47 protein-coding genes, 1 tRNA gene and 1 pseudogene (1 of these 49 only partly in view) are annotated in these 54,505 nt (G+C 65.1%); 9 read left to right on the top strand and 40 right to left on the bottom strand.

All coding sequences use genetic code 11. The features are described 5' to 3' along the window. Positions 1-68: 68 nt before the first annotated feature. From AC6LJ2_RS06270 to AC6LJ2_RS06260, 3 genes are read right to left on the bottom strand one after another with little or no spacing between them, the layout of a single operon-like run. A complete protein-coding gene (locus tag AC6LJ2_RS06270) occupies positions 69-908 on the bottom strand; it encodes a M48 family metallopeptidase (protein WP_263913822.1) in 840 nt (279 codons plus the stop codon). Between the two features lie 44 nt (positions 909-952). Continuing rightward, complete coding sequence (gene aroC, locus AC6LJ2_RS06265; protein WP_263913821.1) at positions 953-2,020, bottom strand: chorismate synthase; 1,068 nt, start codon at positions 2,018-2,020, stop codon at positions 953-955. A gap of 38 nt (positions 2,021-2,058) precedes the next feature. Next, entirely contained in the window at positions 2,059-3,525 is a 1,467-nt protein-coding gene (locus AC6LJ2_RS06260) for a putative bifunctional diguanylate cyclase/phosphodiesterase (protein ID WP_445658621.1), read from the bottom strand. Between the two features lie 533 nt (positions 3,526-4,058). On the opposite strand from AC6LJ2_RS06260, the gene AC6LJ2_RS06255 reads away from it, so the two are divergent. Together AC6LJ2_RS06255 and AC6LJ2_RS06250 are read left to right on the top strand one after the other, a co-directional pair. After that, the gene (locus AC6LJ2_RS06255; protein ID WP_263913819.1) at positions 4,059-6,032 is read left to right on the top strand and encodes an EAL domain-containing protein; all 1,974 of its coding nucleotides are present in this window, start codon (positions 4,059-4,061) and stop codon (positions 6,030-6,032) included. Between the two features lie 8 nt (positions 6,033-6,040). After that, a complete protein-coding gene (locus tag AC6LJ2_RS06250) occupies positions 6,041-7,561 on the top strand; it encodes a sensor histidine kinase (protein ID WP_498151028.1) in 1,521 nt (506 codons plus the stop codon). On the opposite strand, the gene AC6LJ2_RS06245 is transcribed toward AC6LJ2_RS06250, so the two are convergent. The 3 genes from AC6LJ2_RS06245 to AC6LJ2_RS06235 form a co-directional block, all read right to left on the bottom strand. Beyond that, positions 7,543-8,262, bottom strand: a complete 720-nt coding sequence (locus AC6LJ2_RS06245) for a response regulator transcription factor (protein WP_025135298.1) — start codon at positions 8,260-8,262, stop codon at positions 7,543-7,545. The genes AC6LJ2_RS06250 and AC6LJ2_RS06245 overlap by 19 nt on opposite strands. A 214-nt stretch (positions 8,263-8,476) precedes the next feature. After that, positions 8,477-9,964, bottom strand: coding sequence for a protein adenylyltransferase SelO (locus AC6LJ2_RS06240; protein WP_263913817.1), 1,488 nt, complete (start codon positions 9,962-9,964; stop codon positions 8,477-8,479). Next, complete coding sequence (locus tag AC6LJ2_RS06235; RefSeq protein WP_498151027.1) at positions 9,961-10,332, bottom strand: DUF2069 domain-containing protein; 372 nt, start codon at positions 10,330-10,332, stop codon at positions 9,961-9,963. The genes AC6LJ2_RS06240 and AC6LJ2_RS06235 overlap by 4 nt, the downstream gene beginning before the upstream one ends. Before the next feature lie 17 nt (positions 10,333-10,349). On the opposite strand from AC6LJ2_RS06235, the gene AC6LJ2_RS06230 reads away from it, so the two are divergent. Further along, positions 10,350-11,663, top strand: coding sequence for a YihY family inner membrane protein (locus AC6LJ2_RS06230; RefSeq protein WP_263913815.1), 1,314 nt, complete (start codon positions 10,350-10,352; stop codon positions 11,661-11,663). 38 nt (positions 11,664-11,701) lie between these two features. Continuing rightward, positions 11,702-12,160, top strand: coding sequence for a CBS domain-containing protein (locus AC6LJ2_RS06225; protein ID WP_025135294.1), 459 nt, complete (start codon positions 11,702-11,704; stop codon positions 12,158-12,160). Between the two features lie 103 nt (positions 12,161-12,263). Here the strand turns inward: AC6LJ2_RS06225 and dusA are convergent, their stop codons facing one another. Further along, positions 12,264-13,280 (bottom strand): tRNA dihydrouridine(20/20a) synthase DusA, encoded by a 1,017-nt coding sequence (gene dusA / locus AC6LJ2_RS06220; RefSeq protein ID WP_263913814.1) that lies wholly within the window; start codon positions 13,278-13,280, stop codon positions 12,264-12,266. Between the two features lie 173 nt (positions 13,281-13,453). Here dusA and AC6LJ2_RS06215 point away from each other — a divergent pair, with 173 nt between their 5' ends. Together AC6LJ2_RS06215 and AC6LJ2_RS06210 are read left to right on the top strand one after the other, a co-directional pair. Beyond that, a complete protein-coding gene (locus AC6LJ2_RS06215; protein ID WP_445658618.1) occupies positions 13,454-14,422 on the top strand; it encodes a homoserine kinase in 969 nt (322 codons plus the stop codon). A 64-nt stretch (positions 14,423-14,486) separates the two neighbouring features. Then, positions 14,487-15,290, top strand: coding sequence for a BPSS1780 family membrane protein (locus tag AC6LJ2_RS06210; RefSeq protein WP_263913812.1), 804 nt, complete (start codon positions 14,487-14,489; stop codon positions 15,288-15,290). Positions 15,291-15,296: 6 nt separating this feature from the next. Here the strand turns inward: AC6LJ2_RS06210 and AC6LJ2_RS06205 are convergent. From AC6LJ2_RS06205 to AC6LJ2_RS06160, 10 genes and pseudogenes are all read right to left on the bottom strand, one after another. After that, positions 15,297-15,461, bottom strand: a pseudogene (locus tag AC6LJ2_RS06205) (DUF192 domain-containing protein); the annotation flags it as partial. A gap of 65 nt (positions 15,462-15,526) precedes the next feature. Beyond that, on the bottom strand, positions 15,527-16,399 hold the full coding sequence (locus tag AC6LJ2_RS06200) for a type II secretion system F family protein (RefSeq protein ID WP_498151026.1): 873 nt from the start codon (positions 16,397-16,399) through the stop codon (positions 15,527-15,529). Between the two features lie 13 nt (positions 16,400-16,412). Next, positions 16,413-17,258: a type II secretion system F family protein gene (locus AC6LJ2_RS06195; RefSeq protein WP_498151025.1), complete on the bottom strand. Its 846-nt coding sequence runs from the start codon at positions 17,256-17,258 to the stop codon at positions 16,413-16,415. After that, a complete protein-coding gene (locus AC6LJ2_RS06190) occupies positions 17,255-18,931 on the bottom strand; it encodes a TadA family conjugal transfer-associated ATPase (protein ID WP_498151024.1) in 1,677 nt (558 codons plus the stop codon). The genes AC6LJ2_RS06195 and AC6LJ2_RS06190 overlap by 4 nt, the downstream gene beginning before the upstream one ends. A 29-nt stretch (positions 18,932-18,960) precedes the next feature. Further along, positions 18,961-20,298 carry a type II and III secretion system protein family protein gene (locus tag AC6LJ2_RS06185; RefSeq protein ID WP_263913808.1) on the bottom strand — a complete coding sequence of 446 codons (1,338 nt, stop codon included), beginning with the start codon at positions 20,296-20,298 and terminating at the stop codon, positions 18,961-18,963. Then, entirely contained in the window at positions 20,295-21,131 is an 837-nt protein-coding gene (gene cpaB / locus AC6LJ2_RS06180) for a Flp pilus assembly protein CpaB (RefSeq protein WP_263913807.1), read from the bottom strand. The genes AC6LJ2_RS06185 and cpaB overlap by 4 nt, the downstream gene beginning before the upstream one ends. Beyond that, a complete protein-coding gene (locus AC6LJ2_RS06175; RefSeq protein ID WP_263913806.1) occupies positions 21,128-21,892 on the bottom strand; it encodes a hypothetical protein in 765 nt (254 codons plus the stop codon). Before AC6LJ2_RS06175 ends, cpaB begins: the two co-directional genes overlap by 4 nt. After that, positions 21,889-22,500, bottom strand: a complete 612-nt coding sequence (locus AC6LJ2_RS06170) for a pilus assembly protein (RefSeq protein WP_445658614.1) — start codon at positions 22,498-22,500, stop codon at positions 21,889-21,891. The genes AC6LJ2_RS06175 and AC6LJ2_RS06170 overlap by 4 nt, the downstream gene beginning before the upstream one ends. Then, complete coding sequence (locus AC6LJ2_RS06165) at positions 22,497-23,924, bottom strand: hypothetical protein (RefSeq protein WP_498151023.1); 1,428 nt, start codon at positions 23,922-23,924, stop codon at positions 22,497-22,499. The genes AC6LJ2_RS06170 and AC6LJ2_RS06165 overlap by 4 nt, the downstream gene beginning before the upstream one ends. Next, on the bottom strand, positions 23,921-24,151 hold the full coding sequence (locus AC6LJ2_RS06160; RefSeq protein WP_445658612.1) for a hypothetical protein: 231 nt from the start codon (positions 24,149-24,151) through the stop codon (positions 23,921-23,923). Before AC6LJ2_RS06160 ends, AC6LJ2_RS06165 begins: the two co-directional genes overlap by 4 nt. 496 nt (positions 24,152-24,647) lie before the next feature. Here AC6LJ2_RS06160 and AC6LJ2_RS06155 point away from each other — a divergent pair, with 496 nt between their 5' ends. Beyond that, positions 24,648-25,799, top strand: coding sequence for an acyltransferase family protein (locus AC6LJ2_RS06155; RefSeq protein WP_498151022.1), 1,152 nt, complete (start codon positions 24,648-24,650; stop codon positions 25,797-25,799). A 20-nt stretch (positions 25,800-25,819) separates the two neighbouring features. Here the strand turns inward: AC6LJ2_RS06155 and mdtD are convergent, their stop codons facing one another. Then, positions 25,820-27,214, bottom strand: a complete 1,395-nt coding sequence (mdtD, locus tag AC6LJ2_RS06150) for a multidrug transporter subunit MdtD (RefSeq protein ID WP_263913803.1) — start codon at positions 27,212-27,214, stop codon at positions 25,820-25,822. Between the two features lie 120 nt (positions 27,215-27,334). Between mdtD and AC6LJ2_RS06145 the strand changes: the two genes are divergently transcribed. Then, on the top strand, positions 27,335-28,255 hold the full coding sequence (locus AC6LJ2_RS06145; protein ID WP_263913802.1) for a glycosyltransferase family 9 protein: 921 nt from the start codon (positions 27,335-27,337) through the stop codon (positions 28,253-28,255). Between the two features lie 83 nt (positions 28,256-28,338). On the opposite strand, the gene AC6LJ2_RS06140 is transcribed toward AC6LJ2_RS06145, so the two are convergent. The 22 genes from AC6LJ2_RS06140 to ndk form a co-directional block, all read right to left on the bottom strand. Beyond that, positions 28,339-29,481 (bottom strand): glycosyltransferase family 4 protein, encoded by a 1,143-nt coding sequence (locus AC6LJ2_RS06140; protein ID WP_498151021.1) that lies wholly within the window; start codon positions 29,479-29,481, stop codon positions 28,339-28,341. A gap of 471 nt (positions 29,482-29,952) precedes the next feature. Beyond that, positions 29,953-30,240, bottom strand: coding sequence for a hypothetical protein (locus tag AC6LJ2_RS06135; protein ID WP_263913800.1), 288 nt, complete (start codon positions 30,238-30,240; stop codon positions 29,953-29,955). Positions 30,241-30,352: 112 nt separating this feature from the next. After that, positions 30,353-30,431, bottom strand: a tRNA-Ile gene (locus AC6LJ2_RS06130). A 7-nt stretch (positions 30,432-30,438) separates the two neighbouring features. Next, on the bottom strand, positions 30,439-32,706 hold the full coding sequence (gene rpoD, locus AC6LJ2_RS06125; RefSeq protein ID WP_263913748.1) for an RNA polymerase sigma factor RpoD: 2,268 nt from the start codon (positions 32,704-32,706) through the stop codon (positions 30,439-30,441). A 770-nt stretch (positions 32,707-33,476) separates the two neighbouring features. Then, entirely contained in the window at positions 33,477-35,522 is a 2,046-nt protein-coding gene (gene dnaG / locus AC6LJ2_RS06120; RefSeq protein ID WP_263913747.1) for a DNA primase, read from the bottom strand. A 19-nt stretch (positions 35,523-35,541) separates the two neighbouring features. After that, a complete protein-coding gene (rpsU, locus tag AC6LJ2_RS06115; protein ID WP_006218592.1) occupies positions 35,542-35,754 on the bottom strand; it encodes a 30S ribosomal protein S21 in 213 nt (70 codons plus the stop codon). 335 nt (positions 35,755-36,089) lie between these two features. Then, positions 36,090-36,632, bottom strand: a complete 543-nt coding sequence (locus AC6LJ2_RS06110) for a phosphoribosyltransferase (RefSeq protein ID WP_025135229.1) — start codon at positions 36,630-36,632, stop codon at positions 36,090-36,092. Between the two features lie 83 nt (positions 36,633-36,715). Continuing rightward, positions 36,716-38,011, bottom strand: coding sequence for an adenylosuccinate synthase (locus AC6LJ2_RS06105; protein WP_029953375.1), 1,296 nt, complete (start codon positions 38,009-38,011; stop codon positions 36,716-36,718). Positions 38,012-38,087: 76 nt separating this feature from the next. Next, positions 38,088-39,245, bottom strand: a complete 1,158-nt coding sequence (locus AC6LJ2_RS06100; RefSeq protein WP_263913746.1) for an ATP phosphoribosyltransferase regulatory subunit — start codon at positions 39,243-39,245, stop codon at positions 38,088-38,090. 245 nt (positions 39,246-39,490) lie between these two features. Then, positions 39,491-40,396 (bottom strand): protease modulator HflC, encoded by a 906-nt coding sequence (gene hflC, locus AC6LJ2_RS06095; protein WP_263913745.1) that lies wholly within the window; start codon positions 40,394-40,396, stop codon positions 39,491-39,493. Between the two features lie 18 nt (positions 40,397-40,414). Continuing rightward, entirely contained in the window at positions 40,415-41,719 is a 1,305-nt protein-coding gene (gene hflK / locus AC6LJ2_RS06090) for an FtsH protease activity modulator HflK (protein WP_263913744.1), read from the bottom strand. After that, positions 41,685-42,791, bottom strand: a complete 1,107-nt coding sequence (gene hflX, locus AC6LJ2_RS06085; protein ID WP_175192630.1) for a GTPase HflX — start codon at positions 42,789-42,791, stop codon at positions 41,685-41,687. The genes hflK and hflX overlap by 35 nt, the downstream gene beginning before the upstream one ends. A gap of 84 nt (positions 42,792-42,875) precedes the next feature. Further along, entirely contained in the window at positions 42,876-43,112 is a 237-nt protein-coding gene (gene hfq, locus AC6LJ2_RS06080; protein WP_006218585.1) for an RNA chaperone Hfq, read from the bottom strand. A 161-nt stretch (positions 43,113-43,273) separates the two neighbouring features. Next, complete coding sequence (hisC, locus tag AC6LJ2_RS06075; RefSeq protein ID WP_263913742.1) at positions 43,274-44,341, bottom strand: histidinol-phosphate transaminase; 1,068 nt, start codon at positions 44,339-44,341, stop codon at positions 43,274-43,276. Positions 44,342-44,344: 3 nt separating this feature from the next. Further along, entirely contained in the window at positions 44,345-45,697 is a 1,353-nt protein-coding gene (gene der, locus AC6LJ2_RS06070) for a ribosome biogenesis GTPase Der (protein WP_263913741.1), read from the bottom strand. A 25-nt stretch (positions 45,698-45,722) separates the two neighbouring features. After that, the gene (gene bamB / locus AC6LJ2_RS06065; RefSeq protein ID WP_498151020.1) at positions 45,723-46,880 is read right to left on the bottom strand and encodes an outer membrane protein assembly factor BamB; all 1,158 of its coding nucleotides are present in this window, start codon (positions 46,878-46,880) and stop codon (positions 45,723-45,725) included. Between the two features lie 5 nt (positions 46,881-46,885). Beyond that, positions 46,886-47,524 (bottom strand): YfgM family protein, encoded by a 639-nt coding sequence (locus tag AC6LJ2_RS06060; protein ID WP_263913739.1) that lies wholly within the window; start codon positions 47,522-47,524, stop codon positions 46,886-46,888. Positions 47,525-47,526: 2 nt separating this feature from the next. Next, positions 47,527-48,813, bottom strand: coding sequence for a histidine--tRNA ligase (hisS, locus tag AC6LJ2_RS06055; protein ID WP_263913738.1), 1,287 nt, complete (start codon positions 48,811-48,813; stop codon positions 47,527-47,529). 54 nt (positions 48,814-48,867) lie between these two features. Then, entirely contained in the window at positions 48,868-50,154 is a 1,287-nt protein-coding gene (gene ispG, locus AC6LJ2_RS06050; protein ID WP_263913737.1) for a flavodoxin-dependent (E)-4-hydroxy-3-methylbut-2-enyl-diphosphate synthase, read from the bottom strand. Between the two features lie 15 nt (positions 50,155-50,169). Then, a complete protein-coding gene (locus tag AC6LJ2_RS06045; protein ID WP_263913736.1) occupies positions 50,170-50,673 on the bottom strand; it encodes a helix-turn-helix domain-containing protein in 504 nt (167 codons plus the stop codon). Then, positions 50,670-51,824 carry a dual-specificity RNA methyltransferase RlmN gene (gene rlmN, locus AC6LJ2_RS06040; RefSeq protein ID WP_175192634.1) on the bottom strand — a complete coding sequence of 385 codons (1,155 nt, stop codon included), beginning with the start codon at positions 51,822-51,824 and terminating at the stop codon, positions 50,670-50,672. The genes AC6LJ2_RS06045 and rlmN overlap by 4 nt, the downstream gene beginning before the upstream one ends. A gap of 41 nt (positions 51,825-51,865) precedes the next feature. Beyond that, entirely contained in the window at positions 51,866-52,291 is a 426-nt protein-coding gene (gene ndk / locus AC6LJ2_RS06035; protein WP_498151019.1) for a nucleoside-diphosphate kinase, read from the bottom strand. Between the two features lie 364 nt (positions 52,292-52,655). Here ndk and AC6LJ2_RS06030 point away from each other — a divergent pair, with 364 nt between their 5' ends. Further along, positions 52,656-54,505, top strand: the 5' portion of a protein-coding gene (locus AC6LJ2_RS06030) for a valine--tRNA ligase (RefSeq protein ID WP_498151018.1). Its footprint extends 1,045 nt past the window's final position; only the first 1,850 of its 2,895 coding nucleotides appear in the window; it begins with the start codon at positions 52,656-52,658; the stop codon falls past the right edge of the window.

The raw sequence follows: 54,505 nt of genomic DNA, 5'->3' as shown, positions 1-54,505 counted from the left end.
GCAGAGGCCGGCATCCGAGATGGACCAACAGGTCTCGTGGGCTCGGAGATGTGTTTAAGAAGAAGGGTTCAGCGGGCGGCGCGGCCCTTGGACTGTTCGTACAGCGGCAGCACCTGCTGGGCGGCAGCCTGCAGGTCGGTGATGCGCGATGCGGCCGAGGGGTGGGTCGACAGGATCTCCGGCGGCGCGCTGCCGCTGTCGGCCGCCCCCATCTTCTGCCACAGCGTCACGGCCGCACGCGGATCGAAACCGGCCCGGGCCGCCAGTTCGACGCCCATGCGGTCGGCTTCGGTTTCGTGGGTACGGCTGTTGGGCAGGGTGAACATCACGCTGGTGAGTTGCCCGCCCAGGTCCGACGCGGCGCTGGAGCCCGTGGCGATGGACAGCACCTGCAAGCCCAGGTTGGTGGCCATCTGCTGCGACACGCGCTCACGCGCATGTTCGCGCAGCGCATGCGAGATTTCGTGGCCCAGCACGGCCGCCAGTTCGTCATCGGTGGGCTTGATCTTGTTGATCAGCCCCGTGTAGACGGCGATCTTGCCGCCCGGCATGCACCAGGCGTTGATCTCGTCGCTGGTCAGCACGTGGACTTCCCATTTCCAGCCCGACGCATCCGGGCGGAACACGCCCGCTTGCGCGATCAGGCGCTGCGAAATGCTGCGCACCCGGGCCACTTGCTGGGCATCGCGATCCAGCAGATTCTTGGCCTGGGCCTGCTTGAGGATGTCGGCGTACTGCTGGTTGGCTTCCTGCTCGAGCGCCTGCGACGGCACCATGCTGGACATGTATTGCGTGCGGTTCACGCCAATGGCGCCCGACTGAGTGGTGTTCATGCCCGAGCAACCGGCCAATACGGCCAGGCCCAAGACGGCCGCCAAGCGGCGCAACGGATAGCGGTTACGGCTCATGTCGGCCTCCAGCAGTTGCAAAAAATCAGGGACTTGCCAGCCGTTCAGGCCCGATCGCCGCACTGCCCGCGATGCCGCAGGGCGTGGTCGATCAGCACCAGGGCCAGCATGGCTTCGGCGATAGGCGTGGCTCGAATGCCGACGCAGGGATCGTGGCGGCCCAGCGTCTGCACCATGACGGGTTCGTTGGCCCGGTTGACCGAGCGGCGCTCGACCCGGATGCTGGACGTGGGCTTGATGGCCAGCGACACCGTCACCGGCTGGCCGGTGGAAATCCCGCCCAGCACGCCGCCGGCGTGGTTGGTCAGGAAACCGTCGGGCGTGATTTCATCGCCATGCTCGGAGCCGCGCTGCGCGATGCAGTCGAAACCCGCGCCGATGGACACGCCCTTGACGGCGTTCAGGCCCATCATCACGTGGGCGATGTCGGCATCCAGGCGATCGTAGATGGGCTCGCCCCAGCCGGCCGGCAGGTTCTCGGCCACGACCTCGATGCGCGCGCCGACCGAATCACCGTCGCGGCGCAACTGGTCCATATAGGCTTCCAGTTCGGGCACGACCTCGGCGTTGGGCGCGTAGAACGGGTTGTTCGGCACCTCGTCCCACGACACGAACGGAATCGGAATGGGGCCCAATTGGCTCATGTAGCCACGCACCTTCACCCCGTACTGCTCGGCCAGCCACTTCTTGGCCACGGCGCCCGCGGCCACGGTGGGCGCGGTCAGGCGGGCCGACGAACGGCCGCCGCCGCGCGGGTCGCGCAGGCCGAACTTGCGCCAGTAGGCGTAGTCGGCGTGGCCGGGCCGGAACGTGTCGGTGATGTTGGAATAGTCTTTGCTGCGCGCATCGGTGTTGCGGATGAGCAGGCCGATGGGCGTGCCGGTGGTCAGGCCTTCGTAGACGCCGGACAGGATCTCGACCTGGTCGGCTTCCTGGCGCTGGGTGACGTGGCGCGACGTGCCGGGGCGGCGGCGGTCCAGTTCGAGCTGGATGTCGGCGGCATCCAGGGACAGTCCCGGCGGACAGCCATCGATGACGCAACCGATGGCCGGCCCGTGGGATTCGCCAAAATTCGTGACGGTGAACAAGGTACCGAGGGTATTGCCGGGCATAGGAAGTCAACAGGTCGGGAGGTTGCAAGCAACCCCGATTATGACACCGCCGAGGCCAAAGCCTGAATCTCGGCGGCCGGCGCCGGGCGTCCCAGCAGGAATCCCTGCATCACGCGGCAGCCCAGCGACTTGAGGATTTCGCGTTGCCCTTCGGTTTCGACGCCTTCGGCCACCACCGGCAGGTGCATCGCCTGGCACAACCCGAACAAGGCGGACACCACCTCGCGGCTGCCGGCATCGGATTCCAGCGCCGAAATGAAGCTGCGGTCGATCTTGACCCAGTCGATGGGCAGATGACGCAAGTGGTTCAGGCTGGAATAGCCGCAACCGAAATCGTCCAGCGCCACGCCGATGCCCTTGGCGCGCAACGTGTTCAGGATCTTCACGTGGCGCTCGTAGTGCATGATGAAAATGGATTCGGTGATCTCCAGCACCAGCTTGCGCGGCGCCAGGCGGGTCGACGCCAGCACGTCGGACACCAGTTGCACCAGGCTGTCCTCGTTCATCTGCTTGACCGACAGATTCACGTGCACCCGCCAGGCGGCCGGCCATAAAGCGGCCTGCGAGCAGGCACGCTCGAGTATCCAGGCGCCCAGCGGCACGATCAGGCCGCTGCGCTCGGCCAGCTCGATCGTCACCGCGGGCGACACGCTGCCCAGCTCCGGGTGATGCCAGCGCAACAGCGCCTCGCAACCCTGCACCACGCCCGTGCCGCTGTCGCAGACCGGCTGGTAATACAGTTCGAACTGGTCCATGGACGCCGTGGTCAGCGCCAGGCGCAGGTCGTTTTCCAGCCCTTGCTGGTCGCGCTGGCGGGCCAGCATGCGAAAGTCGAACATGTTCCAGCCCGGACCGCCCCGTTCTTTCAGCGGCACCATCGCGACCTGCACGCAGCGTTGCAATTCTTCCACACTGCGGCCGTGGTCCGGATACAACGCCGCCCCCACGCGAAACACCGCGATCAGAGGCCGGCCGCCCAGTTCGTAGGGCACCGACAGGTCTTCCAGCAGCTTGGCCGACACCAGTGCCGCCCCCTGCTCGTCCACCTCGGGAATGCAAAGCGTGAACGTGTCCGTGCCGCTGCGGGCCACCATGCCCCCCAGGGCGCGCGTGAGCAGGCTGAGGCGGTCAGCGACCATCACCAGCAGGGTCTGGTCTTCGCCTGCGCGCAGCATCGCGCTGATCTCGGCATACTGGTCAAAACTGACCAGGAAAAACGCACCAATGCCGCGCGTCCCCGTGCGGGCGCGCGCGATACCCAGGGACTCGCGGTCCGCCTGCGCCACGCCCCCCGGGCCGAATGCGCCCCGGCCCGACGCCTTGTCCGCCTGGTTCAACCAGGCGCGCGCGCGGCGATGCAGCTCCCGCTGGCTCAGGACACCGGTCAATTCGTCACGCGTCAGTCGCCCGCGCAGGACACGCTCCCGGCGGACGAAAAACAAACTTATCGCTGCAAGTGCGCCCGCGAGCGTCAGGCACAGTGCGAGCAGGTAACTCTCACGCACGGAGCCCCCTATCTAGAAACCCTTGGCGTTGTGGTCCGGAAAGAAACCCAAGGGCTGTAACATTTTTTAAATTATGCATTATTTTCGCAAAAAAACGCCACACTTCAGGAGCAACGCGCTCCTTTTCCTTCGATTCCTGCCCTGCTCTGGTTGCTCGCTTGGGGTCATGACGGTCCTTGGATAGCAGTCGCTGGCCGGTCCTTTGCGCCATGCCGTGCCCTTACTACGACAGCCGGAACCCTAAAATTAATACGGCCTGTCTCAATAGTTATCATCCGGGCAATTATCACGAACGAAATAATTGCACAGGTTGTCTGATATCGCAGGTGATTTCGTAATATTCTGTATGTTCTGTGACATGCGGAATTACAGCGTACGCGACGACACTGAGGTATTAGTAACGTGTGTCACGTTTCTTATCCAGCATTTTTCCCGATCAGGCACGCTCGCGGCCTGACGTTCCCCCTTTTACTGGCAGGCCGGCATTGCGCGGCACCGGCAACGGTGCGGGCCACGAAGGGAACCCCTACTCCATGTCCACATTACGCCGGCTGATCCTCTGCACCGCCCTCCTGATTGCCTTCATTTTGCTCGGTGCGCAGGCGCTGGGGATGCTGGCCGCCCACCGCTACCTGAACACCCAGCTGGCCCAGCAGGGCCAGGCGGGTGCCAGCGCCCTGGCGTGGGCGCTGTCCCACACCGCGGGGGGCACGCAAGACCAGGTCAAACTGGCCGATGAACTGTTCGGTGCCGGCCTGTATTCCCTGGTCAAGATCAATGCGGAAAACGGGGACACCATAGCGGAGCGCCGCAGCGCCTCGCCTGGCCAACCCGGACGGGCACACGACTGGCGCGATGGCTGGTTGACCATGCAGGCCCCCGCCGCCACCCTGCCCTTTGTCGCGCCGGATGGCCGCCCGATGGGCACGGTCACCGTGCAGGCGGATGCCCGGCTGGCCCGGGACACGCTCTGGCAAGGCGGCGTACGCGTCATCGGCCTGGTGCTGGCTGCGGGCGTCTTCTGGACGCTGTTCGCCGTCAACCTGATGCGCTGGATCGAAGCGCGCACCTCGCGCGACATCTGCGAACGGGTGCGGGCACTGGCGCCGGGTGGCGAGGCGGCGCCCAACCGCGCGTGCGGACTGGCGGGCGTGGACCAGGCCCTGGTCGACGCCCAGCGCAAGGTGGCCGCGACGGTGCAGGAACAGAACGCACGCATCGAATCGCTGCAAAGCGAGATCTCGCGCGACGCGGTCACCCGTCTGCCGAACCGCAAGTACTTCATCGACCATTTCCGGGTCGAGCTTGCCAGCCAGGAACCGGACGCGGGCGGCCACATCCTGCTGTTTCGCCAGCGCGACCTGGCGCAGATCAACCGTCACCTGTCGCGCGCCTTCACCGACCAGTGGCTGCGGTCCTCGTCCGACCGCCTGCGTAAACTGGTCGACGGCTCCGGCGGTCCGACAGCCGTGCTGGCGCGCATCGGCGGCTCGGACTTCGCGCTGCTGATGCCCCGTACTTCGGCGCCCCAGGCCGGCCTGCTCGCCGAGCGGGTGCGACGCGAATTGCGGTCGCTGCGGGTGCCGATGGACAAACGCGGCTGGTGCCGCTGGGCGCTGGCGATGGCCGCCTACGCCCCCGGCGACAGCATGAGCGACACGCTGGCGCGCCTGGACCATGCCCTGATGTGCGCGGAAAGTGCCGATGACGACCAGATCTCGCCGGCAAGCCAGGCCGCCGACAGCACCCGCATCGGCGAATACAGCTGGCACGATGCGCTGTCCACCGCCCTGGAGCAGCACCGCTTTTCCCTCTCGGTGCAGCCCTTGGCGGACGTGGCAGGCAGGCTGTTGCAGCACGAGGGCCGCCTGACCCTGCACGATGCTGCCGGAGCCGACCCGGTCCCGGCCTCGATCTTCATGCCGCCGGCGGTGCGTCTGGGGCTGTCGGCCGAATGCGATATCCAGGCGATCCGCCTCGGGCTGGACTGGCTGTATACCCACCCCGACGCCTTGACCGTGCATGTTTCGCGCGCCTCATTGGCCCAAGGGGCTTTCCTGGCGCGACTGGAACGCATGCTGGCCGACCGGCCCGCCCTGACGGCACGCCTGATCGTCGAAGTCGATGCCGAGGCGTTGGTGGAACACGGCGCCGACATGCAACAGTTGTGCCGAATCGTCACCCAGGCCGGCGGCCGCGTGGGGCTGTCACGCCTGTCCCGGCAATTCGGGGCCATGGAGCACTTGCACGAATACCCGGTGTGCTACGTGAAACTGTGCGGGGGATTCATCACCGGCATCCTGCACAGCCCGGGCAGCCAGCACCTGGCGGCAACGGTCGTCGCCACGGCGGTGTCGCTGAACATGGATGTGTACGCGGAAGACGTGCCCGACCCCGCCACCCAGGCCATCCTCGAGAAAATCGGCGTCCGCGCAATTCGTGGCGCTGTCGTAAACTTCGCCCGCGCGCACGACCTCGCGCCTGACCACCAATGGGTTCCTAGTTGACGGAAGGCTTGTTTCTTCGCACCCTTCGGCGCTTTCGCCACCGCCGCGCAAGCCGCACGACGCCTGCGCAACGCGGCTGGCCAGCCTGGCTGGCAGGCGCCGTGCTGTGGCCCGGCCCATTGATGGCGGCAGGGCCGGCCACGTCCTACCCCGAGCTTCAGGCCGCCCTGGTCGCCGGCGTCGCCTTGGCGTGCGCGGTGGCCTTTCTCACCACTTGGGCCTATACAAGGGCAGCCAGCTACGGCGCCGCGCTCGCGTTCGTGCTGGTGGAGGGCGTCTTGCGCGTGCAGCCCTTGCTGTTTCCGGCCGGCGCCTTGCAGGCGGGCTCTTTCGCTGCCCTCCTGGCCTTGTCCGTCCCCCTGATTTCCGGCAGCCCCGTCGCCGCCCGCCTGGCAACGGCATGCCGCTGGGCCTGCATCGCGTTGACCGGCCTGGCGGCACTGGCACTGATCTTCGTCTATGACGCCGACGGCGGCATGTTGCCCGGCTTGATCGCCGCCGTCTGCGCCGCCGCCAGCGCAGCATTGGCAGCGTGGTTCCTGGCAGCGGCGGCCCGAGGCACCCCCCGCAGGATGGCCGCGCTGGCGCTGGGCGCAGCCTATGCGGTGTCGGCCTGGGTGCTGACGCAAGACGCGGTGCCCGGCCAGAGCGACGGCGCGCTGGCCCCCGAACTGGCGCGGCTGCTGCTGGTGCTGGCTGCCTTGCTGCTGGCGGGGCTGGATCCCAGGCACGCTCACGCAAGGCCCGCCCCCGCCGACGCCGACTCGCACGTCCAGGGCGACCTGCGGCTGGCCGAAATGGCCGGTGCGCTCGATACCCAGCGCCAGGTGAATGCCCTGATATCGCACGAGTTGAGGGCACCCCTGGCCACGATCAGCGCCGCCGCCCAGTCGCTGGACATGATCCTGTCCGGCAGCGGTGAAGCCGTCGACAACCGTCTGGCGCGCATCCATCGGTCCGTCACGCGCATGACCGAATTGATGGAACAGCTGCTGAACCAGGACCGCCTGGGCGAACACGCCTGGACCCCGCGCGCGGAACTGACCGACATGTCGGAACTGGTCGGCGACGTGGTGGCGGCGATGCAACCGGATACGGCGCATGCCTTGCTGCTGCAGACCGACGCCGACACCCTGCCCGTCTATTGCGACCGCCCGCTGACCAGCGTGGTCGTACGCAATCTCATCCACAACGCCATCAAGTATTCGCCAGCCAGCGAACCTATCCGCATCGAAACGGGACGGACAACCGAGAAGGATGCGCCCATGGCCTGGATGGCGGTCACCGACAGCGGCCCCGGCATCGGCGAAGAAGAACAGGCGCGCATCTTCGAGCCGCATTTCCGCCGCTCGGCGCACCGCGAAACTCAGGGAATGGGAATTGGCCTGTATCTGGCCCGGCGCATCTGCCAGAACCAGGGTGGCTCTCTGGTCATGCAAAGCAAGGTGGGCGTCGGCACGCGCTTCGTCATCACCCTGCCCGCGCGGCCGCCCGCGCCGGACGCGGCCAATCAGGCCGCGAACACGTAGCCCTGGCCGCGCACGGACAGCACGGGCAACTTCAGGCCCGCGCTTTGCGCCTTGGCGCGCAGGCGGCTCACCAGCACATCGATACGGCGCAGTTCAAACCCTCCGGGGCTGTCCGGCAGGAACAATTCGGCCAGCGCCTGGCGGCTGACGGCGGAACCCGCCGCGTCCATCAACGCCATCAGGAACGTGCGTTCCTGGGCGCTCAAATGCAGCGACGCGCCATCCGGCGCCACCAGGATCCAGCCGCCGTCCTGCAGCGACCACGCGGTATCGGCCGACGCACGCGTTTCGGCATCGGCGGGACGCGGCACCTTGGCCAGGCGCATGCGGCGGGCCAGGCTGCGGATGACGGAGCTGAGCTCCAGCAGGTCCACCGGCTTGGTCATGTAGACGTCGGCGCCGCCTTCCAACCCGCGCACCCGGTCTTCGAGCGCACTGCGCCCGGTCAGCATGACAATGCCTACCGGACTCAGCGCGCGCAGTCGCGTGGCCACCGAAAAACCGTCTTCACCAGGAAGATGGGCATCAAGGATGACGATATCGCAGGGCTGTTCCTGCAAGCGACGGTAAAAGGCCGCGGCGTTGTCACAAGCAAACGCCACACGGAAACCGTACCCACCGAGGCCCAACGCCAACTCCTCCCGGAAGTCCGCATCATCCTCAAGCAGGCCGATACACAGCAAACCATCTGCGCCAGGCATATTTAGAGTGCTTTATATTGAAAATTGTCGACAAATGCCCCAAGGACGGGGGTACCGTCCTGAGTGTCCCGCAGGCGACAATCTTACGACTTTTACAATGGAAACGAATGATTGCAGAGAAAAAAACCGCGTTTTTTCGTCTCAATGCGCCAACTTTCTACGATATCCCGCTCTAAAAAGACGTTTTGTCGTCAAGAACCGCTCAAAACGAACATCAAGACGAACAACTGACTTCAATGCCGTTGGCCCAATCCGGCGGCAGGGCCGCATACTTTTCGTACCCCGGCTGTTCCGTGAAGGGCGCGCGCAGCAGCTTCATCAGGGTATCGATCTCGCCGGCATCGCCCGTTTTCGCAGCGCGGATCGCCTCTTCGGCCAGGTGATTGCGCAATACATATAGCGGATTGACCCGGTTCATGGCGGCGGCGACTTCAGCGGCCGCCCGGCCGTCCTGGGCCTGGCGCGCCAACAGGCGGTCCAGCCAGGCCGCAGCGGCGGGCCGATCGATGAACAGGTCTTCGAACGGCGCGCGGTTGCCCGATACCGCATCGGCCAGCCGGCGCCAGCTCAGGGTGAAATCCGCCTGATTGGCGTCCATCAGCTTGAGCAGGTCGTCCAGCAAGGGCTCGTCCGCCGGGCGCCACGCGGCCAGCCCCAGCTTGGCGCCCATGCGGTCATGGAAGGCGCGGGTGAACACGCCTTCATACTCATCCAGCACGGCACGCAGGCCGTCGACGTCCTGCACCAGCGTATGCAGGCTGCCGCCCAGGCGATACAGGTTCCAGAGCGCCACCGACGGCTGCCGATTCCAGGAATAGCGGCCCTCGGAATCCGAATGGTTGCACACATGGCCCAGCCGGAAACCGTCCATGAAACCGTAGGGGCCGTAATCCAGCGTCAAGCCCAGGATCGACATATTGTCGGTGTTCATGACTCCGTGGCAAAAGCCCACGGCCTGCCAATCCGCCATCAACCGCGCGGTGCGGTGCGTGACTTCGCGCAGCAGGTTCCGCAACGGCGCGGCAGCGTCCTGGGGTTCGCCCGCCGGCGCGACCCGGCATTCGGGGTAGTAGCGGTCGATCACGTAGTCGGCCAGCGCCTTGAGCAGGTCCGGCTGGCGGCGCGATGACCAGTGTTCAAAGGAACCGAAGCGCACGAAACTGGGCGACATGCGCGTGACGATGGCCGCGGTTTCGACGGTTTCGCGCCAGACCGGGTCGTCCGAAGCCACCAGCGCCAGGGCACGCGTAGTCGGCACGCCCAGACCGTGCATGGCCTCGCTGGCCAGGTACTCGCGCACCGATGAACGCAGCACCGCACGGCCGTCGCCCATGCGGGAATACGGTGTCAGGCCCGCCCCTTTCAGTTGCAATTCCCAGGCGCCGGCCGGCCCCTGGATTTCGCCCAGCAGATGCGCGCGGCCATCGCCCAACTGGCCCGCCCAGACGCCAAACTGGTGGCCGCTGTACACCGCTGCCAGGGTGTCACCGCCCGGCAGCGGATCGGCGCCGGAAAAGACACGCAGGAATTCCGGCGTCTGCAGCACCGACGCGTCCAACCCGATCAGGGCGGCGGCTTCGGCGTTGGCGTGCAGCAAACGGGGATTGTTCAGGGGCTGCGGCGCCAGCCGCGTGTAGAACGCCGCTGGCAAGGCCGCAAACGAGTTGACGGCCTGCAGTTCGGACAGGGAATGAGCGTTCATGCGCGTTGGCTCCTGGCGGCCCGCTTGGCCGGCCGCACGTAGAAAATGGCGCTGAGGAAAAACACGGTGGACAGCAGGATCTCACCCCAGGCCATCAGGACCGACAACGGCGCCGGGTCGGACATCGCCCGCACCACGCCTTCCATCAGGTACAGCAGCGACAGCATCGCGGCCCACTGGTACGTGTAGAGATTGCCACGCAGGATGCCGCGCAGCGGCAACACCAGCGGCAAGGCCTTGAGCAGCATCCAGGAACCGCCCGGGCGCAGCGGCGCCACGACCGTTTCCCAGGTCACGCACAACACGATCAAGGCGAACAGCGACACCGATGCCGCCAGGCGCAAGCGGGGGTTGAGTTCAGGGTTCATGCTGCTATTATCGCCTGATGAACCGCCCCGCCGAGCCTGCCGCCGCCGCGCCGGCGGCCACCGAGCCCCCGCCCCCGCACGCTTCGTGGGGTGCGCGCGTGGGCCGCGCCTTCCTGTTCACCGCCCAGCGCGCCGACGAAGAAAAGCTGCTGCAGGTCGCCTCCAGCCTCACCTTCACCACGGTGCTGGCCATCGTGCCCATGCTGGCCGTGGTGCTGTCGCTGTTCACCGCCTTTCCCGTGTTCCAGGAATTCCGGGTCGCCCTCGAAGATTTCCTGACCAACAGCCTGATGCCGCCGTCCGTGTCGGACAACATCATGGAATACCTGAACCAGTTCGCTCGCCAGGCCTCGCGCCTGACCGCGATCGGCGGCGGCTTCCTGCTGGTCACGTCGCTGCTGCTCATCATGACCATCGACAAGGCCTTCAACGACATCTGGCACGTCACGCGCCAGCGGCCTTTGCCGCAGCGGGCCCTGGTGTACTGGGCCGTCATCACCCTGGGGCCCGTGGTGGCCGGTGCCAGCCTCTGGGCCACCTCGTTCGTGGCGCGCGAGTCGCTCGGGCTGGTGCGCGACGTGCCCGAAGTCGTCAGCGTCGCCATTTCTTTCATTCCGCTGGTGCTGACCGGCCTGGGCTTTGCGGCCCTGTTCGTGGTGGTGCCGAACCGCGATGTGCTGTGGCGCGATGCCCTGGTCGGCGGTTGCGTCACCGCCGTGGCGCTGGAAATCATGAAATCGGCGTTTGCCTACTACCTGACCCGTTTCCCCACCTATACCGTCATCTATGGGGCATTCGCCACGCTGCCCATTTTCCTGCTCTGGATCTACCTGTCGTGGCTGGCGGTGCTGCTGGGAGCCACCCTGGCCGCCACCGCCCCGCTCATCCGGCTGGGCCGCTGGGAATTCAACCGCTACCCCGGCGCGCCCTTCGTGGACGCCCTGGACGTGCTGCGCGTATTGCGCCGGGCCCAGTCCGAAAGCCCGCCCGGCCTGCCCGCCAACCGGCTGGCTTCCGGCCTGAAACTGCACCAGGACGAACTGAACGAGGTGCTCGAACGGCTCAGCGACATGGGTCTCATCACCCGCAGCCCGGACGACCTGTGGGTCCTGACCTGCGACGCCCGCGAGACATCCCTGGCGCCGGTCGTAGACCGATTCCTGCTGGATCGCGCCCAGCCGCGGGTGCGCGACGACCCCGAAATCCTCAAGGTCGCCTCGGCCGTGATTTCCCAGCAAAACACACCGACGCTGGAAGAACTTTGCGGAGAGGCGCAAAATACCGGAAATGGCATCGCCCCGGTCTTGCAGCTGGAAGCGAACAAGAAATAGCAAATAGCATCAGGGCGCGCTGCGCCCAGGAGAAACCGATGTTGAAGGTCAGCGAGATTCTGCGCGTCAAGGGAGACACGCTTTACACGGCTTCGCCGGACATGCCCGTGTCCCAGGCCGTGCAAACCATGAGCGAGCAGGATATCGGCTCGCTCGTCATCATGGAATTCGGCACCCTGACGGGCATGCTGACGTTCCGCGAGATCATCCGCCACATGCACGCGCATGGCGGCGCAGGCGAAACCACCATCCGGTCCATCATGGATGACGCCCCGGTCAGCGTGTCGCCCAACACCAGCGCCGACGAAGTCCAGCGCCTGATGCTCGAAAAGCACGCGCGCTACATTCCGGTCATGGACGGCCCGACCCTGATGGGCGTGATTTCCTTCTACGACATGGCCCAGGCCATCGTGGCGGCCCAGCAGTTCGAAAACAACATGCTCAAGGCCTACATCCGCGACTGGCCCGCCGAAAGCGCCGAACCGGCCAAGTCCTGAGTCCGGCCCGCGGACACTTACCGCGGACAGATACGGCCCCTGCTCAGGGGCCGTTATTTTTTGCCTGGATGCCTGGATTGAGTATCTGGCTTGGATATCCGGATCAGATACCCGCTGGCGCCGCCGTCAACGCGGCGCCGCGCATGTCCGGCGCGTGCCGTTGGCTGCGCCAGGCGTCATAGATCAGTGCCGGATTGTTCGCGGCCAACAAGGCCGGGTCCGACAGCATGCGGCGCCACCGGCGCGCGCCCGACTGACCATTCACCAGACCCAGCATGGGCCGCGTCATGACGCGCAGCGGCACGCCCTGCGCCACCTGGCGCGCGGCATATTCCATCATGGCGTCGACCACCTGTGCATCGCTGGGCAGCCGCACCGACGGCCACAGTTGCAACGACACTTCGGACAGCACCCGCGGCGTGTGCCAGGCCGCCCGGCCCAGCATGACGCCGTCAAAATCGGCGGCCGCCGCCACGGACTGGTCGGCATCGGCCAGCCCGCCATTCAAGACGAACACGCAGTCCGGGAAGTCCCGCTTCAACTGCCGCACCACGTCGTAGCGCAGCGGCGGAATTTCGCGATTGTCCTTGGGCGACAGGCCCTTGAGCACCGCGTTGCGGGCATGGGCCACGAATACCCGGCAGCCGGTGTCGTAGATCTTGCCGACGAAATCGCGCACGAAGGAATAGGACTCGTCGTAGTCCAGCCCCAACCGGTGCTTGACGGTGACGGGGATGTCCACGGCGTCCTGCATGGCCTTGATGCAGTCGGCCACCAGGTCTGGCTCGGCCATCAGGCAGGCGCCGAAAGCGCCCTTCTGTACCCGTTCAGATGGGCAACCGCAATTCAGGTTGATCTCGTCATAGCCCCACTGGCGGCCCAGCTTGGCCGACTGCGCCAGTGCGTCCGGCTCGCTGCCGCCCAGTTGCAGGGCGACCGGGTGCTCGGCTTCGTCGAAGTCCAAGTGACGGGCGACATTGCCGTACAGCAGCGCGCCGGTGGTGATCATTTCGGTGTACAGACGTGCGCGCGGGGCCAGCAGCCGATGGAAATAGCGGCAGTGCCGGTCGGTCACGTCAATCATCGGGGCGACACACAGCCGCCAGTCGGGGGAGTCCAAGAATCGCTCAGTAAAACAAGGGGATGCGGTATTTTACGGTGCTTGGCCGGTTTATGTCCGGCAGGCCGATTGCGCGGGCGGTGAACCCCTGCCGCCCATGTGGTCTAAAATTGCGCCGCCACCGCGTACAGCCAAGTCCGCCCGCCCGTTAACTCCCCTCTTTCCGTACATCAATGGCCGTATTCACCCCCGTATCCGACGACGACGCGCGCGCCCTGTTGGCGCATTTCGACCTGGGCGAGTTCGTCTCGCTGCGGGGGATCACGGCGGGCATCGAAAACACCAATTATTTCCTGTACACGAGCCGCGGCGAGTATGTGCTGACGCTGTTCGAGGTGCTGACGCAGGCGCAACTGCCGTTCTATATCGAGCTGATGTACCACCTGGCCAGCCGCGGCATCCCCGTACCGCAGCCGCAGACGCTGCGCGACGGCACCCGCCTGACCACCCTGCACGGCAAGCCCTGCGCCATCGTTTCGCGCCTGCCCGGCGGCTACGAGCCCGCGCCCGGCGCCGCCCATTGCGCCCTGATCGGCGCCACCCTGGCCCGCGCCCACCTGGCCGGGCAGGACTTCCCGATCCAGCAGCCCAACCTGCGCGGCCTGTCCTGGTGGGTCGAGACCGCCCCCAAGGTCATGCCCTTCCTGGAAGCCGGCCAGGCCCAACTGCTGCAGACCGAACTGGCCGACCAGCAAGCCGCCGCCGCCACCCCGGCATGGCAGACGCTGCCCGCGGGCCCGGCCCACTGCGACCTGTTCCGCGACAACGTGCTGTTCGCCGGCACGTTCGAAGATCCCCTCATGGGCGGCATCATCGATTTCTATTTCGCCGGCTGCGACACCTGGCTGTTCGACGTGGCCGTCAGCGTCAACGACTGGTGCATCGAACGCGACACCGGCGAGTTCATCCCCGAGCTGGTCCAGTCCTGGCTGGCCGCCTATGCCCAGGTACGGCCCTTCACCGATGCCGAACGCCAGGCCTGGCCGCTGATGCTGCGTGCGGCCGCCCTGCGCTTCTGGCTGTCCCGCCTGTACGACTATTTCCTGCCGCGCCCGGCCCAGACGCTCAAGCCGCACGACCCCCGTCATTTCGAAAGAGTGTTGCAGGCGCGCCACCGCGCGGGCCTGCCAGTATTGCCGTAACGGTTACGCCCCCCATAATGGGGGTAGCACGTCCCTTATTGAGAGATCACTCCCCAAGAGAGCCATGCAAGCAGCATTCCTCCCCGCGTCCTCCGGCTGGCAATGGGTCCGAGACGGCTTCCGTCTGTTCCGCAAGCAACCCCTGGCCATGTACACCTGGGCGCTGGTCAACAGTCTCCTGGTCATATTTGCGTTCGCGGCACAGATTGTCGGCCCGATCCTGTTCATCGCCCTGATGCCGTCCGTCACATTGATGAGCCTGGCGGCCTGCAAGCATGTCGAGGCAGACCGCGTGATGCTGCCCTCAATGTGGGCCAAACCGCTGAAACAGCCTGGCGTCTTCAGGAAGCTGTTCCTGATGGGTCTGCTGTACGCCGCCGTCAGCCTGATCGCCGGCCTGGCCACCTTCCTGCCCTTCTCGGCCGCTTTCGCCGAAGGCATGCGCATCGCGTCCATCGAAAACAGCATGGAACCCATCCTGCAGGCGCTGCGCACCCCGCTCATCATCTTCACGGTGCTGTACGTCATCATCGCAGCGCTGTTCTGGTATGCGCCCGTGCTGGTGGCCTGGCATGGGCTGCGCCTGACGCAAGCCTTGTTCTTCTCCGGCATCGCCTGCTGGCGCAATAAATGGGCCTTCCTGGTGTACGCCGCCACCTGGGTCCTGATCGCCCTGTTCCTCGATCTGTGCTCGGGCCTGCTCGTCTACATCGGCCTGTCACCCCAATTTGCCAGCACGCTGCAGATTCCGTTCACGATTGCGGCGGCGGGCGTGTTCTATTGCAGCTTCTATCCGTCGTATACCGCCGTGTTCGGCATCAATAACACCAGCCCGAACCTCGACAACGGCCACAGCGCCCAGGCATAGCGCCAGCCTGCGGGGCGCCAGCGCCCTGCAGACCTTCACCACCCGCCCGTCGCGCGACACGAAAGCCACGTCAATGGCGTGGCGCATGCCAAACGTATGCACCGCCCAGCACGGGGCCAGCAAAATACCCGACCGCGGCCCCGGCGGGCGGCGGCCCAGCAGCCCGCGCATCCTGCCCATCCACCCGGTCACCCGCAGCAATCGCAACCGCCGGCGCGGCAAGGGGCGGCGCCCGCTCATTGCGCCCCCTGAAGCAGCTGGATCGCAATCGGAAACCCCAGCACGATGAACGTACAGGGGAAGATGCAGGCAATCAACGGCAGCAACATCTTGACCGGCGCCTGCATGGCCAATTGCTCCGCGCGCACGTGGCGATCATTGCGGCTCTGCGCCGCCTGGGCCCGCAGCACGGGACCCAAACTGATGCCCAAGGCGTCCGCCTGAGCCAGCGCAGCGGCCCAATTGCGCGCCAGCGGGCTATCGCAGCGCTCGGCCAGGGCCTTGATGGCCGCCGTCCGGGAGACCCCCGCGCGCATGTCTGCCAGCGCGCCCGCCAACGCATCCCGCAAGGGGCCCTTGGGGCCACTGGCGGCCGCCAGTTGCAAGGCGCCGTGCACGCTCAGCCCGGCCTCGACGCAAAGGGTCATCATGTCGAACACGAACGGCAGGTCGCGTTCGACACTGCGGCGCCGTTGGTTCCCCAGCCCCCGCAACCACAGACCAGGCCAGGCGCTGGCGGCCAACGCCGCCGCGGCAGCCCACGGCGCCCAGGCCAGCAGGCCCCCCTCCGTCAGCTTCAATGCCAATGCCGCGGCCACGCCCGCCCCGCCCACGCCCGCGGTCACGCTCAAGGCAGCCATGTGTTCGTAGCGGATGTCCGCAGGCAGAGCGGCCCGCTCGATGGCGCCGGCCAAGCGACGGCGCCATCGCCACGAACACAGCGGCGCCACCAGAGGTGCCACGGCACAAACCCAGGGCCAGGCCATGCGCCACCACCACGGCATTGCGCTGGCCACGGCTGGTTCATCCAGCAACAAGGGCCGCAGGAAGATCCAGGCCCCCCAGGCCGCCCCCAGCGCCGCCAGCAATACCCCTACATTCAGCCACATGCATTGACTCCGCTCAGAAATCAATCCGGACGATGCGCCGGATCAGCAATACGCCAGCCGTTTCCAGCACCGCCACGATGGCCAGCACCGCCCAGCCCATCGGCGTACGCCACAACAAGCCCATGATTTCGGGTTCCAGGCGGTCCAGCACGGCCAGAAGCAACAGCGGCAGAGCGCCGACGATCCAGGCCTGCATGCGCCCCTGGGACGTCAGGGCTCTGAGCTTGGCCTGCAGCTGCAATCGGGCGCGAACGGTCTGGGCAATGCTCTCGAGGGCCTCGGCAAGGTTGCCGCCGGTCTGCGCGGCAATACGCATCGCCGCCACGACCAGGGAGGTGGAGTCCGCCGCCATGCGCACGTTCAGGTTTTCCAGCGCCTGGTCCCAGGGCACCCCCAACCGTTGTTCGCGCAGCATCAGGCCGAATTCCTGGGCCAGCGGCGCGGCACCCTGATCCACCATATGGCGCAAGCCGGTCGTCAACGCCACCCCCGCGCGCAGCGCGGAGGCCAGCATCAGCAACGCCATCGGCAGTTGCTGCTCGAAGCGGCGGGCACGTCGACGCCGCAATCCGTCAACCAGCATGCGGGGGGCACGCAGGGCCGCCAGACCGGTCACGGCAGCAATGATGCCGCTGGCGGTCGCGGCAAATGCCACCGTGGCCACCAACACCGCCCCGGCTATCGCAGCCATCCACAATTGCGCGGGGTCGATGAACAGGAACAACTCGCTCAACCTCACGCCCGCTTCCTGCGTGTACAACTCGCGATAGCGCCGTAGCGCCGGCGTGAACCAGCTTTGGGCCTGCCAGGCCAGCACCATCACGCACACCATTGCCCCGCCGGCCGCCAGCCAGATCATGCCAGGCCCGTCGAATAGCCAGGTGTCACGCCACCGGCTTCGCGTGCGCCGGAGAACCACTCGGCTTGCAGCACCGCTTCGGCCTCCCGCCATTCCTGGGCAAAGCTGGGCAAGGCCCCACAGCCGGTGAAGCCACCGGCCCTTTCGTGCCGGAACAATTCTTGCAGCTGGATGCGGCCGCTTTCCATGCCGGTGACTTCCGCCACCGACGTCACCACGCGGTGCCCATCGGCCAGCCGCGCCTGCTGCACGATGATGTCGATGCTGGCGGCGATGTGCTCGCGCACCACCGCCAGAGGCAGGTCAAGCCCTGCCATCAGGATCATCGACTCCAGCCGTGCCAGCGCATCGCGGGTGGAATTGGCGTGCAACGTGGTCAGCGAACCTTCGTGACCGGTATTCATGGCGGTCAGCATGTCGAAGGCCTCGGCCCCGCGGCATTCGCCGACCACGATCCGATCCGGACGCATGCGCAAGGCATTGCGCACCAGTTCGCGGATATCGATACGGCCGCGGCCTTCCTGGTTGGCCGGCCGCGCCTCCAGCGCCACGAGATGCTCGTGGTTCAAGCGCAGCTCGGCGGCATCTTCGATCGTGACGACGCGTTCGCCGTCGGGGATTTCATTGGACAGGATATTCAGGAGCGTGGTCTTGCCGGAACCCGTCCCGCCAGACACCACCAGGTTCTTGCGCATGCGCACGCACAGGGCAAGGAACTGCGCCATGGCGTCGTTCAACGACCCGGTCGCCAGCAGGTCCGACATGCCCGGCCGCCGCTGGGGAAACTTGCGGATGGTCAGGCTTGCGCCCTTCAATGCCACCGGGGGAATGATGGCATGCACCCGCGACCCATCCGGCAAACGCGCATCCACCATCGGCGAGCTTTCGTCGATGCGGCGGCCCAACGGTGTCACGATCCGCTCGATCACCCAGCGTACGGACTGCTCGCTGGTGAAGACGCCCGCATGGCGCCATAGCCTGCCTTCGCGTTCGACGTAGATTTCGTCATAGCGGTTGACCATGATTTCGGTAATGCCGGGCGAGGCCAGCAAAGGCTCGAGCGGCCCCAGCCCCACGGCTTCGTCAAGCACATCGCGGCAGAGCGCCGCGCGGTCCGCGCCGGGCGGCAGGTCGCCGTCATCGGCCACGATCTGCGTCAGCAGCCGTTCGGCTTCAGCGCGCAACACGGCATCGCTCATGCCGGCGACATCGCGCCGCCGCAAGTCCAGCGCCCCCAGCAATGCCGTATGCAAGCGCCGCCGTTGCTGCAAGGAGGGCAACGACGACGAAACCGGAAGCAGCGGCGCCTCGAATTGCGACGCCGGGGGTGCCACCTGGTGCGCAATCGCTGCGGCAGGTTCGGGTGCACGGCCATTCTCGTCCGGCTGTGCCACCGTCACGCGCAGGCGACATGGCCCGATGAGAATCTCGTCGTCGGGCAGCACCGGGGCATGGCGCACCACCCGCTGGCCGTTGACGAGCGTACCGCCCAAGGTGCCCAGGTCTTCGAGCACGATCATCGATGCTTCGCGCAGCAAGCGCGCATGTTGGCGTCCTACCCGCCAGTTGGCGATGCGCAAGCCGCATTGCGCCCCGCGGCCGATCACCAGAGGCGCGGCGACGGCAATCTTGCGACTGACGGCATCTTCATAGGTCATTTCTATTTCGAGCATCACGCTACTCCTGTTTGGCCGCGAGGAATTCACGGACTGCGTCCCGTCCATTGCGAACCGGCTCCGGCATAGGGATCCCACCCGGCTGCGGCAGGCACCGTCGTTCCGAGCCGGGGAGCGTCCGGAAACGCGCTGTCCACCAGGTCGCGGCCGCGCCGCACCCGGTCTGCCATGGCTGGCTCGTGGCGAGACACGATCTTGGGCGTCACGAAAATGGCCAGCTCGGTTTCTCGCAACTGATAGCGGCGCGAAGAAAACAAGGCGCCAAGCACGGGAATGTCCTTCAGCAACGGCAGGCCGCTGGTCTCGTCCGACCGTTCTCGCGACAGAAAGCCGCCGATCACCAGCGTATCGCCGGACCGCACGTTGAACTCCGTGGATGCGCGACGGGTCCGCAACGCGGGCCCGCTGGGCGAGGTCAACGCCATGTCTACAGAACTGGCCTCGACCTCGATCAGCGATCGGATCACGCCATTGCGATCTATTCGAGGCGTGATCTGCAAGGAGACGCCGTAGGGCTTGAACAAGGTGGTGGGATTGCCGCGCGAATCGGTCGATGCATAGGGCACCTCGCCGCCCGCCAGAAATGTCGCGCTGGCGCCGCTGCGAGCCAGCAACTGCGGCTGCGCCAGCATGACGGCCTCACCGCTTTGGGCCAGGGCAGCGATGCGGGCCGACAGCAGGGCATTCACACCGAAATACCCGGCCGCCGATGACACGGGCGCGGGGGTCTCGATGACCTGTTCTCCAGGACGGCTCATCCTGCCTCGCGATCCGCCGTCCCAAGCCAGGCCGGCATTCAGTCCGCCTTGCGTCATGCCATCCCAACGCACACCGAATTCGCGCAATCGCGAAGACGGGATTTCGACCACCTGCACGTCCAGCAACACCATGCTGTCCCATCCCACTTGCCCGGTGAAGTCCACGACGGCCGGGTAGCGATCCGCCAGCGCGGCAATGCGGGCACGATCGTCATCGGACAGATCATCACCCTCGATGACAATGCGCCCCCCCACCAGGGTGCTGCGTGTTCCCGGAATGCGCGCCAGCAATGACTCGACCTCGGCACGCAGTCGGAACGCGCCGGCCGGCACCACCCGGACGTCATAGGCCTTGACCCGGCCGCCCGCCCACACATGCACCGATGACACGCCCTCGGCGCGTGCGAACACGACAACCTCGCGGCCCTCGGTGGCGATCGCGTTGAGCACCTGGCCGTTGCCAATGGCCACCCGTGTCACCCCGGGCACTGACAGCACACGGGTTTCGCCTTCCTGCATTTCCAGTTCTTCGGTGGCTGATCGGGCCGACGTGTTCACCAGGCTCAGGCACAGCGCGGACAACACCGCAACGTAGCGGATATTCATGGCTGCTCCGTATCAGACCCGGGCCGCCCGGCGGGCATGGCGCCATCCGGGGTACCCAGCCGGTCCCCATACAGGATGACAACCCCCGGCTTGCGCCGCGGCTCACGGTTCAGGCCGATCAGCGACGCCAGATCGCTTTGCGGTGCCGCGCTGACTGCGGCCGCATCATCCCGATTGCGCAGCATGGCCGTCAGCGTGCCGGTCTGCCTGGCCGCGATGTAGCGCATGGCCTCGTCCGGAGTGGCTGCCAGCGTGATGTGGGTGGCATCATCGCCCTCTGCCGTGTCGGCCGCCGTCAGCACCCGCATGCCTTGCAGCAGCGGAACCGTCACCTCACGGTCACGATGGGAGAAGGACACGTAGATGTCGATGGCATCGCCCGCCCGCAACATGTCGGCCAACCCGCCAAGGTCGGACGTCGACACCATCAGCGCGCGCTGCCCGGGTTTGAGCCGCGAAGCCAGCGCCGGGGCTGGCGGCGTAAAGGTCAGGTAGGCTTTGAGCACGGGTTCGCCCTGGGCAAGGTCTGTGGTCAACCGGGCGCCCAGCACGCCATCGATGCCGAGCGGATCGACGCTCGCGGCCGGTGCCCACTGCGCGGGCATCTCGCGCACCGCCAGATCCGCCTCGCCCAGTACCGACCCCGCTGGCAGATCGTAGGCCGCCACCAAACGGCTCACCTGCGGCGTGCGCGCCTCGTCCTCCAGCGCCTGGACGCGCTGCTGCACGTGTTCGCGCACCGCCCAGGCAGACAACAGTCCCGCGGCCAGCGCCAACAGATACACGGCGGCCCTGCGCAGGCGCCGCACGCTCTGCGTGAACAAGCCGTTCATGGCGCCCACCGCCTGACCCACAGGCCGCTGCCGGCCTCCAATGGCACCAGCGTCCACTGCAAGCGAACCCCCTGGCGCCGCCAGGATTGCGTGCCGCCACGGATCGGGTCGTTTTCAATTCTCTGCCAGCCGTCACCCAGCAGCCCCTGCTGCAGCAGCAACGCCAGGCGCGCCGGCGGCAATGGATGCTGCCAGATATGTTCGGACACCTTCACGCCCCCCTCCAGTACGGTGAAATCCAATCTGAGACGAGCATTGGCAGGCAGCCAGCGCGGCGGATCGCCAGCCGGCAACGCCTGCCCTCTCATCGATGAAATGCTGCCGACGCTGCGCCCGGTTTCCGGGCTGGCCATCTGGGCCACCCACAATGCCCCGCCGACACGACCGGACAGGATGGCCTGCCCCGGCAAGACCTGCAGGTCGCCCAGCGCCGGTTGCTGGCGTGACAACACACGGATCAGTTCAGGCGTGTTGACCGGGGCATCGAACACCACGACCTGTATCGGCACGCCATGCAGCCACATCCGGTCGGCCAGGGGCTCGACGCGCGAGCCCGGCGGGAAACGCAGATCGGTCAACGACACCACGCAGCAAGGTACGCGCGCGGCCCCGGACGACGGCACGGATTGCGCCGCGGCGCCAGGCATGACGGGCCACGCCAGCCATGCCAGAGCCGCCAGCAAGCGCAATCGACGGCGCCCCATGGCGTCCACCGGCTCCCCGGATCGACCACTCATCCTGTCGTGCAAGCGGGCGTTCATCGATATGCCTTTCTACGTTTGCCCACGCGGTCGGCAGGCACCAGGTCGGCCCAGGGCGAGAGCCAATCCGTGGAAATGGCCGGCCTGCCCCAGGGCGCATCCACGCGCCCCACCGCGCCGCCTACGCTACGGGCCAGCGACAGAGAGCGGTTCGCGGCGCGGCCCCAGGATGTCGGCGCCGCGCCGACGCGGCGCCGTGCGTCGTCATCGCCATCCGCATGCCCCGCGCCTGTCGCGACGCTGGTCCGGCGCTGGATCCGTGCGGCGTCCCAACGTGCCGTGCCCGCCACAGCGGTCTGGGCGGTGACGGACATCAGCCGCAGCTCAGCGCCGAACCATTCGTTCTGCAGCGCCGCGTTGGCCGATGCCATGCCGCCTGCCATGGCCTGGGCACGGCCGGCCACCGACGCGCCCGTCTGCGGACTCGCCACCGGTGCCCCCGATGCCGCCGCCATCACGGCTCGCCGGCTGAGCTGCGCCATTTCCTGTGCGCTGAATTGCAGCTTGCCGATCCATGCCACCGCCAGGAAGGCCACGATCAGCATCGGCACTATGAGCAGCGCTTCGACCAGGGCCTGGCCGCGTTGCGTTGTGCGAACGGGATTCATCGCGCCCCCTTGGCCGCCAAGGCTTCCGCCGGCGTCACGGACGCCAGGCGCGCTTGCCAATAGGGGCGAAACAAGGTGGCCAGCTCGCCACGCCCGTCCGCCCGCGCATCGGGACGCGCGAAATAGGTCTCGGCGGCGCTGGTGACCGTGAGCGCCCCCTCGTGGCCCAACCCGACATAGCGAAACCTCCCGACGGGTGCCGACACGGTGCTGGCCGCATCAGTGGTGGACAACGCGCCACCAGCCAGGCTGACGGCCACCGCGAAGCGCAAAGGCGCATCACTGCGTCGCAGCGCAACCTCGCGATAGCCGGGCAGCCCCAACCCCGGCCAGCGCTGCACCTGCGCCATGGCGTAGGAATTCGCCATGGGATTGGTCGCGCCATCAAAGATGTTCCAGTTCGTGGACAGCTCGACCCAGCGCCAGAAATCCTGCGATGAAAAATCCTCGGGTGGCGATTCCACGTATTCGAGATCCGGCGGCGCCTTGGACTTCTGCCCCTGCGCGGTACCCCAGCCCATCGCATATTCGCGGTAGTAGCACCCGACCCACCGGTTGGACCGCAGGGCGTGGAACGACTGCGTGTCCAGCGCACCCCACCGACCATCGGGGCCCAGCCAGGTCGAGCCACGACGCCTGAGCTCGTGCCGCAATATCGGGCAGTACATGCTGACCGGCCAGGGATTGCGGCGAGTCTCGTTGCGTCGGTCCAGGAAACCGAAGCGCCCTGTCGCCTGCTCGACCGCCGGACGCAACCCCGCTTGCCGCGTCGCCGCATGACGTGCAACGAACCCTGGCCAGCCATCACTCAGCAGTCGAATGGAGGGCTGCGCGCCGGCCCGCCTGGACGCGGCCACGGCGAAACTGCCGGCGGCATCGGAATAATTGTCATGCAGCACCGCACGCATCAGTCGATCGCGCGAGGCCGGCAGGTTTCTCACGGCCGCCGTCGCACCGGCGTCCAGCACCCGATGCACGATGCGATCATGCTCGGCGTAGGCGCGCGCCAGATCGGCCTCGGCCCCCGGCTTGCCCCGGGCCATCGCATAGGCCAACCCGGCGTCGGGGCCAAACAGCATGCCAATCAACGCCATCGGCGGGTTACTGCGATTGCGCTGGCCTTCCAGGGTACGCAGGAACTGCGCCCCGGCGCCCAGGGTGACCAGATGCGCCATGGCAACCTGGTGCGCGATCTGCGTACGGTTGACGTAGGCCAGGAAGTTGAGCTGGCGCGCCTGCTCCAACGCGCCGCTGTAGGCGGCCGCATCTGCCGCGTGAGTCAGGCTCGAACGCGATTCAACCGTGCGCCCCAGGTTGTACAGCATGACCAGCGACACCGATGCCGTGGCCGCCAGCAGCATGCCCAGCACCAGCGCCTGGCCTTGCTGCAGGGCGACCGGTTTGCGCTCGAGCCGGGCGATCACTTGTCGGCCGCGGCATTGCCGGTGAAGGATTTGAGCGAACGCGCCTTGGTCTGCGCGGCGGCCTTTTGAGCGGCCTTCTGTGCATCGCCCGATTGCTTGCTGCCGTCTTCGCCCGCCAACTCTCGCGCCATGGCGGCGGTCTGCGACCGCACGACTTGTCCGAAGTACTGATAGACGGCGATTGCCGCCACCGCCACCAAGGCCACGACCACGATGTATTCGGTCATGCCCTGCCCTGTCTGACGCCTGCGATATGCCAACATTTTCGATCTCCGCTCGCTGTGAATGAGGGTCTCAGTGTCGGCTTGGCGGCCAGGCCTCACAATTCGCGGATGCCGAGGCGGATAAATGCGGCGCGGCGGCCTTGACGCCCACGCTGCGCGGACATCCGGCCACGCCACACTCCCCCCTGGAATGTGTAACCCCCTAATTTCACTGGGGTTTTCCCTATTGATCGGGCATAGGGGCAGCAGTAGATTGGACTTGCCGGGCTGTCTGACACCCATCGCGTGCGAAGCCGGGCAAGAGCGCCCCAGACTCATCTCGAGCTGGGGCGCTCTTCCATTTCCGGGCCGGCAGGCGCAAGCCGGCACCGACGGCGGCATTACAAAATCTATACAGAGTCGCCCAATCCCCTCACAGGGGCGTGGCTAGCATCACGGTTTTCCCCGAACAGCCCGCTCAATGCTTGCGTATGCCCCACCCGCCACGGCCCCGCGCCTCGTGACGGACGATTCCCGCAACCCCGCCATCGATGCCCTGCGCGGCGTCGCCATCCTGTGCGTCGTGCTGCTGCACGTGCAGATACACATCCCCCAAGAGCAAAGCCTGCTGGGCAAAGTGCTGCCCGCGCCCTTGTTCAACATCGTCTTTCGTAGCGGCTACTACGGGGTCATCATTTTCTTCGTCATCTCGGGCTTTCTGATCACGCGTTCGTCGCTGACGCGTTGGGGCTGCCTCGCTGCCGTGCCTTGGCGCAATTTTCTGTGGCGCCGCGTTGCCCGCATCTACCCGTGCCTGCTCCTGCTGTTGCTGGCGTTAGCGGCCCTGCATTGGGCGCAGATGCCCGGCTTCGTCATCGACAACACCCCTCTGCCGCGCGCCATCGCCGCTGCACTGACGCTGCACCTGAACTGGCTGGAGGCCCAGGTGGGCTATCTGCCCGCCGCCTGGAATGTATTGTGGTCGCTATCGATCGAAGAAGCCTTCTACCTGGCCTTTCCCCTGATCTGCCTGCTGTCCGCGGCTGCCGGAACCCGCGCATTGGTGCTGGCCTTGCTGCTGTTTGTCGTCCTCGGCCCGTTTGCCCGCGTCGCCTTCACCAGCAACGACATCTGGGCCGACCACTCGTATCTATCAGGCATGGACGGCATCGCCATCGGCTGCCTCGCCGCCTTGGCCACCACCCACCTGGACAGGACGGGCAGGCGCCACGGCCCCGGGTTGTTGCTGGCGGGCACGGTGATGTTCGTACTGGTGTTCTTTCTGAGAAAGGCCACATCCATGCTGGGACTTACCGCATCGGGCCTGAACGTCACGTTGCTGGAAATCGGCGTGGCCTGCCTGCTGATCGGCTGGAGCCTGCGCCCGCCTCGGCCCCCACGGCACAATCCCGTGATCGCTGCGCTACGCTGGACCGGGCACAACAGCTACGAGATCTACCTGACCCACATGTTCCCCGTGCTGCTGCTTGCCGCCGCCTCATGCCGCAATTCAGGAGGCGCCGTATCGACGTGGTGGCGTGCCGGCGCACTCACCGCGGCATGTGTGCTGGTCGTCCTGATGGCCGCGATGCTGGGCGGATTGGTGGCCAGGTATTTCTCGACGCCAATGCGTCGATGGATGATGCGCGCGGCGCGGGGGGGCCAGCGGTGAATCTCCCCCCTGGGCGCGTGTCAGCCCGCCGTGGCACGGCCGCCGGCAGAGCCGTTCAGGCTATCCGCGTCCAGGCGCCTGAAAACCAGCGCCGACAACAACGTGATGGCGCCCACGCACAGGAAGGTCAGCGTGAACGCCCAGCCCAGCGCCGCATTGCCTGGCCCCGAAAACACGCCCACCAGCCCCCCGCCGATGGTCACGCCCAAGCCTATGGCCAGCATCTGCACCATCGAAAACAGGCTGTTGCCACTGCCCGCGTCGCGCGTGCTCAGTCCCTTGAGGGTCACACTGTTCATGGCCGCGAACTGCATCGAGTTGGCCGCCCCGAACAGCGCCAATTGCGCCACTTGCAAAGCCATGGGCCAGCCGTGAGAGATGGCCGCGAACGACATGATGGAGACCCCCACCAGCACCGTATTGGCGAGCAGGAAAGTGTCATAGCCGAACCGCCGCACCAAAGGCGCGATCCAGGGCTTGGACACCGTACCGGCGATGGCGGCCGGCAGCATCATCAGGCCGGACTGCAGCGGCGTGTAGCCCAGCTGCAATTGCAACAGCAGCGGCAACAGAAAGGGGACGGCGCTGCTGCCGACTCGGCACACCAGATTGCCGATCAGGCCAACGCTGAAATTGGGTTCGCGGAACAGGCGCAGTTGAAACAGCGGATTGTCGCGCCGTCGAGCGTGCACCACATACAACGCTACCGTCAGCGCGCTCAAGGCGAACAGCCCGCCCGACCACGCCGCCCGCCCGTCACCGGCGGGCAGGTCCAGTGCCAACGAAAACGCCACCATGCACAACGACAACAGGCTGCAACCCAGCACGTCGAACGGCGCCACATCAGCCAGCGCGTCTTCGGGCAGATAGCGGCGCACGGCAAACAGGCCCGCCAGGCCGATCGGCACATTGATCATGAAAATCCAATGCCAGCTTGCCACCTGCACCAACAAGCCGCCCAGCGTCGGGCCGAAGATCGGGCCCACCTGCCCCGCGATGGACACGAACGCCAGGGCGGAAATGTACTGATCGCCCGGCACCCGCCGCAGCACCGCCAGGCGCCCGATGGGCAACAGCATCGATCCGCCGACGCCCTGCACCACGCGCGCGATCGTCAGTTGCGTCAGACTCTGTGCCAGGCCGCAAAACACGGACCCCACCGCGAACACCAGGATCGCCGCCAGATAGACGCGACGCGTGCCGTAACGGTCCGCCAGCCACCCCGATGCCGGCGTCAGCATGGCCATCGTCAGCGTGTATGCCACCACCACGGGCTTGAGCGCCAGGACATCCTCGCCCAGGCTGCGTGCCATGGCGGGCAAGGCGGTATTGACGATGGTGGTGTCCAGCGTCTGCATGAAAAAGCAGGCGGCGACCACCCAGAGCAGGGCGCGTTGCGAAGACGGTGCGGGCATGCCTGAATCGTACTCCCGACCAGCCAACGAGCCGCTGACAGCCCTGCGGGGCGCCAGCCGATCCAAGCGCGGCCACCGATCGGTTATCCTCCGGGTCAACGAAAAAATGGAAGACTTGCCGTGAGCCAAGCTCATACTCCGCCGGCCGAAAAACTGGCCCTGGTGCTGTCCAACCGGCTGGGCGATTCGCTGTACCAGATGACGATCGCCAACAACCTGCGCAAGGCGGGTCGCGATATCGCCGTCTATGGCGTCCACGGCTATGCCCTGAGGGAATGGTTCCCCGATTTCGACATCCAGCCCCTGCCTGCGGACATCAACAGCCTGGCCGGCTACCACACCATCGTGCAGATGGACCCGGACAGCCCGTTCGACGGCCTCAGCCGCGTCTGCAAGCGATTCCTCAGCACCAAGGAGTGGGGCAAGATCCAACCCACGCCGCGCTCGCACAGCTCGCCCAACGGCATCCTGGATGAATTCCGGCGATTCTCTTTTGATGCGTTCGGCCTGACCCACTGGAGCGACGACAACGGTTTGAAGGCTCCCGCCCGTTTCAAGGCGCGCCGCCACCCCAAGCGTGTCATCCTGCACCCGACCTCCAGCGAGGCGGAACGCTGCTGGACACCCGGCAAGTACGTCATCGTTGCGAAGCGCCTGCGTGCCATGGGATACGAACCGGTGTTCGTGCTGGCCCCGTCAGAGCGCGAATATTGGTTGCCGCTGCTGGAACCCGCCCATGCCGGCCATGTGCAGGCGCCTTCCATCGACGGCGTTGCCGCCGAGGTCTACGAATCCGGCTGGTTCATCGGTACCGACTCCGGCATCGGCCACCTGGCCTCATGCTGCGGCCTGCCTACCGTCACCATCGTCGATCGCCCCCGCAACATGCCGCGCTGGCGCCCGGCCTGGGCCGCCAACATCATCGTCAAACCGTGGTGGCTGCCCCTGCGCACCATGCGCCGAAAATACTGGCGTGAAGCCACCACCGTCTCGGCAGTGATGCGCTGCTTTGGCCGCCTCGTCCACCGACAACATCGCTGATCGGCAAACGACAAGGCCGGCTCCCGAGCTCTCGGGTAACCGGCCTTCAAGGTATTGCCCGACGGCGATGGCCGTCACCACGGTCAGACCATCGCTTCGACGTTCCGGGCAAGCTTCGCGGCTTGCGCCGCCATCCGATACGCACTCAAGGTTTCCCCCATTTTCTGCGCAAGCATGAAGTGCCGTTCGGCGTATTGACGCGCCTGTTCGACAATCTGAGCGGATTGTCCGGGGTAAGCCCAGATCCAGGCGAGACGGGCGGCGAACCCGGCGACGTCGCCTGCCGGCGCCAACCAACCGGTAGCCCCCGGATGCACGATCTCCGGCAAGCCGCCCACGGCGCTGGCGACGACCGGGCACCGCGACGCAAAGGCTTCCGGCACCACCCTCGACCAGGCTTCGTTCACCGAAGGAACAAGCACCGCGTCCGCCGCATGCAGCATGTTCGCGACATCTTCCCGATGGCCCGCAAACGTCACGTAGTCACCGATACCCAATTGCGCCACCAGATCGTGCAACTGCTGGCCGTACGCGGCCGTCGCGCGAGTCGGCATGCCCACCACCAACGCACGGGCCGGGATGCCTTGGCGGCGCAATGCGTGCACCACCCGCAGCAGGTCCTCCTGGCGCTTGTCGGGTCGCAACATGCCGATCGTGGCCACCACGAATGCGGCGCCATCCAGGCCCAACTCCTGCCGCACGGCCTGGCGCACGGCAAGCTTGTCCGTCTCCGAGAAGAAGACATGATCGGCCCACTCGCCCACCACACTGATCCGCTCACGTTTTGCAAAGCCGGCCGCCAGGATGTCCTGCGCCCCGCCCTCGCTGGTCGTAATGACGCGGTGGCATCCCAGGCGCCACTCCAACCTGCGTCGCCAGGATGTGCGCAACGGCCGGGCGAAATGCCAGGTCCTGACCAGCGAGCAAAGATCCCTGCACAAGGCGCTGGCCTTGGCGTCGGGCGTGCCATGCGCGTCGATGACCTGGATGCGCAAGTCCTTGACGATCTGGCGCAGTTTCATCGCGCAGGACCAGGAATACGGCGAGCGGAATTCCATGGCGACGGTCGCGAGCCCCCAATCGCGCGCCAGCTTGAGCGTTTCGCTGGCGGGCGGCGCTGCAATTGCTACCGCGTGCCCCTGCTCTCGAAGCCATCGCGACTGCTCCAGAACGCGAAACTCCATTCCACCCAAATTAGGGCCCGAAAGCGTGTGCAGGATTTGCATGGGATCTACAGCGACAAAAACACGTGGCCGACGTGCGCCGGCCGGAAGAGCGAAGACAGCACCGGTCCGACTCCGCGTTGCGCGCGAGCCGGCGACAGTGCACTGCGGCACAGGCCACGGGAAAACCGATGGGATCGCAGCAACATGGATGGAGGCGCTTGATGGACTGCGTTCGTGATGTCCGTTTCGACAGGCCGCAATCCCTTCGAAATCGACTGAAACGCTATTTTTGTAAATTCAGCAATACGCCAGGAATATAGGCGGCCACTCCCATCCAGGTTGGAGCATTTTTTTAAATGTTGTTAAGATCTTTGCTGTTTATGTAAGTAATTAATTCTAAAACAGGCAAAGCACGGGCCAATCCGAGCGGACCGAGCATGGCAGCCCCCTGCGCCACGGCAGAACGCCGCCGTCAGGCCGCTCCCGCGAGAGATATTCCCCCGCTGGTTCCGCCAAGCGGAAGGCACCCCGTCAGAAGAGGCACGCCTTGTGCGAACACTCGTAAAGAAAACCTGCCACCCGAGCGGCGGGGTACAGCACAACGAGCGCCGTGCCCAACACCCACCACCGGCGTTGCCGACGAATGAGCAGCACCACGCAGACCGACCACGCGATGACCGCGGTCCAATAGGCGGGAAAGTACGGCCCCAACCCCAACATCAGCCAGTCGATACGAATCAGCAGCCCCCCCACCGCCACCGCAATCAGCAAGATGCCAATGAGCAGCCGGTTGCCGGATCGATTCATCTCAGTCGACATGCATCGCCTCGCTCGTAAAGATGGCCGGGAAACGCGTTGATGTTATTCGAAGCCCAAATAAAACAGCCGCCATTGCTGGCGGCTGTCGGTACCTGATTTCGCAGGATTTCTTTGGTAGGCCCCCCGAGAGTCGAACTCGGCACCAACGGATTATGAGTCCGCTGCTCTAACCAGGCATGAGCTAGAGGCCCAGGAAACTTACTGCCCTTCCAGGAAGCTCTTCAGCTTGTCGGCCCGGCTCGGGTGACGCAGCTTGCGCAGCGCTTTAGCCTCTATTTGGCGGATGCGCTCACGCGTGACGTCGAACTGCTTGCCCACTTCTTCCAGGGTCTGGTCGGTGCTCATTTCGATACCGAAACGCATGCGCAGAACCTTGGCTTCCCGCGGGGTCAGAGAGTCTAGCACTTCCTTGACCACGTCGCGCATGGAACCATGCAGCGCGGCGTCGGAAGGCGCCAGCGTCGAGGTGTCTTCGATGAAATCACCCAGATGCGAATCGTCATCGTCACCGATCGGCGTTTCCATCGAGATCGGTTCCTTGGCGATCTTCAGGATCTTGCGGATCTTGTCCTCGGGCATGTCCATCTTCTGCGCCAGGGTCGCGGGATCCGGCTCGGCGCCGGTTTCCTGCAGGATCTGACGGCTGATCCGGTTCATCTTGTTGATCGTTTCGATCATGTGGACCGGGATACGGATGGTGCGTGCCTGGTCGGCGATGGAACGGGTGATTGCCTGGCGGATCCACCACGTTGCATACGTCGAGAACTTGTAGCCACGGCGGTACTCGAACTTGTCCACGGCCTTCATCAGGCCGATGTTGCCTTCCTGGATCAGGTCCAGGAACTGCAGGCCGCGGTTCGTGTACTTCTTGGCGATCGAGATCACCAGACGCAGGTTGGCCTCGGTCATTTCGCGCTTGGCCTTGCGGGCCTTGGCTTCGCCGGTGGCCATGCGCTTGTTGACGTCCTTCAGGTCCTTGAGCGGCAGCACGACGCGCGTTTGCAGGTCGATCAGCTTTTGCTGCAGTTCCTGGACGGCGGGAATCTGGCGCTCGAGCGTTTCGGCGTACGGATGGCCAGCGGCCACTTCGTCCACGACCCACTGCAGATTGGTTTCGTTGCCCGGGAACACCTTGATGAAGTGCGTGCGCGGCATGCCGGCACGGTCCACACACGTGTGCAGGACGGCGCGTTCAAGCTGGCGCACTTCTTCAACCTGGTTGCGCAGCGTGTCGGCCAGCTTTTCCACCATCTTGGCGGTGAAGCGGATGCCCATCAGCTCGTTCTGGATCGATTCCTGGGCGCGCACGTAGACGTCCGACTTGTAGCCGTCCTTTTCGTACGACAGGCGCATCTTGTCGAACTGCTTGCTGACCTCGTCGAACTTGGCCAGCGCCTTCACGCGCAGGTCTTCCAGCTGCTTGCTGGACATGCCGCCGGCGGGGCCGTCGTCGCTTTCGTCTTCGTCGGCAGTGACACCGGCGCCGGCGTATTCTTCGCCGTCTTCCGGATCCACCAGGCCGTCGACCACTTCGTCGATCTGCGCCTGGCCATCACGAACGCGCAGGATGTGCGCCAGGATTTCATTGATGGTGGTCGGGCAGGCCGAGATGGCCATGACCATGTGCTTCAGGCCGTCTTCGATGCGCTTGGCGATTTCGATTTCGCCTTCACGGGTCAGCAGCTCCACCGAACCCATTTCGCGCATGTACATGCGGACGGGGTCCGTGGTGCGGCCGAAATCGGAGTCCACGGTGGTCAGGGCGGCTTCGGCTTCGTCTTCGACGTCATCGTCGTTGGACGCGACCGGCGCGTTTTCGCTCATCAGCAGCGTTTCGGCATCGGGCGCCTGGTCATAGACCGCGATGCCCATGTCGCTGAACGTGCTGATGATGCCGTCGATGGCCTCCGCGTCGACGAGGTCGTCGGGCAGATGGTCGTTGATTTCGCCGTAGGTCAGGTAGCCGCGGTCCTTGCCCAGCTTGATCAGCTGCTTCAGGCGGTTGCGGCGGGCTTCGTATTCTTCGGGCGTGACGGGGCCGCGGGCGATCAGATCCTTGGGATCCGCCTTGCCACGCTTGCCACCGCGCTTGGGCGGCTTCAGGTCGGGCAACACTTCGCCCTCGCCGTCCATCGCGTCATCGAAACCGTCGGAATCGTTGTTCGCGTTCTTGGCGGGGCGGCCCGGGCGGCGGCCGCTCGGCACCGGACGCGCACTGCCCACCAGGTCGGCGAGCTTGTCCTCGGCCTTCTTGGCGCGGGCCTTCGTCACCTTCTCGGGCTTGTCTGCCGCTGCCGTCTTCGTCGCCGCCTTCTTGGCGGCCGTCTTGGCTGCAGGCTTGGCGACCTTCACCGCCGTCTTGGCGGGTGCTTTTTCCGCCGCCATGCTTACGACGCGCTTGGCCGTCGTGGCCTTGGTGTCGGCTGCATCAATTGCAGAGGAGGATTTGCCGGTGGATTTGGTCATAGTCGCTTCCGTGGTCGTCGCAACCCGTGTGGGCATGTTGCACCGTACAACGCCGCCTCCGGGCAAAGGCCCATTGCGGCGTCGATACGGGTAAAACTGGTGAATCGGCTAAGGCCTTGCGGCTGCGTTGTTCGCAGCACCAGCTCTTGCGAGCCCGCTTGGCGCCGTTCCGGTGCAATACCGGCTGGGCGCCTGACGTGCATGGCCTCATCCGGCGGCGGAACCCGGGCGTTGGGGGGGCTGTCTGCCTATAAATAGGCTGTGCTTGCTAACGGGTCATTGCCCTTGGCAGCTAGATAGACACAGCACCCAAACCACAAACGCTACACGGAGATACCCGTCGCCGAACTGCGTAATTCACCGCTCAGCTATAGTAATTAACTATGTAACAAATTTGACGTACACGTCCGCTTTTTTTCGCAGCGGCGCCCTGGGACTTTCCCGATCATCCGGGTCCCTCGCCAATACTGCTGGCGACAGGATGGGCAACACTACTGGCGAATAACTCAGCCGGCCTGCTCGTCAAACTGCATCACTATTAGATTCCAGCGGCGCAAATAGATTCCGTGCGCCACCATTTTCCTGCTCTCGAGTTCTCTCGCCCTCGATTCCTGCTTCCGCAGCTAACCGCAAGTTCAGCCGACACAACAACTTCAGCTGATACAAGTCCAGCCACGACATTCAGCCACCACAAATTCAGCCAATATTCAGCACCGCCAAATTTGCTACCAATGCCTGTTTGCTGCGGAAAACCCTTGATTTTACCGCATTTACCGCACACCGGCACCTTTCAGCACCGCCATGCGACTGGACAGCTCGAGATAGCGCTTGCGCTGCTCATCCGTCGTCAAGCCAGTGGCCGCCAATTTGGCCATTTCGGCCTTGGCCGAATCAAATTCGATCCTGCGCAGGGCGTCGTCCCATTCAGTCTGCGGGTCGGGCAGGTCCTCTTGCGACAGGATGTCGGCACGCAAGCCCTTGAGCACCGTTGCCAGGTCTGAATCGGGATCTGCGGCCTCCAACAAGGCCCCCACATGGCGGGCACCGCTGGATTGCGCCAGCATGATCAAGTCCCTTACCAATCCTAGATGGGGGCCATGGTCGATGACTTCAAGCTGCTGGTCTCCCATGGAGTCCACCAGCTCAGGGTGGGCAAGCAGCAGTCCCAACAGGCGTTTGGCCAGCGACGGCATGGTGCGGCGGCCTTCGAAGCCGCCGACGTCGTCGCGGCGTTTCCAATTGCCTTTGCCACCCTTCCAATCGCCCTTGCCCTTCCAGTCACTCTTGCCTTTCCAGTCCTGCTTGCCACCACCACCCCAGTTGCCGCCGCCGCCGCTCGGCTCACCGCCCGGCGACGCAAACTGGCCGACATCGACATACTCACCGTCGTCGGCGGGAATGTCATGGAAATCGTGGCCGCCAAAATCGTAGCCTGCATCCGGATGGCCGCCCTCGTGCTGCGGCCCGGCCGGATGCGCCTCACCCGCCGCCGCGGGTTTGGCCGGCGCGCCAAAAGGCTTGGCCGGCTGCTGCGCCAACACCTGCGCCATTTCCTCCGGCGTCAACTGCACCAGCTTGGCCATCTCGCGTTCGATCTGGACCCGCAACGCGCACTCGGGAATGGACGCCAGCAAGGGCTTGGCCTCATGCAGGCAACTGGCGCGCCCCTCGGCCTCGTCCATGTTGTGCCGCGAAGCCAATTCGTCCAGCAGGAAGCGCGACAACGCCACCGCCTCGCCCAGGCAGGCACGGAAGGCCTCGGCCCCCAGTTCACGAACATACGAATCGGGGTCGTGCTCCGTCGGCAGGAACAGGAAACGAATGGCGATGTCGTCGCGCAGCACCGGCAGACAGGCCTGCAGCGCACGCCACGCCGCGCGCCGCCCCGCGCCATCCCCGTCAAAACTGAAAATGACCTTGTCGCTTGAACGCAAAAGCTTCTTGACGTGGTCCGGCGTGGTGGCCGTGCCCAACGTGGCCACCGCATTGGCGATGCCCTGTTGCGCCAGGCCCACCACGTCCATGTAGCCTTCGACCACGATGATCTGCCCTTCCTGGCGGATCGCCTGGCGGGCCTCCCACAGGCCGTACAGCTCCTGGCCTTTGGAAAACAGCGGCGTTTCGGGCGAATTCAGGTACTTGGGCTCGCCCTTGCCGATGATGCGACCGCCGAAACCGATCAGGCTGCCGCGCGCGTTGCGAATCGGGAACATGACCCGTTCACGAAAGCGATCGTAGCGGCGCCCGTCTTCGGATTCGATGACGAGGCCAGACTCCACCAGGGTGGGGTCGTCGTAATTGGGAAAAACTTGCGAAAGCCCGTGCCGGTCGGTGCCCGACCAGCCCAAGCCGAAATGCGCGGCAATCTCGCCGGTCAGGCCACGTTGCTTCAGATAGCGGATCGCCGCGGGCGATGCGCGCAACTGCTTCAGATAGTGAGCCTGTGCGGCGTCCAGCACCTGCGTGTGGCGAGATTCCTCGGCCTTGCGGCGCGCGGTTTCCTGCTGTTGGCGGGGACTGCGATTTTCTTCGGGGACCGTCATTCCCGCCGAAGCCGCGAGCGTACGCACGGCTTCGGGGAAACTGGCGCCCGTGTGTTCCATCAGGAAGGTGATGGCACTGCCATGCGCTCCGCAACCGAAGCAGTGATAGAACTGCTTGGTGGGGCTGACAGTGAATGACGGGCTTTTTTCGTTATGAAAGGGGCATAGGCCAAGAAGGTTGGCCCCACCCTTTCGCAACTGCACATACCGCCCGACTATGTCGACAACGTCGACCCGGGCGAGTAGTTCCTGGATGAATGATTCTGGAATCAATAGATTCTGGAATCAAAGATCAATACAGGCGCGGGGGCAGTTGTTGGCTACGGATGCGCTTGTAGTGGCGCTTCACAGCGGCGGCGTGCTTGCGCTTGCGCTCGGCCGTGGGCTTCTCGTAGAACTCGCGCGAACGCAGCTCGGTGAGCAAACCGGTCTTTTCGATGGTGCGCTTGAAGCGGCGCAGAGCGGCTTCAAACGGTTCGTTTTCCTTCAGTCGAACGATAGGCATAAAGTAATTGGCCTGCTTGTAGGGTAACAAAAGTTGATGACAAACCTGGCTTGCTTGCCAGCGGCGCTGCGCGGGTTCTGGCGGGGATTCCGGCAAATCACAAACCCCTGCGCCACAGCACCTTGCAACGCCAACCAAAGCGCCAAGCGCCTTACGGCGTACTACGGCGCCAACACTCGCTGGCCGTTTCCGTTACCCAAAGACTACCCAAAGAGTAACAAGCCAAGTTCGGTTTAGCGATAACCAGCGATTCTAGCATGGTCATGGCCGTTTTGACTACCAGGGGAACGATCTGGTGCCATAGGCCGCCAGCCATTCCGTCCCCCTGAAATACGTCAACCCTTCGACCCTTTGCGGATCCAGGCTTCGAGCTGATGCGGGCGCAGGCTGTCGTAGTCTTCGAACGGCTGGTGGATCCAGGGGTTGGTCGGCAGCTTGTCGACGTAATAGTCGGGCTGCGCCTGGGAATGCCCCTTCCACCACAGGACGGCGCTGCGCAATTCGGTGATGTCGGCGAACTGGCTCTTCAGGTGGTCGTACACCTTCATGAACGTCTTGCCGGTATCGACCATGTCGTCCACCAGCAACACCCGCCCGGACAAGGTGCCGCGCGTGATGGTGATGAACTGCGCGATATCCATGTCGCCCTGCTTGGTGCCCGCCGCTTCGCGGTAGCTGCTGGTCGCCAGAATGCCCAACGGCACATCAAAAATACGGGACATAACGTCGCCGACACGCATACCGCCGCGCGCCAGGCACAGAATCTTGTCGAACTCCCAACCCGATTGATGCACCTGCAAGGCCAGGCGTTCGATCAAACGGTTGTAGTCGTCCCACGTCACCCACAGATGGCTATCGTCATTGGTCGGCGCGCTCATAGGCAAGGATCTCCTGCGTGAAAATACGAAAAGGCCGCCGCCGGTATGAGACCGGCGGCGGCCTTGGGAATAATAACCCGATGTCAGCCCTTCAGGGGATGACGCAGCACGATGGTTTCGTTGCGGTCGGGACCGGTGGACACCAGGTCGATCGGCACGCCGCAGACTTCGGCCACGCGCTCGAGATAACGGCGGGCGGCTTCCGGCAGCTTGTCGTATTCGGTGATGCCGACAGTCGATTCGCTCCAGCCCGGCAGCTCTTCGAGCACCGGCTGCGCCTGCGCCACGGCATGAGCGCCATAAGGCAGCACGTCGCGGAATTCACCATTGACGCGGTAGCCGACGCCCAACTGGATGGTCTCCAGGCCGTCCAGCACGTCCAGCTTGGTGATGCACAGACCGGTGATGCCGTTCAGGCGCACCGAGCGCTTCAGCGCGGCGCCATCGAACCAGCCGCAGCGACGCGGACGGCCGGTGACCGAACCGAATTCCTTGCCGATGGTCGCCAGGCGAGTACCGATTTCGTCGACCAGTTCCGTGGGGAACGGGCCCGAACCGACGCGCGTCGTGTAGGCCTTGGTGATGCCCAGGACATAGTCCAGCGACTGGGGACCGACACCCGCGCCCGCCGAAGCAGCGCCTGCGACGCAATTGCTACTGGTGACGAAGGGGTACGTGCCGTGGTCGACGTCAAGCAAAGCGCCCTGGGCGCCTTCGAACAGCAGGCGCTTGCCTTCCTGTTGCATGGCGAACAACGTGCTGGAAACGTCCGCAACCATCGGGGCGATCGCCGGAGCCAGAGCCATGGCTTGATCGCGCACTTCGTTGGCCGAAACGGCTTCGGCGCCCAGGTACTGGGTCAGCACGAAGTTGTGGTAATCCAGCACTTCGGCGAGCTTTTCGTCGAACAGCGCGGGGTTGAACAGATCCTGCACACGCAGCGCGCGGCGAGCGACCTTGTCTTCATAGGCCGGGCCGATACCGCGACCGGTCGTGCCGATCTTGCCTTCGCCCTTGCGCGCTTCGCGCGCCTTGTCGACGGCCACGTGGTACGGGAGGATCAGCGGGCAGATCTCGGAAATGCGCAGGCGCGAGCGCACGTCCAGGCCGGCGGCCTCGAGCTCTTCGATTTCCTTGAGCAGGGCTTCCGGAGACAGCACGACACCGTTGCCGATGAAGCACGTGACGCCAGGATGCATGATGCCGGACGGAATCAGGCGAAGAATCGTCTTCTTGCCATTGATCCACAGCGTATGGCCAGCATTGTGGCCACCCTGGAAGCGGACCACGCCCTGGACGGATTCCGCCAGCCAGTCAACGATCTTGCCCTTGCCCTCGTCACCCCACTGAGTGCCGATTACGACTACGTTCTTGCTCATGTTACGAATCAATATCGAGTTTCTCGGGAAATCCGGAAATCTCCCCGCGGCCCTCTCGTTGCCGAGAGGGAGTTAGTCACAGCGTTCTGACCGTCCAGGCGCCGTCTTGCAGCGCCAGCTCGCGATCGCAAACGAATTCGTCCTGATCCTGCTCGTGACCGGGCAATACCTGAACGACAATCTCACCCGACCGGCGCAGACGGCGGACCGCCTCGGTCAGGGCGGGGGCTTGCCCCCAGGGCGCGCGAACCGCACGCGCCCGTTCCGCCGGCGGCAAACCCGCCGCCAGTTTGCGTAAATCAAGACTGAAGCCGGTGGCCGGACGCGCACGCCCGAACGCCCGACTGACATCGTCGTAACGGCCGCCAGACACCAGCGCATCGCGCCAGCCTTCGGCGTACAGCGCGAACTTCACGCCCGAGTGGTAACCGTAGCCATTGACATCGGCCAGGTCGATGCCGAACGCCACGTTGGGCATGGCATCCACCAGGACCTGCAGCGCATCCAGCGCGGCGGCCACGTCCGGCAACAGGGGCAGATCGTGGCGCGCCTGCTTGAGCACTTCGGGCCCGCCGTACAGCTTGGGCAGCAACTGCAGCGCCTTGAGCGTTTCGGCGCGCATGCCGGGCTTGCGTTCGGCCAGCTCAACCAGGCCCGGTACGTCTTTTTCGCGCATCAGGCGGATGATGTCCTGGGACACCGCCGCAGCAACGGGATCTGCCTCGACGATGCCGCGCAGCACGCCCGGATGGCACAGGTCCAGCCGGGGGTTGCGCACACCGGCGATGGCCACCGTTTCCAGCACCAGCTGGATGATTTCCAGGTCGGCTTCAAAGCCGGCATGGCCGTAGATTTCGGCGCCGATCTGCAGCAGCTCGCGGCTGGACAGGAGATCCGCCGGGCGGGCATGCAGCACGTTGCCGCAATAGCACAGGCGGGTAACGCCGGCGCGGTTCAACAAGTGCGCGTCGATGCGCGTGACCTGGGGAGTCATGTCGGCGCGTACGCCCAACGTGCGGCCCGACAGCTGGTCAACCAGCTTGCAGGTACGCAGATCCAGATCGCTGCCCGTGCCGGACAGCAATGAATCGATGTACTCGACCAGGGGCGGCGCGACCAGCTCGAAGCCGTAAGTACGGTACAGATCGAGAAGTTCGCGGCGCAATTCCTCGATGCGCCGGGCCTCTGCCGGAAGTACGTCGGCAAGGCTCTCGGGCAGCAACCAGTTACCCATGAATGTTTACCTGAATAACGCCTAGAGATGCGTGGGCGTCGCCCAAACGAAAAAGCGGCTGAGGGGGCGTAAGCCCGCTCAGCCGCTGCGGAATGTTTTCTAGCTTACGCGGTATTGTACATGGTTCAGCAGCCAGCGCCAGCCGGGCTACCCAGGGCCTAAAGCCGTCCCCTATTGCACAATCCGCCAGAAAAAAGCCCCTTGGCTGACCAAGGGGCTTTTGCGTTGCCGCGGGCGGTAAAGCCTTACTTCGCGGCAGGCACGGTGACCGGCGCCAGGGCCTGGCCCGCCGGGTCCTTCATGAACTGGAAGAAGCTGGAGCTGGGGTCGACCACCAGCACGTCGCCCGGCTTGGAGAACGAAGCGCGGTAGGCTTCCAGGCTCTTGTAGTACGTGTAGAACTGCGGGTTCTTGCCGTAGGCCTGCGCGTAGATCGCGGCGGCGGCGGCATCGCCCTCGCCCATGATGCCCTGGGCCTTGGCATAGGCCTGGGCCACGATCACTTCACGCTGCCGATCGGCTTCGGCGCGGATCTTCTCGCCCTCGGCGGCGCCGATGGAACGCAGCTCGTTGGCGACGCGGGTACGCTCCGCTTCCATGCGGCGGTACACCGATTCCGAGATCTCGGGCGCGAACTCGATGCGACGCAGACGCACGTCGACGATCTGCACGCCCAGGGGCTCGGCGCGCTTGGCGACGTTGGTCAGGATTTCGGCCATGATCTTGTCGCGTTCGGTCGAGACCACGTCGCGCACGGTGCGCACGTTGACCGAGGCGTTGAGCGCATCGCGGATCTGGGCTTGCAGGCGCTCTTGCGCCGCACGCTCGTTGCCGCCGAAGGTCACGTAGTACAGGCGGGGATCCGCGATGCGCCACTTGACGTACGAGTCGATCAGCAGGTTCTTCTTTTCGGAAGTCTGGATACGCTCGGCTTCGTTGGTTTCGATGGTGAGGATGCGCTTGTCCAGCGTCACCACGTTCTGGAACGGCGGCGGCGCCTTGAAGTACAGGCCGGGTTCGCTGATGACCTTGCGCACTTCACCCAGCGAGAACACCAGGGCGTAGTCGCGCTCGCGCACCACGAACACGCAGGAAGAAAGGGCGGCCAGCACGATGAGCAGGCCGACCAGGATAGGCATAAGACGTTGCATGATCAGGACTCCTCCGGGTTAGCGCGACGTACGGTCGCGGGGCAGCGCGTTGCTATTGCTGCTGCCGGAAGGCTGGGGGGCCGGCACCGCATTGCCACGCAGAGGCGGCTGGACGGGCGGGCTGATCAGTGCAGGCGAACCGGGGTTGCCTACCGCGGACTTGCTGGCGTCTTGAGCCGCCAGATGCATGATCTTGTCCAAGGGCAGATACAGCATGTTGTTGTTGCTCTTGGTGTCGACCATGACCTTGCTGGCGCGCGTGAAGATGTCCTGCATGCTCTCCAGGTACATGCGCTGGCGCATGACGACGGGCGACTTCTCGTATTCGCCCAGGATGCTGGTGAAGCGCGCGGTATTACCTTGAGCGTCGCCGACGACCTTGGCCTTGTAGCCTTCGGCCTGCTCGGTCATGCGCGAGGCCTGGCCACTGGCCAGCGGCACGACCTGGTTGGCGTAGGCCTGGCCTTCGTTGATCTGGCGCTCGCGGTCTTGGCCGGCCTTGACGGCGTCGTCGAACGCGGCCTGCACCTGTTCGGGCGGCTGCACGTTCTGGATGGCGACCGTGCTGACCTGCACACCAGTCTGGTAGCGGTCGAGGATCTGCTGCATCAGTGCCTGGACCTGCGAGGCCACGGTGGTACGGCCTTCGTACAGGACAAAGTCCATGGACTGCTTGCCGACCACTTCGCGCATGGCGGTTTCAGACGCCTGGCGCACGGAGTCGTCCGGGTCGCGGGTCATGAAGAGGTAATCAGGTGCGCCATCCGCACGCAGGCGATACTGCACGACGAACTGCATGTCGACGATGTTCTCGTCCGTCGTGAGCATCAGCGCTTCGGGCAGGACCTTGTTGCGCGAACCGCCACGGAAACCGACTTCGAACGTACGCAGTTGCGAGACGTTGACGATTTCGTGGCTTTGAATGGGGTACGGCAGGCGCCATTGGAAACCGGCCTGCGACGTGCTCTTGTATTTGCCGAACTGGGTGACGACGGCAACCTGGCCTTCCTGGACGATATAGAAGCCGCTGGCTGCCCAGATGCCGACCGCGACCAGGGCGATCACTCCCAGTCCGATGCGTGCACCGCGCGGCGACGGCGGCGTCATGCCGCCCCGATTGCCGCCCGGGCGATTATTGCCGCCCCCGCCTTTGCGGCCGAATAACGATCCGATGCGATTATTGAAATCGCGCCAGACCTCGTCGAGGTCTGGAGGACCGTCTCCGTTGCCTTGAGGCCGCTTGGGCGGCGGCTCGGAGCCATTGTTGTTTCCACGACCCCAACCGGGGTCATTCAGATTGAAGAGTTTGATAATTCGAGGCATTGTTTCCCACAATCTGTCCGGTCTCCGCCATTGCCCCGCGCAACGCGTCCAGACCGGCGCGCTCGGTGGCGCTTACAAATACTCGCGCAATCGTACCATGGGCGTCGCGCTCCACCCGGGGTTCCAAACCGGCCCGGTCTATCTTGTTGTATACCAGAATGGTCGGGACGTTGGCAGCGCCGATTTCAGCCAGGACTTTGTTGACCTCGAAGATCTGTTCGTCGCGCTGCGGGCTGGCCGCATCGACCACGTGCAGCAGCAGGTCGGCGTGCACGGTTTCTTCCAGGGTGGCGCGGAAGGCGGCGATCAGGTCGTGAGGCAGGTCGCGGATGAAACCCACGGTATCCGACACGACGACGTTGCCCGCCCCTTCGATCCAGATGCGGCGCGTGGTGGTGTCCAGCGTGGCGAAAAGCTGGTCCGCCGCGTAGGTGTCGGCTCGGGTCAAGGCATTGAACAGGGTCGACTTGCCCGCGTTGGTATAGCCCACCAGCGACACCGACAAGGCGCCTCCGCGCGCACGGGCACGCCGTTGCGTGACCCGCTGGCGCTCAACCCGGTCGAGACGCTCGCGCAGCGTCTTGACCTTGGCGCCGATCATGCGGCGGTCCATTTCGAGCTGGGATTCGCCAGGGCCGCGCATGCCGATACCGCCGCGCTGACGTTCCAGGTGGCTCCACATGCGCGTCAGGCGGGTCGACAAGTGCTGCAATTGCGCCAGCTCGACTTGCAGCTTGCCTTCATGGCTCTTGGCGCGCAGGGCAAAAATATCGAGGATCAGCGCAACCCGATCCACCACGCGCAGGTTGAACAGGCGTTCCAGGTTGCGCTGCTGGGCAGGCGACAAGGGCTGATCGAACAGCACGATATCGGCGAGCAGCGCCTGGGCCATGCCCACGCCTTCGTCGGCCTTGCCGGAACCGATGAAGAACTTGGCGTCGGGACGATCGCGGCGGGCGGTCAGGGTGCCGACGATTTCGGCGCCCGCCCCCTTGGCCAGCATGGCGAATTCTTCCGCGTGGGCCGTGAAGTCGGGATCACCGAGATCCACGCTGATAATCAGTGCGCGCATACATGCACCATTTTGGAGCCAAAGCGAAAATGCCCGCCGACGTCGACCGTCCGGCGGGCAATAAAAGGTACTGCAGGAGCGAGATTACTCAGCAGGGACTTCCACCTGGAAATTCACGGCGCGGGCGGGAACAACGGTGGAAATGGCGTGCTTGTAGACCATTTGCGTGACCGTGTTACGCAGCAGCACCACGTACTGGTCGAAAGATTCGATTTGCCCTTGAAGCTTGATACCGTTCACCAGGTAAATGGACACCGGCACGTGATCTTTGCGCAGGGTGTTCAGGAACGGATCTTGCAGAGTTTGCCCTTTATTGCTCATTGGCCAGGCTCCATTTGTTTGTTATTGAGTGGTGGCGCGCCGTGTACTGGTGGAGCACGCCGAAACATGTACTCTACAGGGTTTTCCCGGCCCGTGCCACTTGTGTCGGAAGTGAAGATGACACCAGAGTTTTCCGCCGCAAAAGCCCCGCCGGCCGTGGTTCAGACGACCTCGGCGAGCGCCTTCAGAAGCAGTTCGCACTGCTCATCGGTGCCCACTGTAATACGTAGAAACTGGTCTATGCGCGGCTGCCGGAAATGGCGCACGATGATGCTGCGTGCGCGCAGCCCGGCGGCCAGTTCCGCAGCGTCCCGGGATGCATGCCGCGCGAACACGAAGTTCGCGCTGGATGGCAACACCTCGAAGCCCAGCGACACCAGACCCGCCGCCATCCGTGCGCGAGTCTGGATCACGGCTTGGCGGGTCTGCTCAAAATACTCCGTATCCTCAAGCGCCGCCACCGCCCCGGCCGACGCCAGGCGATCCACGGGGTAGGAATTGAAGCTGTTCTTGACCCGCTCCAGCCCGTCGATGAGTTCGGGGCTGCCTACGGCGAAGCCGACCCGCAGGCCGGCCAGCGAGCGCGACTTGGACAGCGTCTGGACCACCAGCAGGTTGTCGTAGCGCGCGGTCAGGGGAATGACGGATTCAGCGCCGAAGTCGACATACGCTTCGTCCACCACCACCACGGCATCCGGATTGCCGGCCACGATGCGTTCGATTTCCGCGACCGTCAGCGCCCGCCCGGTGGGGGCATTGGGGTTCGGGAAAATGATGGCGCCGGCCTGACCATGCCGCGCGGGCAGGTAGTCGTCGACATCGATGCGGAAATCGTCGGTCAACGGCAGCGTCTCATAGGCAATGCCGTACAGGCCGCAATAGACGGGATAGAAGCTGTAGCTGATATCGGGAAAACGCAGCGGACGCTCGTGCTTGAGGAGCGCCAGGAAGGCATGGGCCAGCACTTCGTCCGAACCGTTGCCCACGAACACGCGCGACGGTTCCACGCCGACCGTGGTCGCGATCGCCTGGCGCAGGCGGTCGGAGGACGGGTCCGGATACAGCTTGAGGGTGTCGTCGCTCGCCGCGCGGATCGCCTCGAGCACCTTGGGCGACGGCCCGTAAGGGTGCTCGTTGGTGTTCAGCTTGACCAGGTTCTGAAGCTTGGGCTGCTCGCCCGGGACATACGGACTGAGCGTCCCGACCACGGGACTCCAGAAACGGCTCATGGGTCAGTCTTCCTGCGCGTAGGGGTTGTGCGAGGATTTGAATTCGATGCGCAGCGGGGTGCCGGCCAGGTCGAACGCATTGCGGAAACGGGTTTCCAGGTAGCGGCGATAGGAATCCGGAATGGCGTCCAGCGCGTTGCCATGGATGACGACCAGCGGCGGGTTCTGCCCGCCCTGGTGCGCATAGCGCATCTTGGGACGGAAGATGCCCTTGCGGGGCGGCTGCTGTTGCTCGATGGCGGCCTGCAGCTCGCGCGTGAGCTTGGGGGTGGAAAGCTTGGCAAACGCGGCCGCATGGGCCGAATTGATGGACTTCAAGAGCGGCTTGATGCCCTGCCCCCGCAGCGCCGAAATGGTGTGCACGCGCGCAAACGACAGGAAGCGCAGCTTGCGCTGGAATTCGCGTTCGATGCGTTCTTTTTCTTCACCATCCAGGCCGTCCCATTTGTTGACGGCGACGACCACCGCGCGGCCGGTTTCCAGCACGAAGCCCGCGATGTGGGCGTCTTGCTCGGAAATCTCGGTTTGCGCGTCCAGCATCAGCAGCACGACGTTGCTGGCCTCGATGGCCTGCAGCGTCTTGATGACGGAAAACTTCTCGACGGCCTCGAACACCTTGCCGCGCTTGCGCAGGCCGGCGGTGTCGATCAGCGTGTAACGGCGGCCATCGCGGTCGAAATCGATTTCGATGGCATCGCGGGTCGTGCCGGGCATGTCGAAGGCGATGACGCGTTCTTCGCCCATCAGGGTGTTGATCAGCGTGGACTTGCCGACGTTGGGACGGCCCACGATGGCCAGTTTGATGCGGTGGTCGTGCTCGCCCTCTTCGACGACGTCTTCTTCGGCGGGCGGCTCGGCCAGGTCCTTGAGCGCGAGCTCGATCAGGTCGACGATGCCGTCGCCGTGCGCGGCCGAGATGGGATAGGGCTGCCCCAGGCCCAGCTCGTGGAATTCAGCGATGGCAGGGCCCAGGCCCATGCCTTCAGCCTTGTTCACCGCCAGCAGCACGCGTTGCTGGCCGGATTTGCGCAGCAAGGTGGCGATTTCGTGATCGTGGGCGTTCAGGCCCGCGCGGGCGTCCACCAGGAACACCACCACGTCCGCCTCGGCGATGGCCTGCCGGGTCTGGCGAGCCATCTCCAGCAGGATGCCGTCCTTGGCGACGGGCTCGAAACCGCCCGTGTCGATGGCGATGAAGGGGATATCGCCCACCCTGCCCTCGCCATAGTGGCGATCGCGGGTCAGGCCGGAAAAATCGGCCACCAGCGCGGCGCGCGATCGCGTCAGGCGGTTGAAAAGGGTCGATTTACCCACATTGGGGCGACCGACCAGGGCAACGACAGGCTTGAAGGACACGGTGTAAGGCTTTGTTCTTAAGGGTTTAATTGGTACCGATCAGGACGAGATTGCCATTGCCCGTCTGGACCAGCACACCTTGGGGAGTCGTCTGGGGCGGCGATACGACGGCGCCGCCGCCGACCGACAGGCGCGCCATCAGGCTGCCGTCGCTGCGCGACAGGAAATGCACGTAACCGTCCAGGTCGCCGACTGCCAGCGCCCCGCCCAGCGTGGCCGGAGCCGTCAACTGGCGGTTTTTCAGTGCAGCCTGCTTCCAGATATTGCCGCCGTTATCCAACGCGAAGGCGTTGACCACGCTGTTCTGGTCGGCCGAGTAGGCAAAGCGCTCGTCCAGGGTCATGCCGGTAACGCTGGAGAAGTCCTTGGCCCAGATCGGGCGGCCGCCGGCCGTCACATCAAAGCACACGATACGCCCTTGATAGGCCACGGCGCAAAGCAGGTTGCCGGCAATGCGGGGGGCGCCGACCACATCGGTCAGGCGTTCGAGGTCGCTGGCGCCGCGCGGCGTAGCCACGGTGCCTTCCCATTGCACGTTACCACTATCCGAGGCGATGGCCAGCAGCTTGCCGCCCGGCAGCCCGCTGATGACCAGGCCTTCGGCCAGGACCATCTGGGCCACGCTGCGCAGGGCCAGGGCGGGACCCGGGCGCTGGACGCTCCAGAGGCGCTCGCCGTTGTTCGCATCGAAGGCCTGGATACGGTAGTCGCCGCTGCGGACAACGACGATGCCATAGCCCACCACAGGCGAGATATTGACGTCGCTGGTGGCGCGGACCTTCCACTTGACCTTGCCATTGTCGTCGAACGCGACCACGTCGCCATCCGGCGAGGCCACGGCGGTGGTGGTGCCGTCACTGCCGGCACCGGCGGTCAGCTTGACGCCTGCCTGGGCTTTCCAGATGGGGCGGCCACTTTGCAGATCGAACTTGCCGACGGAGCCGTCGGGCGTCGCGGCATAGATGGAGCTGCCCAGCACGGTGGGCGCGAAGCCCAGGCCGGAACCGCTGCCGATGGACGTGGACCAGATCTGGCGCACGGACATGCCGGCCTTGTATTCGGTCAGGGGGGCGGGGTCGTAACGGCCGTCATCATGGGAAAACAGGCCGCAGCCACCCAGGGCCAGCAAGCCCGTCAGGCAAACCGCGCCACGCCACGTACGGCCAAAGGCAAATTTACGCATTACAGTCACGCTCCGCTCAGGGCATCCAGTTTCAGTTGCACAACCTGGGTCAGCGGATTTGCCGTACCCAGGCCATCAATGGCGCTTTGCCATGCGGCACGCGCTTCATCGCGCTTGCCTTGGGCAGCGAGAATATCGCCGCGGCGGTCGGCAAACAAGGCCGCGAAGGCCGCCGGCGCGTTGTTCAACTGCGCCAGGGCGCCATCGTATTGCTTCTGGTCGAGCAGCAGGCCGGCCAGGCGCAGGCGCGCCACGGCCTGCATGGACGGGTTCTTGGACTGCCCTGCCAGCCATTCGAGCTGCTGGCGCGCGCCGTCGATGTCTTTCTGGGCTTGCAACGCCTGGGCCGCCACCAGGGCGCCACGGGCGGCGTAACCGGTGGAGCCGTATTGGTCGCGCAAGGTGGCCGCGGCCGCCTTGATGCGCACGGAGGAGTCGGCACCGCCCAGGCGGGCCGCGTCTTCCAGGGCCTCGAAGTAGCCCATGGCCTGGTTGGCACGGTGCGATTGATAGGCCTTCCAGCCCCACCAGCCGCCCCATGCCACGACCACGGCCGTCAGCAGCGACACCATCAGCGTGCCGTAGCGGGCCCACCACGCCTTGATGGCGTCGAGTTTTTCCTGTTCTTCGAGATCGTATGCCATGCCTAACCCTTGTGATTCAATACTTCGGCCAAGGCCGCCAACGGGACTTGCTGCTGCGCGGCGTCGCCCTGGGCGTCGGCGCGCAGGAATTTGACGCTGGCGGTCTGCGAGGCCACTTCATCGGCGCCAAGGATAACCGCAACCCGGGCGCCACTGGCGTCCGCGCGCTTGAATTGGGACTTGAAGCTGGCCGAGCCAGCGTGCACGACCACCGACAGGCCGGCATCGCGCAGGTCTTCACCGACCCGGGCGGCCAGGCGCTGGGCGTCTTCACCCTGGTGCACCACATAGACGTCGCATTCGGCCGGGGCATCGACCTGCACGCTCTGCTCCCAGAGATCGAGCAGGCGCTCCATGCCGATGGCGAAACCGACGGCGGGCGCGGCCTTGCCGCCCAGCAGTTCGATCAGGCCGTCGTAGCGGCCGCCACCGCAGACCGTGCCCTGGGAACCCAGGCGGTCGGTGACCCATTCGAAGACGGTCAGGTTGTAGTAGTCGAGCCCGCGCACCAGGCGCGGGTTCAGGCGGTATTCGATGCCGGCATCGGTCAGGCGCTGGCAGACGCCGTCGAAGTGCGCGCGGGATTCCTCGCCCAGGAAGTCGAACAGGCGCGGGGCGCTGTCAGCCATTTCCTGCATGGCGGGGTTTTTCGTGTCCAGCACGCGCAGCGGATTGGTGTACAGGCGGCGCTTGCCGTCTTCGTCGAGGATGTCGGCGTGCTTTTCCAGGTGGGCGATCAAGGCGGCGCGGTGCGCGGCGCGCTCAGCCGGCTGGCCCAGCGAATTGAGCTCGAGGCGTACGTCGGTCAGGCCCAGCAGCTTCCACAGGCGAGCCAACATGACGATGAGTTCGGCGTCGACATCGGGGCCGGCGAAACCCAGGGCTTCGACGTCGATCTGGTGGAACTGGCGGTAGCGGCCGCGCTGCGGGCGCTCGTGGCGGAACACGGGGCCGATGGAGTAGACGCGCTGCGGGCGGTCGTACAGCAGGTTGTGCTCGATCGAGGCGCGCACGATGCCGGCCGTCATTTCGGGCCGCATGGTGAGCGATTCGCCATTGAGCGCATCGGTGAAGGTGTACATCTCTTTTTCGACGATGTCCGTCACTTCGCCGATGCCGCGCGTGAACAGGCGCGTATGCTCAAGCACGGGCGTACGCACATTGCGATAGCCGTAGCCGCGCAGCCAGCCGCGCACGATTTCCTCGAATTGCTCCCAGCGGGCGCTGGGCCCTGGCAGCAGGTCATTCATGCCGCGGATGGCGGCGACTTTCTGGAAAGCTTGAGTCATCTTGATCATGCCGCATCACGCGCTGGCAAGCGCGCTGGCGGCGACACCCTTTCTTTAATGAGAGGCGAGCGCGCCGTAGCGACGCGCGACGTAGTCTTCAACGATGGCCTGGAATTCTTCGGCGATATGGTCGCCCTTCAGGGTGACCGTGCGCTCGCCGTCGACGAATACCGGCGCGGCCGGCACCTCGCCGGTGCCCGGCAGGCTGATGCCGATGTCCGCGTGGCGGCTTTCGCCAGGCCCGTTGACCACACAGCCCATGACCGCGACGTTCATGCTTTCGACGCCGGGGTATTGCGTCCGCCAGACCGGCATCTGCCGGCGCAGGTAGGACTGGATGCTGTCGGCCAGTTCCTGGAAGAACGTGCTGCTGGTGCGGCCGCAACCGGGGCAGGCCACCACCATGGGCGTGAACGCCCGCAGACCCATGGTCTGCAGGATTTCCTGGGCCACCACGGCCTCGCGGCTGCGGTCGCCGCCGGGTTCGGGCGTGAGCGAGATGCGGATGGTGTCGCCGATGCCCTGCTGCAGCAGCACGGCCAGCGCGGCGGTGGACGCCACGATGCCCTTGCTGCCCATGCCGGCTTCGGTCAGGCCCAGGTGCAGCGGGTAGTCGCAGCGCGCCGACAGGTCGCGGTAGACCGCGATCAGGTCCTGCACATGGCTGACCTTGCACGACAGGATGATGGCATCGCGACGCAGGCCGAGTTCTTCGGCGCGCCGGGCATTGCTGATGGCGGACACGACCAGGGCGTCGCGCATGACGGCCTGCGCTTCCCAGGGCTGGGCGCGCCGGCTGTTCTCGTCCATCTTGCGGGCCATCAGTTCATGATCGAGGCTGCCCCAATTGACGCCGATGCGCACTGGCTTGTCGTAGCGGCAGGCCACTTCGATCATCTGGGCGAAATTGTCGTCGCGACGCTTGCCCCCGCCCATGTTGCCCGGGTTGATGCGGTACTTGGACAGCGCCTGCGCGCATTCCGGAAACTGCGTCAGGAGCTTATGGCCGTTGTAGTGGAAATCGCCGACCAGGGGAACATTGACACCCATGCGGTCGAGCTGTTCGCGGATGGCCACGACTTCCTTGGCCGCCTCGGGGGTATTGACCGTGATGCGCACCAGCTCGGAGCCGGCGAGCGCCAGTTCCTTGACCTGGATCGCCGTGGCGATCGCGTCGGCGGTGTCGGTGTTGGTCATGGACTGGACCACGACGGGCGCGTCGCCGCCCACCATGACCGTGCGGTCGCCCCACTTGACCGCCACCGCACGTGTGTGACGGCGGGTAGCCGCGCCCACCGCGGGCGGCGGCGCATCCTGGCAAGGCAGAGAGGAATCTTGCATCGGCGGAACCGGTAATTACTTGGACAGCTTGGGAAGCCAGTCGAACGCGAGCCAGTGCTGCGGCAGCCAGCCCTGCCAGAAGGCATAGGCGACGCCGGCGGCAAGCACCAGCACGATGGCGATCAGCCAGCCCCAGGAGGTCGACGACGAGCGATCGTCGTCGGCGCTGGATTGGGGAATGGAATGCGCGGAATGCAGCGCACCCGGGCTGAGCTTGACGGGGCCGGTGGCGCGGGCCTTGGGGTCCAGCGAGTCCACGATGGCCTGGGAATCGGCGCCCAACAGGCGGGCGTAGTTGCGGATCAGGCCGCGCAGCGAAACGCCGGTGGGCAGATCGGCCCACTGCTCGTTTTCAAGGGCTTCGATCTGCTTGGGGGAAAACTTGATGCGGCTGGACACTTCATCGAGCGACCAACCCTTGGACTGGCGCAGCGTGCGCAGCGCCGAACCCACATTGCCCGAGCCGCTTGCGGCGCCCGTGGACGTCTCTGAAACTGCAGAAGCGAAATCCTGCGTCATGCATGCACCTGTTTAATTGGTATGGTCTGGCGCTGCGCGGCGTTCCGTTCGGTGATCCGGGTACGGTCGCGCACTTCTCCCGCCAGTTGACCACAAGCGGCATCGATATCGTCACCCCGGGTCTTGCGTACGGTCGTGATGATGCCGGCGTCCATCAGGCGCTGGGCAAACACTTTGACACGCGCCGAAGACGAGCGCTTCAGGCCGGACGCGGGGAAGGGATTGAACGGGATCAGATTGAGCTTGCAGCGAATCTGGCGTGCAATGTGTATCAGTTCTTTGGCGTGCTGGTCGGTATCGTTGATGCCGTCCAGCATGCAGTATTCGAAAGTGATGAAGTCGCGCGGCGCGTACGCCAGATAGCGTTCGCACGCGGCCAGCAGCTCCTTCAGGGGGTACTTCTTGTTCAGCGGCACGAGCTCGTCGCGCAGCGCGTCGTTGGGCGCGTGCAGCGATACGGCCAATGCCACCGGACAGTCTTGCGAGAGGCGGTCCATCATGGGGACCACGCCCGAGGTGGACACCGTGACGCGGCGGCGCGACAGGCCGTAGGCGTTGTCGTCGAGCATCAGGCGCAAGGCGGGCAGGACCTGGTCGTAGTTGAGCAGGGGTTCGCCCATGCCCATCATGACCACGTTGCTGATGACGCGGGTGTCTTCGGTGGCGCGGGCGCCTTCGAGGCGTGCCGTGCCGATGTCGGCTTCAAGCACGCGCTTGGCCCACCACAGCTGGCCGATGATTTCGCTGGTCTTCAGGTTGCGGTTGAAGCCCTGGTGCCCGGTCGAGCAGAAGCGGCAATTGACCACGCAGCCGGCCTGGCTGGAAATGCACAGGGTGCCGCGATCATCTTCGGGAATGAAGACGGTTTCGATGGCGTTGCCCTGCCCCACGTCGAACAGCCACTTGCGGGTGCCGTCGGTCGAGCGCTGCTCGATGTTGACGGGCAAGGCCTCGATGCGGCAATTCGATGCGAGCTGGCCGCGGAAATCGCGGGCCAGATCGGTCATGGCGTCGAACGAATCGGCGCCGCGCTGGTGCATCCAGCGCTGCAGCTGACGGGCGCGAAACGGCTTGCCGCCCCACTGCCCGACGAGTTCGGACAGGGCGGAGCCGTCCAGCCCCAGCAGATTGATTCGTTCGACGGATTCCATGACCTGGGTAAAGCTGAATATCTAAAACGATTTCCGGGAAATCAATGGCTGTGGATGTTGATTTCGGGGAAGAAGAAAGCCACTTCGACGGCGGCCGTTTCCGGGGCGTCGGAGCCGTGCACGGCGTTGGCGTCGATGCTGTCGGCGAAGTCGGCGCGGATGGTGCCCGGGGCGGCCTTCTTGGGGTCCGTGGCGCCCATCAGGTCGCGGTTCTTCTGGATGGCGTCTTCGCCTTCCAGCACTTGCACGAACACGGGACCGGAGATCATGAAGTCAACCAGGTCCTTGAAGAAGGGGCGCTCTTTGTGCACGGCGTAGAAACGCTCGGCGTCGGCGCGCGACAGCTGGGCCAGGCGGGCGGCGATGACCTTCAGGCCGGCTTGTTCGAAGCGGCCGACGATCTGGCCGATGACGTTCTTGGCGACGGCGTCGGGCTTGATGATCGAGAGGGTGCGTTGGATGGACATGAGAACTCCGAAAACTGATTGCTGACTGGTTTCTATAATTGCCTGGCGCGGCCTGCGCTTGTCGGTGTCACCCTTCAAGCCACATCGCGCTGTGGGCGCGAGAAGCGGTTCGGAACGATTGCGTGCCCCGGACCGGCCCGGCCGCCTGTGACCCAGGCGGGGATTCGACACTGCCTACCCTTTAGCCCCCAACTAACTTCAAGCCCCCAAAATTTTGGCGAAACTTCAATGAATTCAGGGACTTCTAAAAGGTTTACAGTAACCCGGTATTCTAACACGCCGATACGACCGCATTACATCTTAAAATGAGCGGTTTGCTTGCCCGTATCCATCGACCGGGCGCCCTGTCTGCCGGAACCCTGCAATGACCCAAGCTGCTCCCCCGAACGCCGCGAATCCCGCGAACGACTCCCAGGAACTCTCCAAGAGCTTTGAACCCGCCGAACTCGAATCCCGCTGGTATGCCGAGTGGGACAAGCGCGGGTATTTCGCCGCCGGATCGCACGTAAAAACAGGGACGGAATCAAAGCCCTACGTCATCCAGTTCCCGCCGCCCAACGTGACGGGCACGCTGCACATGGGGCATGCATTCAACCAGACCATCATGGACGGCCTGGTGCGCTACCACCGCATGCTGGGTGACGACACCGTATTCATTCCGGGGACGGACCACGCCGGCATCGCCACGCAGATCGTGGTTGAAAGACAGCTGGACGCCCAGAAGGTTTCGCGGCACGACCTGGGCCGCGAAAAATTCGTGGAAAAAGTCTGGGAATGGAAGGAAAAGTCGGGCAACGCCATCACCGGCCAGGTGCGCCGCCTGGGCGCCTCGGCAGACTGGCCGCGCGAATATTTCACCATGGACGACCGCATGTCGCGCGGCGTGGTGGAAACCTTCGTGCGCCTGCATAAACAGGGCCTGATCTACCGCGGCAAGCGCCTGGTCAACTGGGACCCCAAGCTGCTGACCGCCGTGTCCGACCTGGAAGTGCAGTCTGAGGAAACCGACGGCCACATGTGGCACATCCTCTACCCCTTCGTCGATGGCCCGCAGACCATCGTCGACAAGGACGGCCAGACGGTGACGCTGCGCGGCATGACCATCGCCACCACCCGCCCCGAGACCATGCTGGCCGACGGCGCGCTGTGCGTGCACCCCGAAGACCCGCGCTACAAGCACCTGGTCGGCAAGCAAGTCGAACTGCCGCTGTGCGACCGCAACATCCCCATCATCGCGGATGACTTCGTCGACCCCGAATTCGGCACGGGCTGCGTGAAGATCACCGGTGCGCACGACTTCAACGACTACGCCTGCGCGATGCGCCACGATCTGCCGCTGATCGTCATCTTCACGCTGGATGCGCATATCAACGAGAACGGCCCCAAGCAGTTCCAGGGCATGGAACGCTACGAGGCCCGCAAGGCCGTCGTGGCCCAGCTGGAAGCCGACGGCTACCTGGTCAAGGTCGAGCCGCACAAGATGATGCAGCCCAAGGGCGACCGCACCGGCGTCGTGCTCGAACCCATGCTGACCGACCAGTGGTTCGTGGCCATGAGCAAGCCGGCCCCCGAAGGCACGCTGAACCCGGGCAAGAGCATCACCGAAGTGGCGCTGGAAGTCGTGGCCGATGGCCGCATCCAGTTCTACCCGGACAACTGGACCACCATCTACAACCAGTGGCTGAACAACATCCAGGACTGGTGCATTTCGCGCCAGTTGTGGTGGGGCCACCAGATCCCCGCCTGGTACTCGGAAGACGGCCAGGTGTTCGTGGCACACGACCAGGCCGAAGCCGAAGCGCAGGCGCGCGCCGCCGGCGTGACGGGCGCGCTCACGCGTGACCCGGACGTGCTGGACACCTGGTTCTCGTCGGGCCTGGTGCCCTTCACCACCCTGGGCTGGCCCGACAAGACGGCCGACCTGGAACGCTACCTGCCGTCCAGCGTGCTGGTCACGGGCTTTGACATCATCTTCTTCTGGGTCGCCCGCATGGTCATGCTGACCACGCACCTGACCGGCCAGATCCCGTTCAAGCACGTCTACGTGCATGGCCTGATTCGCGACGCGGACGGCCAGAAGATGAGCAAGTCCAAGGGCAACACGCTCGACCCGGTCGACCTCATCGACGGCATCGACCTGGACGGCCTGGTGGCCAAACGCACGTATGGCCTGATGAACCCCAAGCAGGCCGGCAGCATCGAAAAGGCCACGCG

The organism is Achromobacter sp. 1014246743 (genome assembly GCF_059760725.1).
The sequence above is the reverse complement of the archived record's forward strand: the minus strand, read 5'-3'. Positions and strand labels throughout refer to the sequence as shown.

Coding starts and splice junctions, on each gene's coding strand:
- AC6LJ2_RS06270 (WP_263913822.1), bottom strand. CDS start 908: ATGAGCCGTAACCGCTATCCGTTGCGCCGCTTGGCGGCCGTCTTGGGC.
- aroC (WP_263913821.1), bottom strand. CDS start 2,020: ATGCCCGGCAATACCCTCGGTACCTTGTTCACCGTCACGAATTTTGGC.
- AC6LJ2_RS06255 (WP_263913819.1), top strand. CDS start 4,059: ATGTCCACATTACGCCGGCTGATCCTCTGCACCGCCCTCCTGATTGCC.
- AC6LJ2_RS06245 (WP_025135298.1), bottom strand. CDS start 8,262: ATGCCTGGCGCAGATGGTTTGCTGTGTATCGGCCTGCTTGAGGATGAT.
- AC6LJ2_RS06240 (WP_263913817.1), bottom strand. CDS start 9,964: ATGAACGCTCATTCCCTGTCCGAACTGCAGGCCGTCAACTCGTTTGCG.
- AC6LJ2_RS06235 (WP_498151027.1), bottom strand. CDS start 10,332: ATGAACCCTGAACTCAACCCCCGCTTGCGCCTGGCGGCATCGGTGTCG.
- AC6LJ2_RS06230 (WP_263913815.1), top strand. CDS start 10,350: ATGAACCGCCCCGCCGAGCCTGCCGCCGCCGCGCCGGCGGCCACCGAG.
- AC6LJ2_RS06225 (WP_025135294.1), top strand. CDS start 11,702: ATGTTGAAGGTCAGCGAGATTCTGCGCGTCAAGGGAGACACGCTTTAC.
- AC6LJ2_RS06215 (WP_445658618.1), top strand. CDS start 13,454: ATGGCCGTATTCACCCCCGTATCCGACGACGACGCGCGCGCCCTGTTG.
- AC6LJ2_RS06210 (WP_263913812.1), top strand. CDS start 14,487: ATGCAAGCAGCATTCCTCCCCGCGTCCTCCGGCTGGCAATGGGTCCGA.
- AC6LJ2_RS06200 (WP_498151026.1), bottom strand. CDS start 16,399: ATGTGGCTGAATGTAGGGGTATTGCTGGCGGCGCTGGGGGCGGCCTGG.
- AC6LJ2_RS06195 (WP_498151025.1), bottom strand. CDS start 17,258: ATGATCTGGCTGGCGGCCGGCGGGGCAATGGTGTGCGTGATGGTGCTG.
- AC6LJ2_RS06190 (WP_498151024.1), bottom strand. CDS start 18,931: ATGCTCGAAATAGAAATGACCTATGAAGATGCCGTCAGTCGCAAGATT.
- AC6LJ2_RS06185 (WP_263913808.1), bottom strand. CDS start 20,298: ATGAATATCCGCTACGTTGCGGTGTTGTCCGCGCTGTGCCTGAGCCTG.
- cpaB (WP_263913807.1), bottom strand. CDS start 21,131: ATGAACGGCTTGTTCACGCAGAGCGTGCGGCGCCTGCGCAGGGCCGCC.
- AC6LJ2_RS06175 (WP_263913806.1), bottom strand. CDS start 21,892: ATGAACGCCCGCTTGCACGACAGGATGAGTGGTCGATCCGGGGAGCCG.
- AC6LJ2_RS06170 (WP_445658614.1), bottom strand. CDS start 22,500: ATGAATCCCGTTCGCACAACGCAACGCGGCCAGGCCCTGGTCGAAGCG.
- AC6LJ2_RS06160 (WP_445658612.1), bottom strand. CDS start 24,151: ATGACCGAATACATCGTGGTCGTGGCCTTGGTGGCGGTGGCGGCAATC.
- mdtD (WP_263913803.1), bottom strand. CDS start 27,214: ATGCCCGCACCGTCTTCGCAACGCGCCCTGCTCTGGGTGGTCGCCGCC.
- AC6LJ2_RS06140 (WP_498151021.1), bottom strand. CDS start 29,481: ATGCAAATCCTGCACACGCTTTCGGGCCCTAATTTGGGTGGAATGGAG.
- AC6LJ2_RS06135 (WP_263913800.1), bottom strand. CDS start 30,240: ATGTCGACTGAGATGAATCGATCCGGCAACCGGCTGCTCATTGGCATC.
- rpoD (WP_263913748.1), bottom strand. CDS start 32,706: ATGACCAAATCCACCGGCAAATCCTCCTCTGCAATTGATGCAGCCGAC.
- rpsU (WP_006218592.1), bottom strand. CDS start 35,754: ATGCCTATCGTTCGACTGAAGGAAAACGAACCGTTTGAAGCCGCTCTG.
- AC6LJ2_RS06110 (WP_025135229.1), bottom strand. CDS start 36,632: ATGAGCGCGCCGACCAATGACGATAGCCATCTGTGGGTGACGTGGGAC.
- AC6LJ2_RS06105 (WP_029953375.1), bottom strand. CDS start 38,011: ATGAGCAAGAACGTAGTCGTAATCGGCACTCAGTGGGGTGACGAGGGC.
- AC6LJ2_RS06100 (WP_263913746.1), bottom strand. CDS start 39,245: ATGGGTAACTGGTTGCTGCCCGAGAGCCTTGCCGACGTACTTCCGGCA.
- hflC (WP_263913745.1), bottom strand. CDS start 40,396: ATGCAACGTCTTATGCCTATCCTGGTCGGCCTGCTCATCGTGCTGGCC.
- hflK (WP_263913744.1), bottom strand. CDS start 41,719: ATGCCTCGAATTATCAAACTCTTCAATCTGAATGACCCCGGTTGGGGT.
- hflX (WP_175192630.1), bottom strand. CDS start 42,791: ATGCGCGCACTGATTATCAGCGTGGATCTCGGTGATCCCGACTTCACG.
- hfq (WP_006218585.1), bottom strand. CDS start 43,112: ATGAGCAATAAAGGGCAAACTCTGCAAGATCCGTTCCTGAACACCCTG.
- hisC (WP_263913742.1), bottom strand. CDS start 44,341: ATGAGCCGTTTCTGGAGTCCCGTGGTCGGGACGCTCAGTCCGTATGTC.
- bamB (WP_498151020.1), bottom strand. CDS start 46,880: ATGCGTAAATTTGCCTTTGGCCGTACGTGGCGTGGCGCGGTTTGCCTG.
- AC6LJ2_RS06060 (WP_263913739.1), bottom strand. CDS start 47,524: ATGGCATACGATCTCGAAGAACAGGAAAAACTCGACGCCATCAAGGCG.
- hisS (WP_263913738.1), bottom strand. CDS start 48,813: ATGACTCAAGCTTTCCAGAAAGTCGCCGCCATCCGCGGCATGAATGAC.
- ispG (WP_263913737.1), bottom strand. CDS start 50,154: ATGCAAGATTCCTCTCTGCCTTGCCAGGATGCGCCGCCGCCCGCGGTG.
- AC6LJ2_RS06045 (WP_263913736.1), bottom strand. CDS start 50,673: ATGACGCAGGATTTCGCTTCTGCAGTTTCAGAGACGTCCACGGGCGCC.
- rlmN (WP_175192634.1), bottom strand. CDS start 51,824: ATGGAATCCGTCGAACGAATCAATCTGCTGGGGCTGGACGGCTCCGCC.
- ndk (WP_498151019.1), bottom strand. CDS start 52,291: ATGTCCATCCAACGCACCCTCTCGATCATCAAGCCCGACGCCGTCGCC.